Source organism: Halalkalicoccus jeotgali B3 (genome assembly GCF_000196895.1).
Taxonomy (GTDB): Archaea; Halobacteriota; Halobacteria; order Halobacteriales; family Halalkalicoccaceae; genus Halalkalicoccus; species Halalkalicoccus jeotgali.
On sequence record NC_014297.1, the window covers coordinates 57,672 to 112,646 of the forward strand.

The 54,975-nt window shown below is 67.1% G+C and carries 53 protein-coding genes and 1 pseudogene (1 of these 54 cut by a window edge); 29 read left to right on the plus strand and 25 right to left on the minus strand.

Annotated features, from left to right (window positions below; genetic code table 11):
• Both HACJB3_RS00270 and glmM read right to left on the minus strand, forming a co-directional pair.
• A protein-coding gene (locus tag HACJB3_RS00270; protein ID WP_008419141.1) for a group I truncated hemoglobin crosses the window boundary here: on the minus strand, positions 1–56 show its start. 307 nt of this gene lie to the left of the window's left edge; 56 of the gene's 363 nt are visible here — the first part of the coding sequence; it begins with the start codon at positions 54–56; its stop codon lies beyond the left edge, outside the window.
• A gap of 53 nt (positions 57–109) precedes the next feature.
• Positions 110–1,477 carry a phosphoglucosamine mutase gene (gene glmM, locus HACJB3_RS00275; protein WP_008419139.1) on the minus strand — a complete coding sequence of 456 codons (1,368 nt, stop codon included), beginning with the start codon at positions 1,475–1,477 and terminating at the stop codon, positions 110–112.
• A 75-nt stretch (positions 1,478–1,552) separates the two neighbouring features.
• Between glmM and HACJB3_RS00280 the strand changes: the two genes are divergently transcribed.
• Together HACJB3_RS00280 and prs are read left to right on the plus strand one after the other, a co-directional pair.
• Complete coding sequence (locus tag HACJB3_RS00280) at positions 1,553–2,317, plus strand: HVO_0234 family beta-propeller protein (protein WP_008419137.1); 765 nt, start codon at positions 1,553–1,555, stop codon at positions 2,315–2,317.
• A gap of 38 nt (positions 2,318–2,355) precedes the next feature.
• A complete protein-coding gene (gene prs, locus HACJB3_RS00285) occupies positions 2,356–3,204 on the plus strand; it encodes a ribose-phosphate diphosphokinase (RefSeq protein WP_008419135.1) in 849 nt (282 codons plus the stop codon).
• Here prs and ileS read toward each other — a convergent pair.
• Positions 3,196–6,405, minus strand: coding sequence for an isoleucine--tRNA ligase (ileS, locus tag HACJB3_RS00290; protein WP_008419133.1), 3,210 nt, complete (start codon positions 6,403–6,405; stop codon positions 3,196–3,198). The genes prs and ileS overlap by 9 nt on opposite strands.
• A 504-nt stretch (positions 6,406–6,909) precedes the next feature.
• Between ileS and HACJB3_RS00295 the strand changes: the two genes are divergently transcribed.
• From HACJB3_RS00295 to HACJB3_RS00315, 5 genes are all read left to right on the plus strand, one after another.
• Positions 6,910–7,587: a uracil-DNA glycosylase gene (locus HACJB3_RS00295; RefSeq protein WP_202946617.1), complete on the plus strand. Its 678-nt coding sequence runs from the start codon at positions 6,910–6,912 to the stop codon at positions 7,585–7,587.
• 32 nt (positions 7,588–7,619) lie between these two features.
• Positions 7,620–8,045, plus strand: a complete 426-nt coding sequence (locus tag HACJB3_RS00300; RefSeq protein WP_008419129.1) for an HIT family protein — start codon at positions 7,620–7,622, stop codon at positions 8,043–8,045.
• Positions 8,046–8,187: 142 nt separating this feature from the next.
• The gene (locus tag HACJB3_RS00305) at positions 8,188–9,072 is read left to right on the plus strand and encodes a transcription initiation factor IIB (protein ID WP_008419128.1); all 885 of its coding nucleotides are present in this window, start codon (positions 8,188–8,190) and stop codon (positions 9,070–9,072) included.
• Between the two features lie 38 nt (positions 9,073–9,110).
• Positions 9,111–9,698: an imidazoleglycerol-phosphate dehydratase HisB gene (hisB, locus tag HACJB3_RS00310; protein ID WP_008419126.1), complete on the plus strand. Its 588-nt coding sequence runs from the start codon at positions 9,111–9,113 to the stop codon at positions 9,696–9,698.
• Positions 9,698–10,201 (plus strand): amino acid-binding protein, encoded by a 504-nt coding sequence (locus HACJB3_RS00315; RefSeq protein ID WP_008419124.1) that lies wholly within the window; start codon positions 9,698–9,700, stop codon positions 10,199–10,201. The genes hisB and HACJB3_RS00315 overlap by 1 nt, the downstream gene beginning before the upstream one ends.
• Here the strand turns inward: HACJB3_RS00315 and gdhB are convergent, their stop codons facing one another.
• From gdhB to HACJB3_RS00325, 3 genes are all read right to left on the minus strand, one after another.
• A complete protein-coding gene (gdhB, locus tag HACJB3_RS00320; protein ID WP_008419122.1) occupies positions 10,202–11,473 on the minus strand; it encodes a glutamate dehydrogenase GdhB in 1,272 nt (423 codons plus the stop codon).
• A gap of 2 nt (positions 11,474–11,475) precedes the next feature.
• Complete coding sequence (locus HACJB3_RS19495) at positions 11,476–11,640, minus strand: rubrerythrin-like domain-containing protein (protein ID WP_008419121.1); 165 nt, start codon at positions 11,638–11,640, stop codon at positions 11,476–11,478.
• 66 nt (positions 11,641–11,706) lie between these two features.
• A complete protein-coding gene (locus tag HACJB3_RS00325) occupies positions 11,707–14,445 on the minus strand; it encodes a bacterio-opsin activator domain-containing protein (RefSeq protein ID WP_008419118.1) in 2,739 nt (912 codons plus the stop codon).
• A gap of 158 nt (positions 14,446–14,603) precedes the next feature.
• Here HACJB3_RS00325 and HACJB3_RS00330 point away from each other — a divergent pair, with 158 nt between their 5' ends.
• Genes HACJB3_RS00330 through HACJB3_RS00340 form a run of 3 tightly spaced genes read left to right on the plus strand, consistent with a single transcriptional unit; the run spans position 14,604 to position 17,508 of the window.
• A complete protein-coding gene (locus HACJB3_RS00330; protein ID WP_008419116.1) occupies positions 14,604–15,200 on the plus strand; it encodes an IMPACT family protein in 597 nt (198 codons plus the stop codon).
• 44 nt (positions 15,201–15,244) lie between these two features.
• Positions 15,245–17,245, plus strand: a complete 2,001-nt coding sequence (locus HACJB3_RS00335) for a S9 family peptidase (protein WP_008419113.1) — start codon at positions 15,245–15,247, stop codon at positions 17,243–17,245.
• 44 nt (positions 17,246–17,289) lie between these two features.
• The gene (locus tag HACJB3_RS00340) at positions 17,290–17,508 is read left to right on the plus strand and encodes a YgaP family membrane protein (protein WP_008419111.1); all 219 of its coding nucleotides are present in this window, start codon (positions 17,290–17,292) and stop codon (positions 17,506–17,508) included.
• Between the two features lie 91 nt (positions 17,509–17,599).
• Here the strand turns inward: HACJB3_RS00340 and HACJB3_RS00345 are convergent, their stop codons facing one another.
• From HACJB3_RS00345 to HACJB3_RS00355, 3 genes are all read right to left on the minus strand, one after another.
• Complete coding sequence (locus HACJB3_RS00345; protein WP_008419109.1) at positions 17,600–17,800, minus strand: DUF7569 family protein; 201 nt, start codon at positions 17,798–17,800, stop codon at positions 17,600–17,602.
• A 40-nt stretch (positions 17,801–17,840) separates the two neighbouring features.
• On the minus strand, positions 17,841–18,515 hold the full coding sequence (gene upp / locus HACJB3_RS00350) for a uracil phosphoribosyltransferase (RefSeq protein WP_008419108.1): 675 nt from the start codon (positions 18,513–18,515) through the stop codon (positions 17,841–17,843).
• Between the two features lie 64 nt (positions 18,516–18,579).
• Entirely contained in the window at positions 18,580–18,762 is a 183-nt protein-coding gene (locus HACJB3_RS00355; protein ID WP_008419106.1) for a hypothetical protein, read from the minus strand.
• 117 nt (positions 18,763–18,879) lie between these two features.
• Here HACJB3_RS00355 and HACJB3_RS00360 point away from each other — a divergent pair, with 117 nt between their 5' ends.
• Positions 18,880–19,287, plus strand: a complete 408-nt coding sequence (locus HACJB3_RS00360) for an SRPBCC family protein (RefSeq protein WP_008419104.1) — start codon at positions 18,880–18,882, stop codon at positions 19,285–19,287.
• On the opposite strand, the gene HACJB3_RS00365 is transcribed toward HACJB3_RS00360, so the two are convergent.
• Genes HACJB3_RS00365 through HACJB3_RS00375 form a run of 3 tightly spaced genes read right to left on the minus strand, consistent with a single transcriptional unit; the run spans position 19,282 to position 22,176 of the window.
• Positions 19,282–20,415: a CobW family GTP-binding protein gene (locus HACJB3_RS00365; RefSeq protein WP_008419101.1), complete on the minus strand. Its 1,134-nt coding sequence runs from the start codon at positions 20,413–20,415 to the stop codon at positions 19,282–19,284. The two genes, HACJB3_RS00360 and HACJB3_RS00365, sit on opposite strands and share 6 nt — an antisense overlap.
• 25 nt (positions 20,416–20,440) lie before the next feature.
• Entirely contained in the window at positions 20,441–21,343 is a 903-nt protein-coding gene (locus HACJB3_RS00370) for a VOC family protein (RefSeq protein ID WP_008419099.1), read from the minus strand.
• On the minus strand, positions 21,337–22,176 hold the full coding sequence (locus tag HACJB3_RS00375; RefSeq protein ID WP_008419097.1) for a VOC family protein: 840 nt from the start codon (positions 22,174–22,176) through the stop codon (positions 21,337–21,339). The genes HACJB3_RS00370 and HACJB3_RS00375 overlap by 7 nt, the downstream gene beginning before the upstream one ends.
• A 78-nt stretch (positions 22,177–22,254) precedes the next feature.
• Between HACJB3_RS00375 and HACJB3_RS00380 the strand changes: the two genes are divergently transcribed.
• From HACJB3_RS00380 to HACJB3_RS00390, 3 genes are all read left to right on the plus strand, one after another.
• A complete protein-coding gene (locus HACJB3_RS00380) occupies positions 22,255–22,551 on the plus strand; it encodes a hypothetical protein (RefSeq protein WP_008419095.1) in 297 nt (98 codons plus the stop codon).
• Entirely contained in the window at positions 22,552–23,496 is a 945-nt protein-coding gene (locus tag HACJB3_RS00385; RefSeq protein WP_008419093.1) for an ArsA family ATPase, read from the plus strand.
• Positions 23,497–23,632: 136 nt separating this feature from the next.
• Positions 23,633–25,462 (plus strand): carbon starvation CstA family protein, encoded by a 1,830-nt coding sequence (locus HACJB3_RS00390; protein WP_008419091.1) that lies wholly within the window; start codon positions 23,633–23,635, stop codon positions 25,460–25,462.
• Positions 25,463–25,532: 70 nt separating this feature from the next.
• Here the strand turns inward: HACJB3_RS00390 and HACJB3_RS20955 are convergent, their stop codons facing one another.
• The 3 genes from HACJB3_RS20955 to HACJB3_RS00400 all read right to left on the minus strand — a co-directional run bounded on the left by HACJB3_RS20955 (position 25,533) and on the right by HACJB3_RS00400 (position 26,689).
• Complete coding sequence (locus tag HACJB3_RS20955; protein ID WP_008419088.1) at positions 25,533–25,658, minus strand: hypothetical protein; 126 nt, start codon at positions 25,656–25,658, stop codon at positions 25,533–25,535.
• Between the two features lie 87 nt (positions 25,659–25,745).
• Positions 25,746–26,315: a hypothetical protein gene (locus HACJB3_RS00395; protein ID WP_008419086.1), complete on the minus strand. Its 570-nt coding sequence runs from the start codon at positions 26,313–26,315 to the stop codon at positions 25,746–25,748.
• Positions 26,312–26,689 (minus strand): cupin domain-containing protein, encoded by a 378-nt coding sequence (locus tag HACJB3_RS00400; RefSeq protein ID WP_008419085.1) that lies wholly within the window; start codon positions 26,687–26,689, stop codon positions 26,312–26,314. The genes HACJB3_RS00395 and HACJB3_RS00400 overlap by 4 nt, the downstream gene beginning before the upstream one ends.
• A gap of 89 nt (positions 26,690–26,778) precedes the next feature.
• On the opposite strand from HACJB3_RS00400, the gene HACJB3_RS00405 reads away from it, so the two are divergent.
• The 3 genes and pseudogenes from HACJB3_RS00405 to HACJB3_RS00415 all read left to right on the plus strand — a co-directional run bounded on the left by HACJB3_RS00405 (position 26,779) and on the right by HACJB3_RS00415 (position 29,066).
• On the plus strand, positions 26,779–26,985 hold the full coding sequence (locus HACJB3_RS00405; RefSeq protein ID WP_008419082.1) for a hypothetical protein: 207 nt from the start codon (positions 26,779–26,781) through the stop codon (positions 26,983–26,985).
• Positions 26,986–27,030: 45 nt separating this feature from the next.
• Positions 27,031–27,687: pseudogene (locus tag HACJB3_RS00410) on the plus strand (DUF5828 family protein); the annotation flags it as partial.
• A gap of 185 nt (positions 27,688–27,872) precedes the next feature.
• Entirely contained in the window at positions 27,873–29,066 is a 1,194-nt protein-coding gene (locus tag HACJB3_RS00415; protein ID WP_008419079.1) for an inorganic phosphate transporter, read from the plus strand.
• Here the strand turns inward: HACJB3_RS00415 and HACJB3_RS00420 are convergent, their stop codons facing one another.
• Positions 29,067–30,425, minus strand: a complete 1,359-nt coding sequence (locus tag HACJB3_RS00420; RefSeq protein ID WP_008419078.1) for a hemolysin family protein — start codon at positions 30,423–30,425, stop codon at positions 29,067–29,069.
• A gap of 122 nt (positions 30,426–30,547) precedes the next feature.
• Between HACJB3_RS00420 and HACJB3_RS00425 the strand changes: the two genes are divergently transcribed.
• Positions 30,548–31,126: an L-threonylcarbamoyladenylate synthase gene (locus HACJB3_RS00425; protein ID WP_008419077.1), complete on the plus strand. Its 579-nt coding sequence runs from the start codon at positions 30,548–30,550 to the stop codon at positions 31,124–31,126.
• Here HACJB3_RS00425 and HACJB3_RS00430 read toward each other — a convergent pair.
• Positions 31,112–31,762 (minus strand): CRISPR-associated protein Cas4, encoded by a 651-nt coding sequence (locus tag HACJB3_RS00430; protein WP_008419076.1) that lies wholly within the window; start codon positions 31,760–31,762, stop codon positions 31,112–31,114. The two genes, HACJB3_RS00425 and HACJB3_RS00430, sit on opposite strands and share 15 nt — an antisense overlap.
• Positions 31,763–31,800: 38 nt before the next feature.
• The gene (locus HACJB3_RS00435) at positions 31,801–32,394 is read right to left on the minus strand and encodes a hypothetical protein (protein WP_008419075.1); all 594 of its coding nucleotides are present in this window, start codon (positions 32,392–32,394) and stop codon (positions 31,801–31,803) included.
• A gap of 110 nt (positions 32,395–32,504) precedes the next feature.
• Here HACJB3_RS00435 and HACJB3_RS00440 point away from each other — a divergent pair, with 110 nt between their 5' ends.
• Genes HACJB3_RS00440 through HACJB3_RS00450 form a run of 3 tightly spaced genes read left to right on the plus strand, consistent with a single transcriptional unit; the run spans position 32,505 to position 34,467 of the window.
• The gene (locus HACJB3_RS00440; protein WP_049934503.1) at positions 32,505–33,083 is read left to right on the plus strand and encodes a biotin transporter BioY; all 579 of its coding nucleotides are present in this window, start codon (positions 32,505–32,507) and stop codon (positions 33,081–33,083) included.
• A complete protein-coding gene (locus tag HACJB3_RS00445; RefSeq protein WP_008419073.1) occupies positions 33,080–33,775 on the plus strand; it encodes an energy-coupling factor ABC transporter ATP-binding protein in 696 nt (231 codons plus the stop codon). Before HACJB3_RS00440 ends, HACJB3_RS00445 begins: the two co-directional genes overlap by 4 nt.
• Entirely contained in the window at positions 33,769–34,467 is a 699-nt protein-coding gene (locus HACJB3_RS00450) for an energy-coupling factor transporter transmembrane component T family protein (RefSeq protein ID WP_008419072.1), read from the plus strand. The genes HACJB3_RS00445 and HACJB3_RS00450 overlap by 7 nt, the downstream gene beginning before the upstream one ends.
• 3 nt (positions 34,468–34,470) lie before the next feature.
• Here the strand turns inward: HACJB3_RS00450 and HACJB3_RS00455 are convergent, their stop codons facing one another.
• The 3 genes from HACJB3_RS00455 to HACJB3_RS00465 are packed head-to-tail and all read right to left on the minus strand — an operon-like array spanning position 34,471 to position 39,567.
• A complete protein-coding gene (locus HACJB3_RS00455; protein ID WP_008419071.1) occupies positions 34,471–34,680 on the minus strand; it encodes a hypothetical protein in 210 nt (69 codons plus the stop codon).
• Between the two features lie 55 nt (positions 34,681–34,735).
• Positions 34,736–38,002, minus strand: a complete 3,267-nt coding sequence (gene fdhF, locus HACJB3_RS00460; protein WP_008419069.1) for a formate dehydrogenase subunit alpha — start codon at positions 38,000–38,002, stop codon at positions 34,736–34,738.
• The gene (locus HACJB3_RS00465; RefSeq protein WP_013199314.1) at positions 37,999–39,567 is read right to left on the minus strand and encodes an NADH-ubiquinone oxidoreductase-F iron-sulfur binding region domain-containing protein; all 1,569 of its coding nucleotides are present in this window, start codon (positions 39,565–39,567) and stop codon (positions 37,999–38,001) included. Before HACJB3_RS00465 ends, fdhF begins: the two co-directional genes overlap by 4 nt.
• A 271-nt stretch (positions 39,568–39,838) precedes the next feature.
• Here HACJB3_RS00465 and HACJB3_RS00470 point away from each other — a divergent pair, with 271 nt between their 5' ends.
• On the plus strand, positions 39,839–41,980 hold the full coding sequence (locus HACJB3_RS00470; RefSeq protein ID WP_008419065.1) for a heterodisulfide reductase-related iron-sulfur binding cluster: 2,142 nt from the start codon (positions 39,839–39,841) through the stop codon (positions 41,978–41,980).
• On the opposite strand, the gene HACJB3_RS00475 is transcribed toward HACJB3_RS00470, so the two are convergent.
• Positions 41,977–42,414, minus strand: coding sequence for a TIGR00725 family protein (locus HACJB3_RS00475; protein ID WP_008419064.1), 438 nt, complete (start codon positions 42,412–42,414; stop codon positions 41,977–41,979). The two genes, HACJB3_RS00470 and HACJB3_RS00475, sit on opposite strands and share 4 nt — an antisense overlap.
• Positions 42,415–42,484: 70 nt before the next feature.
• Here HACJB3_RS00475 and hemB point away from each other — a divergent pair, with 70 nt between their 5' ends.
• From hemB to hemL, 7 genes are all read left to right on the plus strand, one after another.
• Positions 42,485–43,483: a porphobilinogen synthase gene (gene hemB / locus HACJB3_RS00480; RefSeq protein WP_008419063.1), complete on the plus strand. Its 999-nt coding sequence runs from the start codon at positions 42,485–42,487 to the stop codon at positions 43,481–43,483.
• Positions 43,484–43,927: 444 nt separating this feature from the next.
• Entirely contained in the window at positions 43,928–45,580 is a 1,653-nt protein-coding gene (locus HACJB3_RS00485; RefSeq protein ID WP_008419062.1) for an ammonium transporter, read from the plus strand.
• Positions 45,581–45,702: 122 nt separating this feature from the next.
• Positions 45,703–46,677 carry a substrate-binding domain-containing protein gene (locus HACJB3_RS00490; RefSeq protein WP_008419061.1) on the plus strand — a complete coding sequence of 325 codons (975 nt, stop codon included), beginning with the start codon at positions 45,703–45,705 and terminating at the stop codon, positions 46,675–46,677.
• Positions 46,677–47,378, plus strand: a complete 702-nt coding sequence (locus HACJB3_RS00495) for an ABC transporter permease (RefSeq protein ID WP_008419060.1) — start codon at positions 46,677–46,679, stop codon at positions 47,376–47,378. Before HACJB3_RS00490 ends, HACJB3_RS00495 begins: the two co-directional genes overlap by 1 nt.
• Positions 47,375–48,148: an amino acid ABC transporter ATP-binding protein gene (locus HACJB3_RS00500; RefSeq protein WP_008419059.1), complete on the plus strand. Its 774-nt coding sequence runs from the start codon at positions 47,375–47,377 to the stop codon at positions 48,146–48,148. Before HACJB3_RS00495 ends, HACJB3_RS00500 begins: the two co-directional genes overlap by 4 nt.
• A 157-nt stretch (positions 48,149–48,305) precedes the next feature.
• Positions 48,306–49,010 carry a TOBE domain-containing protein gene (locus HACJB3_RS00505; protein WP_008419058.1) on the plus strand — a complete coding sequence of 235 codons (705 nt, stop codon included), beginning with the start codon at positions 48,306–48,308 and terminating at the stop codon, positions 49,008–49,010.
• 24 nt (positions 49,011–49,034) lie between these two features.
• Entirely contained in the window at positions 49,035–50,375 is a 1,341-nt protein-coding gene (gene hemL / locus HACJB3_RS00510) for a glutamate-1-semialdehyde 2,1-aminomutase (RefSeq protein WP_008419055.1), read from the plus strand.
• A gap of 2 nt (positions 50,376–50,377) precedes the next feature.
• On the opposite strand, the gene HACJB3_RS00515 is transcribed toward hemL, so the two are convergent.
• The 3 genes from HACJB3_RS00515 to HACJB3_RS00525 all read right to left on the minus strand — a co-directional run bounded on the left by HACJB3_RS00515 (position 50,378) and on the right by HACJB3_RS00525 (position 54,857).
• Positions 50,378–53,134 (minus strand): TRAP transporter permease, encoded by a 2,757-nt coding sequence (locus tag HACJB3_RS00515; protein WP_008419053.1) that lies wholly within the window; start codon positions 53,132–53,134, stop codon positions 50,378–50,380.
• 10 nt (positions 53,135–53,144) lie between these two features.
• A complete protein-coding gene (locus tag HACJB3_RS00520) occupies positions 53,145–53,666 on the minus strand; it encodes a DUF1850 domain-containing protein (RefSeq protein WP_008419051.1) in 522 nt (173 codons plus the stop codon).
• A gap of 105 nt (positions 53,667–53,771) precedes the next feature.
• A complete protein-coding gene (locus tag HACJB3_RS00525; protein WP_049934182.1) occupies positions 53,772–54,857 on the minus strand; it encodes a TAXI family TRAP transporter solute-binding subunit in 1,086 nt (361 codons plus the stop codon).
• Positions 54,858–54,975: the final 118 nt, after the last annotated feature.

The window sequence follows — 54,975 nt, forward strand, 5'->3', positions numbered from 1 at the left end:
ACGGCTTCGATCGAGTCCTCGCCACCGAGCCGATCGTAGAGCGTTTCCTCTGGCATACGGTTTCGTGCTCACGGCCCGGCAGTATAACGTATGGGCCGAACAGGTTCGGTCACTTGGCGTCGTCCCGGGCCGCCTCGGCGGCGTCGTAGAGTCGCGCGGCCAGTTCCTCGGCGCGCTCTCGCCCGCGGGCCTCCGCGTAGATCCGGATGACGGGCTCGGTCCCGCTGGGCCGGGCGAGCACCCAGCCGTCGCCGTAGTCGAGGCGGACGCCGTCGGTGGTGTTTCGATCGGCGGCCTCGCTTTCGGCGACCCGGTCGACGGCCTCGAGCATCGCCTCGCGTTGCTCGCGGGTCTCGTAGGTGAGTTTCAACCGGACGTTGCAGTAGTCCCCGAAGGGCGCGACCAGTTCGCTCGCGGGTCGATCGGCCAGCAGTTCGAGAAACCGGGCGGCGATGTAGGCTCCGTCGCGTACGAGGCTATACTCGGGGAAGTAGATCCCGCCGTTGCCCTCGCCGGCGACCGGTACCGAGACCCCCTCAGCCTGCAGTTGCTGGATCCGGCTGGTGATATACGTGCTTCCGATGGGGGTCAGTTCGAGGTCCGCGCCCGTACGCTCGCAGACGTCGACCAGCCGCTGGGAGACGTTGACCGCGGCGACGGTGGCGTCCCGGGGTCCGAGTTCCGCGTCCGCAAGCGCCGCCAGCGCCGCGTCGCCCTCGATGTAGCGACCCGTTTCGTCGAAGAAGATCGCCCGGTCGCCGTCGCCGTCGTGGGCGATTCCGACGTCGGCGTCGGTCGTGGCGACGAGCCGACCCAGATCCTCGAGGTTCGTCTCGACGGGCTCGGGGTCCCGGCCGGGAAACCGGCCGTCGGGTTGGGCGTTGACGGTCAGGACCCGACAACCGAGTTCTCGAAACAGTCGCGGGCTGGTCAGCGAGGCCGCGCCGTGGCCGGGGTCGATCGCGACTGTGAGGTCGGCGTCGGCGATCTTCTCGCGGTCGGCCGCCTCGCGGACGCCCTCGACGTACTGGCGGGTGGCGTCCTCGACGGCGAACTCGTCGCCCGTCCTCGACCACGAGCGCGCGCCGTCGATCTCCGAGAGAAAGGCCTCCTCGACGACCTCGAGTTCCGAGACCGAGAGTTCGGTCCCGCTGGCACCGATGAGCTTGATGCCGTTGTACTCGGGCGGGTTGTGCGAGGCGGTGATCATCACCGTCGGCATCCCCTCGCGGGCGGCATACGCCTGTGCGCCCGGCGTGGGGATCACGCCCAGCCGGTGAACGTCACAGCCGACGCTCTGGAGACCGCTTACGGCGGCGTTTTCGAGCATGCGTCCGGTCGAGCGCGTATCGCGGGCGACGGCCATACAGGGGGCCTCTAGGACCGTTCCGGCGGCCGCGACGACCTGCAGGACGAACGCGGGCGTGATCTCCTCGTTGGCAACCCCGCGCGTCCCACTCGATCCGAACACGTCCATCGCCTGACTCTGGGGAGCGACGGGGCAAATGGATTCCGGAACAGCCATTTCACGCCCGCGGACGAACTAGCGAGTATGAGCACGATCGAGGAAAAGCGCGTCTACGCCGACAAAAGCGCCGAGAGCCGCGTGTATCTCGCGAGCGACCTCGGGGTCGTGCGCGTCTCGGTGTCCGGGAACCTGATCGGGAACTTCGGCATCAAGCAGCGCTGTGTGGCCCGCGACCTCGCGTGGATCGACGGACTGGTGGTCGCCACCGACGAGGACGTGTTGCTCGGCGGTGAACCGACCGGGTTCGGCACCGCCCTCGCCGTCGGCGGGACCGAGAGCCCGATCGCCGCCTCTCCCGAGGGACGGATCGCCCGGTACGAGGGCGGCGAGTGGAGCGATCTGGGCACCCTTGCGGGGATCCGGGCGGCCGACGGCGACCTGCTCGCGACCGCCGACGGGGTGTATCGCGCCGACGGCGAGCTCACGCACGTCGGTCTAGAGGGCGCGAACGACGTCTCGACGTCCGGTACCCCGCTCGCGGCAACTGATACGGGACTCTACCGGCTCGGTAACGGCTGGATGCGTGATCTGGACGGAGTGTTCGACCGGGTCTCGGGGGTCGGCGCGCCGGGCGAACTCGCCCTAGGAGCCGCGCTCGCAGACGACACACTCTCCCTCTACGACGGCGAGTGGCGCGAACGCGAGACGCCCGAACCGCTCGCAGCGGCGGCGGTCGGGGAGGCGGTCTACGGCGCAACGGACGAGGGAACGCTGTACGTCGACGCGGGCGACGGCTGGCGCTCGCAGGCGCTAGGCGTTTCGGGTGTGCGGGCGCTGCTCGTCGCCTAACCGAAAACGGGTTTAGCGCGCCCGGTGCATCCACGGATATGATCGTACCCGGTTCGTCCTCACAGTCGCTCGCGGCCGCACTGGCGAGCGAACTCGACCGGCCGCTTGCGCCCGTCGAGTTCGAGCGCTTTCCCGACGGCGAACTACTCGCCGCCACACCCGAGGTCGAGACCGGTTCCGCGGTGATCGTCGCCTCGACGACCACCAGCGACGCCCACCTCGAACTGCTCCAGCTACAGGACGCGCTGCGCGAGAGCGGCGTTTCGGAGATCACGACCGTGCTACCGTACATGGGGTATGCCCGCCAGGACAGCGCCTTCGAGCCGGGCCAGCCCGTCTCCGTACGCGCAGTCGCCCGCGCGGTGAGCACCGGCACCGATCGCGTGCTGACGGTCTCGCCCCACGAGGAATCGGTCCTCGAACACTTCTCCGTGCCCGCGGAGGCGGTCGACGGCGCGGGCGTGCTCGCCGACCCGCTGCCCGAACTCACCGATCCCGTCTTCCTCTCGCCCGACGCGGGAGCGATCGGGATCGCCGAAACGGTGCGGGAGAGCTACGGCGAGGGCGAGGTCGACTACTTCGAGAAGGTCCGCCACTCGGGCAGCGAGGTCGAGATCACGCCCAGCGACGTCGCGGTCGACGGGCGGGACGTGGTGATCGCCGACGACATCGTCGCGACGGGCTCGACGATGAGCGGGGCGATCGCCGCGCTCGAGGCGCCAAGACGGGTGTTCGTGACCTGCGTCCATCCGATGCTCGCGGCCAACGCCAGAACGAAGCTCGCGCGGGCGGGCGTCGAACGGGTGTATGGAACCGACACGATCGAGCGCGCCGAGAGCGAGGTCAGCGTCGCGCCCGCGCTGGCGGAAGCGATCCGCTCACGCTAATTCGATCGCGATCCCCATCGCCACACCCTCGACGTCCCACTCGCGGCGATAGCCGTCCTCGACCGCCCCGAGTTCCTCGGCGCGGACCTCCTCCGTGATCAACCCTTCGTGCTCGCTCACGAGCCCCGAGACCCGGTCGTCTGCGATATCGAGGTCGAGGCGGATCGGGGCGTCGAGGGGCAGGTCGAGTTCCTTTCGCATCTCCTGGACCCTCCTGATGACCTCGCGGGCGTAGCCCTCGCTTTCGATGTCCTCGGTGAGTTCGGTGTCGACGTAGACGACTCCTAACCCGTTGCCCTCGATCGTGACCTGCGAGCCCGAGAGTTCCTCGGGGGTCTCCTCGACGAACTCGACCATCTCGTCGGTCAGCTCGACGTCCTCGCCGAGCGCCGTCGAGACGGTAGCCGAGAGCGCCTCCAGGGAGGGTTCCTCGATGCGAGCCTCGTTGAGCGCTCCCATGACGTCCCCTGCCCGATCGCCGAACGCCGGTCCGAGCACGCTCATGTCGGCGTGGGCGCTGTAAGCCAGTTCCTCAAAGCGCTCGTCGGAGGCGACGACGCGAACCTCGCGGGCGTTGAGGCGCTCCTCCAAGAGCGCCCCCTGGCGGCCGACGGCTTCGGCGAGGCGGTCGTCGCCCGCCGCGACCACCACGCGGGTGACGGGCCAGCGGAGCTTGCGTTCTGCCTGCTGGCGGGCGTTCGAGCCGGCCTCCTCGACGGCTCGGACCAGCTCGATGTCGGTTTCGAGCTGCTCGTCGGTCCAGTACTCCTCGACCTCGGGCCATGCGAGCATATGGACGGTGTCGTGGCCCCGATCACCAGTGAGCGCGCCGTAGATCTCCTCGGTGATGAAGGGGGCATAGGGCGCCAGCAGCGCACAGACCTGCCGGAGGACGTGATACAGCGTGGCGTACGCGGCGTTCTTCGAGGGGCTGTCCTCCTCGTCCCACATGCGCTCGCGGACGACCTGGATGTAGAACCTCGAAACGTCCTCGACGACGAACTCCATCAGCGCCGAGAGCGCTTGGTCCTGGCGGAACTCGTCCCACGCGGCGGTCATCTCGCGGGTCACGGTCTGGAGACGTGCAAGGATCCATTCGTCGACGAGTTCGAGGTCCGAATCGACGGCGTCGAGGTCGGTCTCTTCGGGATCGAACCCGTCCATGCGCATATACGGCAGCGGGAACCGGAAGACGTTCCAGAGGATGTTGAGATTACGTTCCATCGTCGCCATCTCGTCCCACGAAAAGCGCATGTCCTCGCCCTGAGGGTTGACCGAGAGCAAGAACAGCCGCATCGCATCGGAGCCGTGGCGCTGGATCGCCTCGTGGGGCTGGACGACGTTGCCGACCGATTTGGACATCTTTTTGCCCTCGCTGTCGTTGGCGAAACCGTGCATCAACACCTCGTCGTAGGGCACCTCCCCGAGCGCGGCGGTACCCATTCCCAACTGTGACCAGAACCACCCGCGGGTCTGGTCGTGAGCCTCCATGATCAGGTCGGCGGGCCACAGCTCGTCGAACTCCTCTTCTTTGCCGGGGTAGTCGAGGGTACCCCACGACGCGACCGAGGAGTCGAGCCAGACGTCGAAGACGTCGGGGACGCGCTCGTAGGTGGTGTCGCCCTCAGTGATCGTCAGCTCGTCGACGGTCGGGCGGTGGAGGTCGACCTCCTCGGGATCGACGTCTCGGTCCACGCGCTCAGCGAGTTCCTCCCGGGAGCCGATCACGATCACGTCGTCCATCTCGCCCGACCAGTCCTCGGGAACCCAGATCGGGATCGGGATCCCCCAGTAGCGCTGTCGTGAGACGTTCCAATCGGGGGCATTCTCGACGAAGTCCCTGAACCTGTTGTCCCGTGCCCACTGGGGGTGCCACTCGCTGTCCTCGATGTTGGCGAGCAGCTCGTCCTTGACGTCGGTGATCGTGATGAACCACTGGTCGGTCGCCATCTGCAAAATGGGGGTATCACACCGCCAACAGTGGCCGTACGAGTGCGTCAGCGTTCCGGAGGCGACGAGCAGGCCCTTCTCCTCTAAGTCGGCCGTGATCTCCTCGTCGGCCTCTTTGACGAACTGTCCCTCGTACTTGCCGCCCTCGGAGGTATAAACGCCGTCGCCGGCGATCGGGCAGAAGACGGGCAGACCGAGTTCGGTACCGCGCTCGAAGTCGACCTCACCGTGGCCGGGCGCGGAATGCACCAGCCCGGTGTCCTCGGCCTCGACGTAGTCGGCGTGGTACACTTCTCGGGTGCCCTCGCTGTCGGGGTTTGCGGGAACCTCCTCGGCGAGGGGGTGCTCGTACTCCCAGCCGACCATTGTCGCGCCCGAAAGTTCCTCCTCGACCTCGTAGTCCTCGTAGCGTCCCTTCGAGAGGACGTTCTCGGCACAGTCGGCCGCGACGTAGAGGACGTCCTCCTCGCCGTCTCGGCGGGCACGAACCCGCTGGTAGGCCAGCTCCTCGTTGACGGCGACGAACTCGTTTGCCGGGATGGTCCAGGGCGTCGTCGTGTAGATGACGAGGCTGCCCTCGCGCTCCGTGAGGGGGAACTCGACGTAGACCGTGGGGTCCTCGCGGTCCTCGTACTCGACCTCGTTGTTCGCGATGGCGGTCTCACACCGGGGACACTGGCTGATCGAGCGTTTCCCCTGATCGACTAATCCCCGGTCTGCGACCTGCGAGAAGCCCCACCAGGCGGCCTCCATATACTCCGGCGAGACCGTCCTGTAGGGGTTCTCCCAGTCCATCCAGACACCGAAAGACTTGAAGTCGTTCTGGAGACCCTCCAGTTGCTCGTCGGCGAAGGACTTGCACTCGGAAATGAAGTTCTCCATCCCGAACTCCTCGATGTCCTTCTTGTTCTCGAAGCCAAGGCGCTCTTCGACCTTCGTCTCGATGGGCAACCCGTGCATGTCATAGCCCGGCCGGTCGGTCACGTCGTGGCCACGCATTCGGATCTGGCGGATGTAGGCGTCCTTCAGGCTCTTGTTCCACGTCGTCCCCATGTGGGCCGCTCCCGACGTGTACGGCGGGCCGTCGACGAAGAAGAAGGGCTCCTCGTCGGCGAACGCTTCTTTCGTTTTCTCGTAGGCGTCGACCGCCTCCCAGTAGTCGAACACCCGCTTTTCGAGTGCCTCGGGGTCGTACTGGTCGGGGACCTCCCCGAACCGCGCGCCCTCCGAGGGGTGGTCCTCCTCGTCCATATCGGACCTGCTCATACCAGTAGGAATCCGGCGTGGCGGTAAAGAGCGTTCGGTCGAAAGCCCTCGGCACGGCTTGGCAGCCGTGCCTCGCCCTTTTCATGACCACCAGGCCTGCCTAGTCGCGGCGCGCGATCACGCGCCGCTTCCGGGAACGCCAGCCCTTCCCCGTGCCGCTCGCGTGGCTGCCACTTTCGGCAGCCACGCGTACGCCGGCCACCGGAGGACCGCAAGTACCGATCTATTTTTATTCTATAGTCTATATCAAGAAATATTCGAAGTGAAGCGAGGCAGAAGGACGTCCTGCTCATGCTCTTTGCGATACAGCTCTCGGCCCTCGTAGTCGTGATGCCGGGGCTATTTCCGCTGCTATTCGTTTCGGGATTCATCACGTTGCACGTGCTTGTGGAGGAACTCGTCAGACGGCTAGACGAATACTCCGAAAGAGAGTTCCGCGACGGACGCCTCTCAACACCGCTTTACGCTCTCACACCTTCCCTGTTAACCGTGCCGCAGTACCCCGATTCACGCAACGTCCTCGAACCGAACTGCACCCGGTGTCCTCACCTCGCGGAGACCCGCGAGTGCATCTCGTGGGGGACTGGCCCGCTCGATTCCCCCGTTCTGGTCGTCGGCGAGGCCCCGGGTTCGGGGGCGCCCGAAGCGGATCTGTGGAAGGGCGGCAACTGGACCGGGATGGCCTACACCGCCCGCCACTCCGGGCGAGTCATTCGGGACCTGATGGAGTCGGTCGGGTATCACGACGCCTACTACACGAACGCGGTGAAGTGCTTTCCTCCGGATGTTCCCGCGAGCGAAGCGAGTGGGAGCTCGTCGGAACCGGGCTCTGACGGTGGGAAGGTATCGAACCGCGAGCCCACCGACGAGGAGCTTGCGACCTGCCGAACTCACTTGGTGACCGAGGTCGAGGAGGTCGAACCGGACGCCATCGTCCCGACCGGAAAGCACGCCACCGAAACGCTGCTCACGCTCGACGAAAAGAGTCTGGATGGATTCACGGATCACGTCCTGACGCCCATCGACTGCGAGGCGCTCTCGACGCCCCTATTACCCGTGCTTCACCCTTCCTATCAGAACATCTGGATCGCGCGGCTTGGCTACGAGTCCGAGGAGTACCGCGAGCGACTGCGCGAGGAACTCGACGGGCTGTGTGCGGGCGGGTAACTTTCTTACTCCGAGCCGCCACACGTCCCCATATGGCAAGCATCTTCAGCCAGATCGTCGACGGTGAGATCCCCGCACGGGTCGTCTACGAGGACGAGACGACGATGGCGTTTCTCGACGCCAACCCGCTCGCGCCGGGCCACACGCTCGTGATCCCCAAAGCGGAGCACGAGCGCCTGAACGACCTCCCTGACGACCTCGCAAGCGATCTCTACGATACACTCCACCGGCTGATCCCCGTCATCGAGGGGGCCGTCGACGCCCCCGCCTCGAACGTCGCATTCAACAACGGCGAGGCCGCTGGCCAGGAGGTCCCCCACGTCCACGGCCATATCATCCCCCGGTTCGAGGACGACGGCGGCAACCCGATCCATGCGATCGCCGGCTCCCCACCGAACCTCGACGACGAGGAGTTGGACGATATCGCGGAGAGGATCTCTACGGACACCCGGATCTAATCCGATATCGTACCGAAAGGATCCGAAAGCGGGCCGATCGCAGCGATCGCCCGGACAGGACCCGCCATCGGCCGGGGTGTTTGTTGGATAGAACTATCAAAAAGAAATAGTTTTAAATATTAGTCTGATATATTACAACTTGATGGCAACTAAGATACCTTCAAATTGTCCTGAATGTAATGGAACGCTGACCACTCGCGGCGGGGAGACGACGTGTTCGGACTGTGGGCTGGTCGTCAGCGAAGAGCGGATCGATCCCGGGCCCGAGTGGCGGTCGTTCGAGGACGAGAGGACCGACCGTCGACGAACGGGTGCGCCCCTCTCGCGATCGCGCCACGATTACGGGCTCTCGACGGAGATCGGATACAGCGGATCGAACCGCGCCAGCGGGCGCAAACGACGGTTATACGCCCGACTTCGCAGACAGCACAAACGCTCGCACTGTCGCAGCAAGGCCGAGAGAAACCGGCGCGACGTGTTCATGCAGATTCGTCGTCTGACCGCCGCGCTGTCCCTTCCCGACTCGATTCGTGACCAGGCGTGTACGCTGTTTCGTTCCGCACAGGAGGCGAGGATCGTGACGGGGCGCTCGCTGGAGGGCTTTACCGCCGCAACAGTGTACGCGGCCTGTCGAGTCCACGGCGTCTCGCGGATCCGTGCCGAGGTGCTCGAGGCCTCGCGTGCCTCCCGATCGGAGCTCGATGCGGCCTACGGCGCGATGGATCGCGAGCTCGGGCTGCCGGTCGGGCCGCTCGACCCCGACGAGTATATCCCGCGATTCGGGACCCGTTTGGACCTCTCAGTCGAAGTGCGAAATCGCGGGAGCGAACTGCTCGAATCGGCAGTCGAGAGCGAACTGATCGGCGGGCACAACCCCGCGGGCGTTGCGGCGGCCTGTCTGTACACCGCCGCCAAGGAACGCGAGGCGGACGTCACCCAGAAGCAGGCCGCCGCCGTCGCCGACGTGAGCCCGCCGACGATCCGGGTCACCTATCAGGCGCTCCGTGAGGCCGAACTCGTCGGCTAAGCGCAATCGCCATGTGCCCCCGGCGTGTTCGGTCGGCCATGACCGACCGGACGGCGGAAATCAGTAGAGAAACCGCCGAAACCGAGATCGAGTGCGTACTCGAAATCGACGGCAGTGGCGATTCGGAAGTAGAGACGGGGATCGCCTTCTTCGATCACATGCTGACGGCCTTCGCGACCCACGGGCTGTTCGACCTCACCGTCCAGTGTGAGGGCGACCTCGCGGTCGACGACCACCACACCGTCGAGGACGTCGCGATCGTTCTGGGCGAGGCGTTCTCGGCGGCCGTGGGCGACAAATCGGGGATGGTCCGCTACGCCGACCGACGGGTCCCCCTCGACGAGGCGGTCGCTTCGGTCGTCGTCGACGTCAGCGGCCGACCCCGCTTTTACTTCGACGGCGAGTTCTCCCAGGACACGGTAGGGGAGATGACCAGCGACATGGCCCGCCATTTCGCCGAGTCGCTCGCGATGAACGCCGGGCTGACGCTCCACCTGGACGTCGAGGGCGAGAACGCCCACCACGAGATCGAGGCGTCGTTCAAATGCCTCGCCCGCGCGCTCGACGACGCGACGCGGCTCGACGAGCGCCGGGGTGGGACCCCGAGTACGAAGGGTAAGCTGTGATGTTCGACGAGATCATGGCCAAGTTCGAGGGCTCGCCCAGCCAGCAGGCGGTCATCCGCCTGTTGCTCGAACGTGGCTTTTCGGTCAGCGACGAGGGTCGAGTCGTCTCGGGTGGGATCGAGATCCCCAACACGCAGGTCGCCCGCGAGATCGGCGTCGACCGCCGTGTGGTGGACTCGACGACGGACGCCATCCTCGCCGACGAGGACCTCCGGCTCGTCTTCCAGAACATCTCACAGATCCCCAGCCTGATGGATCTGGCGCCCGTCATCGACCTCTCGACGCTGACGATCGCGGTTCGTGATGCGGGCCAGGAGGGGATCGTCGCCGCCGTCACCGGTTTGCTCGCTGACAACGGCATCTCGATCCGCCAAACAGTAAGTGAAGACCCGGAGTTCACCGACGAACCCCGGCTCTACATCGTCACCGACGAGCCGGTGCCGGGCGACGTGCTCAACGAGCTCCGGGAACTGCCGTTCGTCCGAAAACTCGAACTCCAGTGATCAAGGCCAGAGCCCGCGCGCGTCGTGGGCGGCTCCGAGCCGTTCGAGCGCGAGGACGTAGGCCGCATCCCGCCACGCCAGCCCCCGCTCGTCGACGCGATCCGCGACCGCGCTCCACGCGCGGAGCATCTCCGTCTCCAACTCTTCGTTGACGCGCTCGTGGCTCCACGATCGCCGGTTGATGTCTTGAAGCCACTCGAAGTAGCTCACGGTGACGCCCCCGGCGTTCGCGAGGATATCCGGGATAACGGGGATCCCGCGCTCGCGCAGAATGGAGTCGGCGGTAGCGGTGGTGGGGCCGTTCGCCCCCTCGACGACCAGATTCGCGGCGATCGCGTCGGCGTTCGCCGCCGTGATGACGTTGCCGACGGCCGCCGGGACCAGCACGTCGACGTCGAGTTCCAGCAGCTCCTCGTTCTCGATGGTCCGCTCTGCGACCCGCGTGACCGCCTCGGGTTCCTCCTCGTGAGAGGGGATCGACGCGGTGTCGAGCCCGTCGGGGTCGTAGGCTGCGCCGTTGACGTCGCTGACGGCGACGACCGTCGCGCCCCACGAGTCGAGCAGGCGCGCGGCGTTCGCGCCGACACTGCCGTAGCCCTGGACCGCGACCGTCGCCCCTTCTATCGGGATGTCGTGATAGTCGCAGGCCTCGCGGGCGACGATCGCCACGCTCCGGCCGGGGGCCTCCTCGCGACCGTGGCTCCCGCCGATCACCGGCGGCTTTCCCGTCACGACGCCGGGCGTGGTCTCGCCCTGGAGCACGCTGTAGGCGTCCATGAACCAGCCCATCGTTTCGGCGTCCGTGCCCATGTCCGGCGCCGGAATGTCGTGCATCGGACCGACCGTGTCGCGCAGTTCCTGGGCGAACCGGCGGGTCAGCCGCTCGGTTTCGGCCTCGCTCAACTCCTTGGGATCGACCACGACGCCGCCCTTCGCGCCGCCGAAGGGCAGGTCCATCACCGCGGTCTTCCAGGTCATCCACATCGAGAGGCCGATGCACTCCTCCTCGGTGACGCCGGGGTGATAGCGCATCCCGCCCTTGAACGGGCCTCGGACGCTGTCGTGCTGGGCGCGATAGCCCGTAAAGACCTCGAGGCTCCCGTCGTCGCGCTCGACCGGCAGCGAGACGCGCTGGACGCGTGCGGGGTGTTTCAGCCGCTCGACGACCGCGGGATCGATCTCGACGTGAGCGGCCGCCCGGTCGAGTTGGCGCCGCGCCGTCGCGAGCGCCGTCTCGGGTTCCGCTCGCTCCTCGGTAACGGGAACACTCATGGTCACTCGATCGAGGTCGCGCAGTTTCGAAGCGGCGCCTCACACTCGGGGCACGACCCGGGATGGGACGTGGCGCTCACGCGGGCGCCACAGGCCAGACACTCGTAGATCGATTCGGTCTCCGGGTCGGACGCCACGTCCCACGTCAGGGTACTGTTCGCTGCCATCGACGTGCAATATTTGCCGCTCAGCCATGGGCGTGTGGGTTCAATAGAGAAGATTGTGACGATACCTCATGCTTCAACTGTGAAGCTACCGTCGAACAGCGACCCGAAGAGCGCCCGCTGGGCGGCCCGGTTGAGCTGGTAGAACGCCGAGGGGGAGATCCCCAGCGCGTCGGCGACCGCCTCGCCCGAACAGTTCCGCGGCGACTCGAAGAAGCCGCTGTGGTAGGCCGTCCGGACGGCCTCGCGTTGGCGGTCGGTGAGCCGATCGAGGAGGTTCGAGCGGTCCTCGGGGCCCGAGCGGGCCTGTTCACGCTGGGACAGGAGCGTCGCCTCGGGGTAGAGTTCGGTGATTGCGCCGTCGACCGCCCGGACGTCCGTCGGGTTCGAGACGTCGACGATCAGCCGAGCGGTCGCGTCCTCCGCGCTCGCTCGGAACGCCCGCAGGGTCGCACCGCGGTCGGCCAACCGGGTCGCGACGAACGGCGAGGCGAGACGAAGCCGGAGGACGCCACCGTCCTCGCGCTCGGCAATGGGGCGCGCCGCCTCGATGGCGGCGACGTCATCCGCGGCCTCGCGAACCGCCTCAAGCGGCGCACCCTCGACGGCGACGAACGCCAGCACGCCGTCCTCGACGCGACGGACGCCACCCTCGAGGGTGATCTCGCAGTCAGCTGCCTGTGCGAGCGCCAACAGCGGGGCGTCCGTCGAGTCGACCTCGTAGACCAGTTCGGTGACCGTCTCGCGCAGCAGGGCGTTTCGCTGTTTGACCGCCGTGAGCGCCGCCGCGATGGTGTCTGCGAGTTCGAGGAACACCGCCCGGGTCATCTCGTCGAAGGCGTCGGGCCGGTCGGCGTAGACCGACAGCACGCCGTAGAAGAGCCCCTCGTGGGCGAGCGGGACGCTGAGGACCGACTGGTAGCCGTACTCCAGCGCCGCCGCCCGCCACGGTGCCTCGCGAAAGTCCGCCGCGACGTTGTCGACTGCGACAGCCTCGTCCGATCGGGCCGCCCGGACGGCGGGTTCGTCGCCGGCGGGGTCGACGCGGTCGAGGTACTCACGGCCCTCGCCGGCCCACGCGCCGGGCGCGAGGCCGTCGTCGTCGGGCGAGCCGATCCACGCGAAGCGGTAGCGGTCGTCGCTCGCGAGGCGTTCGGTCACCGCCCGCTCGATGCCCTCGCAGGTCTCGGCGCCGACCAGCGCCCCGTCGATCCCGCGGATCACGTCGTTGATCCGGTTGAGCCGCGAGAGGTCGTCGTTTCGCTCGCGCAGTTCCCGGTCGCGCTCGCGGAGGGCGGCCTCGCGCTCGATGCGATCCAGCGCCGCCTCCGCCGTCGCCGCCAGCAGGTCCGCGAGCTCCTCCGCGAGCGCGTCGAACCCGTCCTCGAAGGCGGCCGCCAGCACGCCGTGATCGCCAAGCGGGACCGCGAGGCGCTCGCCGTCCACGACGACCTCGCCATCGATGAACGCCCGCCAGACGGGCCCCTCGCCGGGTCGTATCGGCTCGACCGCCCGCCCCGCGGCGAAGGCGTCGGTCGTCGCCGCCGGCCGCAGCGCGTTGGCCTCGGCGTCGAACAGGTAACAGCCGATTTCAGGGGTGTCGAGAACGTCGGCGGCGTCGGTAGCGACGAACCCGGCGACCTCCCCGCGGCCCTCGGCGTACAGCAGTTCGCGGGCAGTTCCATGTAACGTCGAGAGGGCGCGTTCGCGCTGCTTGCGGGTGGTGACGTCCCGACAGCTGTACAGGGTGGTGCCGCCCTGAATCGAGACGCGCTTTGCGTTGACCAGCAGCGTGTGTTTCTCGCCAGCGCGGTCGGTCGCCGTACACTCGATGTTCGTCAGCACGCCCTTCTCGCGGAGTTCGGCGGGGTCGAACAGCTCCGGGCCGAGCAGTTCCTCGATGGTCCCCAACTCGCGGATCTCGGAGACGGTGTAGCCGAAGATGAAGTGGACGTTGGGGCAGACGTAGGTAAACCGGCCCTCGTCGTCGGTGACCAGTACCGTGTCGGTCATGTTGTTGAGCGTCACGCGGTGGAGTTGCTCCGAGCGCGTGAGTTCCTCGGCGAGTTCGACCCGCTCGCTGACGTCGAGGGCCGTCACCACCAGCGAGTCGCTCCCCTCGATAGGCTCGACGGACAGCTCGACGGTGTCGGGAGCGCGTTCGTCACCCGCACACGCAAGGGTCAGCGACCGGGAGTCGCCGCCGCCGGCGCGCTCGACGGCTTCCCGAAGCCGGGGTCGGCCCTCCAGTGCGATCCAGGGGCGCTCCCACAGCGGGTCGCCGATCGCGTCCGCGTCGGGGGCGAACGCTCGGGCGGCGTCGTTGACCCGCTCGACGCGGCCCGTCGAGTCGAGGACCCACGTCGCCGACAGTGACCCGGCGAACAGCGCCTCGAACTGTCGGGCCCGCCGGTCGCGCTCCTCGCGGGTCCGCCCGATCTCGGTTGCCCGGGCCGCCCGGTCGCGAAGTTCGGCCGGCGAAGTCGAATCGGCGGGGAGGTAGTCGGTCGCGCCCGCCCCGATCGCCGCGCTCGCGCACTCCTCGTCGCCCGACCGGGCGTAGATGACGACTGGGAGGTGCGGGCGGTCCTCCCGAATCGACCGGAGCAGGTCGATTGCGCTCCCGTCGGGAGGCGAGAGCGCACTGATCACGCAGTCGACCGGCACGTTGTCGAGGCGGGACCGGGCCTCCCCGATGTCGGAGGCGACCGACGTTCGGGGGGAGTCGAGCGCGGCACTGACCGTTGAGAGCCACCCGTCGTCGCCGACCAGCAGGAGTCGCGGCGGAGCGGTGTCGGACGCTGCCATCGCCGTCCGTAGCCGGCCGAGGCGTATAAACGCCGCTCCCGGTCCGGTGTCCGCTGTTGCGCGGTGGTGCTCCGTGTCACAGACCGCCTTCGATGCGGGTGTGACCCGTTCCCGCGGACCGGTACCGTATTCCCGACCGGGATCGTGCTCCCGACTGAGTGAGCGACACCTATCGAACCGTCGCGGGCCGGGCGAGCGCCGCCTTCGAAGTACGGGGCTCCGAGTTCCTCGGCCACGTCGCGCCCGTCGAAACCGTCGAGGCGGCCGAGTCGTTCGTCGCCGAGGTCGAGGTGGAACACGCCGACGCCACCCACAACGTGCCCGCCTACCGGGTCCGGGCCGACCCCTTCCGCGAGTACGCCACCGACGACGGCGAACCCTCGGGATCGGCGGGCAAGCCCGCGTTGAACGTTCTCCAGGGCGAGGAGATCGAGAACATCGCCTGCGTCGTCACGCGCTACTACGGCGGGACGCACCTCGGCTACGGCGGGTTGGTCCGGGCGTACTCGCGGGCGGTGAGCGAGGCCCTCGACGCCGCCGGGGCCCTCACCGAACGTCCCCACACCCGTCTGTCGATCACCGCCGAGTACGACGATTCCGGTTCCGTGCGGGGGATCATCGAGAGCACGGGGGTCGGGTTTGAGGCCGACTACGGCGAACGGGTCACGTTCGACGTGCGCGTCCCGAGCGAGGAGCGCGACGAACTGTGCGACAGGCTCCGGAGCGCGACGGGCGGGCGGGTCGGGATCGAGTAGTTTCGAACCGAAACCCTATTCGCGCCGGCTTGCGAGACCCGAGCATGCAGACGATCAGCGCCAACGATTATCACGATCTCGTCCGGGTGAGCGATCCCCAACTGTCGCCCGACGGCGAGCGCGTGGCGTTCGTCCGGACGACGCCGAGGGACGCCGAGGAGAGCGAGGCGACGATCCACATCGCCTCGCTGGGCGGCGAGGGATCGCGACGCTTCACCCTCACAGCGGGAATCGACAGCGAGCCACGCTGGAGCCCCTCGGGCGACCACCTCTCGTTCGTGAGTACGCGCGGCGATGACGACCGACCCCAACTCTGGGTCGCCCCCGCGGACGGCGGCGAGGCCCGGCGAATCACTGAGGGAGTCGGCGGCGTGTCGAACATCGCATGGCGTCCCGACGGCGAAGGGATCGCGTTCGTCCAGTCGAGCACCGGGGAGGACCGCGAGGAGGGGCGTGACATCGAGCAGAGGGATCCCGATTACGAGCCCGAAACACCCGATCCCCGCGTGATCGACCGGCTGATCTACCGAGCGGGCGCGCGCTACTTCGACGGCGGGCACAGCCACGTCTACGTAGCCGACGTAGACGGCGGGGTAACCCGACTCACCGACGGCGAGTACGATTACGTCACACCCGAGTGGGGCGACTCGGAGACGCTGTATTACGCCGCGAAACGCACCGACGACCCCGACGACAACGCCGTCCACGACGTGATCGCATACGACGTCGAAAGCGGGACCGAGGAGGTCCTCACGGAGACGACCGGCTGGGCGGTCGGACTCGCCGCGACCGCCGACGGGCGGGTCGCGTACCACTACACGCCCGACGGGGGCTCGACGCTCCGCCAGACCGATCTCCGGGTGTTCGACCGCGGAACGGAAACGGAGACCACCCTCACCGAGACGCTGGATCGGACCGTCGAGGGCACGCCGAAGTGGGACCCCCACGGCGAGTATCTCTACTTCCTCGCGCCCGACGAGGGCGACGTTTCCCTGCGGCGGGTTCGCGAGGACGGTGAGGTCGAAACCGTCGCTCGCGACGGCCACATCGACGGGTTCGACCCCGGACGGGACGCCGTGGCGATGACCAAAAGCGAGTGGGATCACCCCGGCGACGTCTTCGTCTCGACGCCCGCCGGCGCCGAGACCAACCGACTCACGCGGGTCAACAGCGAGTACCTGACCGACCGGGCGGTCCCCCAGCCCGAGGAAGTGTGGTTCGAAAGCGACGAGGGAACGGAAGTACAGGGCTGGGTGCTGACCCCGCCCGATATGGCCGAGGGCGAGCGCTACCCGCTGGTCGTCGAGATCCACGGCGGCCCCCACGCGATGTGGAGCACGTCGGGGACGATGTGGCACGAGTTTCAAACCCTCGCGGCGCGGGGCTACGTCGTCTTCTGGTGTAACCCGCGGGGCTCGACGGGCTACGGCGAGGAGCACATGGGTGCGATCGAGCGCGACTGGGGGGCGGTGACCGCGCGGGACGTGCTCGCGGGCACTGACGCGGTCTGCGAACGCGAGTACGTCGACGAGGGCCAGCAGTTCCTCACGGGCGGGAGCTTCGGCGGGTTCATGACCGGGTGGCTCGTCGGCCACACGGAGCGCTTTTCCGGAGCCGTTGCCCAGCGAGGCGTCTACGATCTACCGAGCTTTTACGGCTCGACGGACGCGTTCAAACTCGTCGAGTGGGACTTCGGGACCGAGCCGTGGGACGACCCCGAGTTCCTCTGGGCCCAGTCGCCGGTCGCCTCGGCGGGGGAGGTCGAGACCCCGACGCTCGTGATCCACGCCGACGAGGACTTTCGAGTGCCCGTCAACAACGGCGAGATGTTCTACCTCTTCTTGAAGAAGAACGGGGTCGAGACCCGCCTCGTGCGCTACCCTCGCGAGGGTCACGAACTCTCGCGGTCGGGCGAGCCCGGCCACGTCGTCGACCGAATCGAGCGCCTCGCCCGCTGGTTCGACGGCTACTCCGAGCACCACGACGCGCCAAAGGCACTAGAGCGGGGCGAGGACGGGCTGTCGGGAACCGGGAAGGGGAACTGAGCGGTCGGCTGAAGGTTCAAGCGTGGGCGCGACCTACGGGAGGTATGGAGAAGAACGTCTGCGGCATCGACAGACGGGTCCGGATACTCGGTGGGATCGGGCTGCTCGCGGCCGCGCTGCGGACACGGGGGATCCGGCGAGTGGGCGCGCTGCTTGCGGGGGCGGTCCTCCTCGGTACCGCGGCGACCCAGCGGTGTCCGCTGAACGCGCTGGTGGGAATCGACAGCTGTCGCGTTGGGGAGCGCTCGGAACCCGAACGGTGAGGTATATAGCGCTCCAAGGGTGCGTTTCGCCTCAAGCGTATCACAACAGACAATACTCCAGTCCCCCGGTTTCGACCCGAAGGGAAGGGGTTCACTCGACGAAGTCGATCCCCTCGACGGAGGGGGCGGGGTCGGGCTGCATCCGCCGTTCGTAGCGCTCGATCCAGTCGGCGAAGCAACCGGGACAGAGCGTCTGTGAGTCGACGTCAGAACCATCGACCGCAAGGGAAACGGTCCGCGAAAGGGCCGTCCGGACCTCCTCGCTACAGCCGTCACAGGAAACGTCGGTCATAGGATGGCTCACACGGGCGGACGAATAGCCCTTGTCCCTTCTACGTCGTGCGGAACGCCCGGTCGCCCGCATCGCCCAGCCCGGGAACGATAAAGCCGTCGTCGTTCAGGCGGTCGTCGATCGAGACGGTGAGGAGTTCGGCCTCGGGGAACGCCTCGCCGACGCGGATCAGACCGTCGGGAGCGCTCACCGCAGAGAGGACGAACAGGTGTTCGGGATCGGGGGCGTTCTCGAGGATCTGCTCTAAGACCGCACACATCGTCGAGCCGGTCGCGAGCATCGGGTCGGCGACGATCACGGTGTCGTCCTCGTGGATCTCGGGCAGTTTGACGTAATCGATGGTGATGGGGAACTCGCCTTCGGCCATCCCCGCTTCCTCGTCGCGGCCCGCCGAGATGACACCCTGTTTCGCCCGCGGGAACGCCTTCAGAAGCCCCTCGACGAAGGGTGTCGCGGCCCGCAGGACGTTGATGATTACGACGTCATCCAGTCCCTTGACGCGCTCGCCCATCGTCGTCTCCAGTGGGGTCTGGATCTCGACGTACTCGGTCTCCATGCTGCCGTCGATGATCTCGTAGCCACAGATCCGCCCGAGCTTGACGAGCCCCTTGCGAAAGCCGACCTGCTCGGTCTCGACGTCGCGCAGCCGCGAGAGGGTATCTCGCGCCAGCGCGTGCGTGATGACGTGTGCGGTGTCCCTGTCTTCGATGGTCATACCCGCCCGTTTCCATGCTCAACTCTTATCTCTACTGCATCGGCCCTCTCCGGGGGCTCGGCGATCAGAACCGATCGAGCGAGTACGCGAGGACGGCAAAGACGGCCGAGACGACGATCGCGGTCAGGACCGCCTCGATCAGGAACTCCCCGCCGAGGAGGAGCCGCTCGAGAGCGATCGCGAGACCGACGGCGAGGATGGCGAAGACGATCGCGACCCCGGTCGCCGGCGTCGTCGTTCCTTCCATGGCCGTAGTGTCAACGTCCGTGATGATAACTCCTCCCCGGGGCCCTAAACGAGTGCACCTCGGGAGGACCGGACGACGAAGCGAACGACTTTCGGTCCCCGCGAGCCGAGCCGCCCCATGCGCGAGGTCAGCGTCTCGCGGTTCGTCCGCGCGACACCGAGACAGGTCGGGCGGGTCCTCTCGCCGGCGGCGCTCGTCGAATACGAGGGGAGTTTCGAGCCCCGCGAGACGGTCGAACTGGCGGACGGAACCCGCGTGGTCGCCGGCGCGAGCGGGCTGGAGATGGGACTGTTCTTCGAGGAGTTCGAAAACGGCTATCGCTACGAGCAAGAGGGCGACGCCGGCCCCTTCGAGCGCATGGAGACGACGATCACCTACGCGCCCGAAAACGAGGGGACGCGAATCGGGATGGACTCGGCCGTGACGCTCGGTCTGTTTCCCCGCGCGCTCACCGACCGCGTGGCGGTCTGGAAGCGCGAGGCCGAACTCGAACGCGCCCTCGGCGCGATCGAAAGGGCGCTATGAGACGAACTCGACCGCCTCGTTCCCGGTCGGGAAGGGCTCACCGTCGCCCCCGTCGTCGTCGGTCAGACAGGCGTCCAGTCGCTCGATCAGCGCCTCGTGATCTAGCCCGCGCCCGATGAACACGAGCGCCTGCTCGCGGTCGCCCCACCGCTCGTGCCACTCCAAGTCGGGGCGGTTCTCCCGGTAGAGGTCGCGTTCGATCTCGGGGCGGGCGGCGATCCAGGGCTCGCCCGCCGTCACTCGGGCGATCCGCCCCGCATAGCCAAGGCGCAGTTTCGCGTCCCGCCCGGCAACCCAGAACGTTCCCTTCGCGCGAACGAGTTCGTCAGGAAGCGATTCGAGGAGCTCCGAAAGCGCCCCGGGGGAAAAGGGTCGCCGCCGCCGGTAGGTAACGGAGGTGACGCCGTACTCCTCGTCGGGGTGGCGGTGGTCGTGGTCGACGTGGTCGTGATCGTCCGACAGCCCCGCATCGGGGTCGAACAGGCCAGTATGAAGGATCTCGGCGGGGTCGAGTTCGCCGAACTCCGTGCGGAGGAGTCGGGCATCGGGTGCGAGACGGTCGAGGATTGCCGCGACCGCATCGAGCTCGTCGTCACCGAGCAGATCGCATTTGTTCAGAACGAGCACGTCACAGTATTCGATCTGCTCGATCAGGAGGTCCGAGAGGGGGCGACTCTCGCCGTCGTCGAGTTCGGCGCGTTCGGGTTCGGTCTCACCCGAAAACAGGTCGTGGAAGGCGACGGCGTCGACGACGGTGACCAGCGTGTCCACATCATAGACGGCGGCGGCCTTCGAACGCGCCGTGAACAGTCGGGCGACGGGTGCGGGTTCGGAGATACCCGAGGACTCGACGACGAGGTGGTCGAACTTCCGGGAGCGAGCCAGGCGCATCACGGCCGTCTCCAGATCGTCCTGCAGTTCACAGCAGATACACCCATTGGAGAGTTCGGCGATCCCTTCGGCCGAACCCCCTTCGGCGATCAGCTCGGCGTCGACGTTCAGCTCGCCCATGTCGTTGACGAGGACGGCGACCCGTTCTTCGGCGGTCGTGAGGAGGTGATTCAATAGGGTGGTCTTGCCCGCACCCAGCGCCCCCGAGAGGATCGTGACGGGAATCGCGTCGGCCATGCCCCCGCTGGGGGCGGACGGGGCTTCAACGCACCGCCAGCGACGGGAGCTGCGATTCGATCAGCTCGCGGTCCTCCTCGAACCACGGCGGGAGCGAGAGGCGTTCGCCGCCGTCCTCGGCTACGAGACCGACGGGTTCGGTCGCGAGTTCGAAGAGGATCCCGCCGGCATCCCTGACGTACAGCGACCGGAAGTAGTGGCGGTCGCGCACCCGCGAGACGTGGTAGTCGCACTCGCGAAACAGGTCGTGCCACTCGAACAGCTCCGCTTCGCTTTCGACCCCCAGTGCGACGTGGTGGATCGTCCCCGGTCCCTCGCGGCCGAACTCGCCACCGCGATCGAGGATGTCGACGGGATGAGAACCCTCGCCCGGCGCCCGGTAGCGCACCCGGTCGCCCTCCTGACCCGCGGGCTCGAACCCGAGCGTTTCGAGGGTCGCGGCGGTCGCATACGCGTTCGTGGGCCACAGGGTGACGCCGTCGATTCCGCGGATCGCCGCGTTCTCCGGGACGTGCTCGGTCCAGGGCTCGCCCGCCGCCCTGCCCGCGATCAGTTCGAGACTGGTTCCGTCGGGATCGCTCAGTCGAAGCCCGTGTTCGTCGAAGCGCTCGACCCGCTCGGGGTCGTGGGCCGCAAGGCGGTCGGTCCAGTAGTCGAGCGATCCCCCCGGGACCGAGAGCGCCACCGCGCTGGGTTGTGGGCGGCCGATCCGGCCGGGATCCCCGTGTGGATAGGGAAAGAAGGTCAGGACGCTGCCCGGCGAGCCCGAGGCGTCGCCGTAGTAGCAGTGATATGCGAACCGGTCCTCGTGGTTCACCGTTCGACGGAGGAATCGCAGGCCGAGCAGGCCGACGTAGAAGCCGACGTTCGCCCGTGGATCGCCCGCGAGGGCGGTGACGTGATGCAGTCCGGTCGCGTCGCTCAGCATGTTCCCTCTACTCGCACTCGCAGTTCGATCCCGTCCGGGTCCGAAAGCGAGAGCGTGTCGGTTCCCTCGGACTGTTCGGCTCTTCCGATCCGATCGCGAACCGCACCGAGCGCCTCGCGATCGGGGACGAGCAGTTCGACCCACGCGAGCCCGCGCCCACTCGCGGGAGCCGTCCGCCCGTTCCACGTGTTCAGCCCGACGTGGTGGTGATAATCGCCGGCGGCGAGAAACAGCGCCGCGTCGCTCCACTCCTGTCTGACGGTCAGTCCGAGCCCCTCGACGTAGAACTCGCGGACACGCGGGAGGTCGGTGACTTCGAGGTGGACGTGTCCGACGGTCGTTTCGTCGGGCACCCCGGCCTCGCCGCGGCGCCGGTCCCCGAGAGCGTCCAGATCCAGCGGAAGGGTGGCCATCTCGATGCGTCCCTCGTTGGTCGGCCACTCCTCGCGGGGGCGGTCGCGGTAGATCTCGATCCCGTTTCCCTCCGGGTCCGAGAGGTACAGCGCCTCGCTCACGCGGTGATCCGAGGCCCCGTCGAGGTGCCAGCGTTCGTGGATCCGTGAGAGGGCATCGCCAAGCGCGGCCCGCGAGGGGACCAGAAATGCCACGTGAAACAGCCCCGCCTCCTCAGTCCCTCGTTCGGGCGCCTCGGGGGCCGCGAGCAGTTCGAGCAGCGAGTCGTCGCCCGCACCGAGCGTCGCGCGGTCGGCTTCGCGCTCCAGCACGGTCAGCCCGAGCACGTCCCGATAGAACACGACGAGCCGGTCGAGGTTGTTCGCGCGGAGCGCGACGCGGCCGACGTGGGTTCGGTCAGGGAGCACCGAGTCGATCATGCGGATGGAAGGTGGCGTACGGACATAACCCATCGCCCGAGCGACACCGTTTTGCACGGGCAACTGGGATCGAGTAGCATGGATCTCGCCGCGCGGATCGCCCGCTTCCGGGCCGTCGCCGAGGAGTGGCTCCGGGGGCTCTATCACGGGATGTTTACCCATCCGGCCTACGAGACGATCGAAAAGGAGGCCGAGGACTTAGAAGACGAGTTCATGCTCGCGTGTTTCCCCGACGCCTTCGGCATCCCCTCGCCGATTTCCTATTACACCGCCGAGTTGCTCCCCCACCTCACCGACGAGTACGAGGCGTGGCAACGGCGAATGTGGGATCGTGACTCGCTGGTCGAGCGAAAGGGCCAACAGTATCACTTCTAGATGGTCGAGTTCGTCTTCTTCGGCGGCAAAGGCGGCGTCGGAAAAACGACGGTCGCGAGTGCCTACGCACTGAAATGTGCGCGTGCGGGTCTCGATACGCTCGTCGTCTCGACGGATCCGGCCCACAGCACCGCCGACGTCTTCGACCAGGAGTTCGGGGACGACCCCCGCCCTGTCGAGGGCGTCGAGAACCTCCGGGCGATGGAGATCGATCCCGAGACCGAGGTGCAGGAGCACCTCCAGGAGACCAAGCGCGCGCTGGGCGAGCAGCTCAGCTCCTCGATGGTCGGGGAGATCGACCTCCAGATCGAGATGGCCCATCGCACCCCGGGCGCCTACGAGGCGGCGCTACTCGACCGCTTTATCGACGTGATGCGCACTGCGGAGTGCGATCGCGTGGTCTTCGACACCTCGCCGACGGGCTCGACGCTGCGGCTGCTGTCGCTGCCCGACTTGCTCGAGAAGTGGATCGACCGCCTGGCGTACAAGCGAGAGAAAAGCATCGATTACTTCGAGATGGCCGCCGTCGGAAAGCAGGAGCCACGACGAGTCCGTGAGGGCGACCCGATCCTCGCGCGCCTCCGGGGACGAAAGGAGCGCTTTGCCTTCGCGGGCGAGGCGCTGGAGGAGGCTACCTTCTACCTGGTCTGTACGCCCGACGACCTCTCCGTGCGCGAAACCGAGCGCTCGCTCGCTACTCACCGCGAGTACGACCTCTCGGTCGGCGGGGTCGTGATCAACAAGCGCACCCCAGAACCCGATCCCGACGAGGAGGGGCGCGGGGCCCGGTTCCTGCGCGGGAAGGTCGAAACCGAGCGCGAGCGGATCGCGGAGATGCACGAGCGCTTCGACGCGCCGATCGTCGGGGAGATCGAAACCCGTATCCGGGAGATCAAGGGCGACCTCCTCGAGGAGGTCGCGGCCGAACTCGCCGTCGACGGCTGATAAGTCAACTAAGTATTATAACAGCGAGAGTAGGTCCTATATTTCGTGGGTAGAGAACGAGGAACCGAACGACGTATCGCTGCAAGTATGAGTTATATTTATATCAATCCTGAACGATTCGGCGCTAGAGCTACGCATGGCAGGAGTTATCTGGATCGTCGCGATCGTACTCGTGACGTTCACGGTCGCGTACATCGGCTACGGGCGCTATCTCTCGCGGTTCGTCGGCCTCGACGACGCTCGGGAGACGCCCGCACACAAATACGAGGACGGACAGGAGTACGTCCCGGCGACGAAACCCGTCCTGCTGGGACATCACTATTCGAGCATCGCGGGCGGGGCACCGATCGTCGGCCCGATCACGGCGGCGTTGACGTGGGGTTGGCTGCCCGCCGTGTTGTGGGTCGCCATCGGCAACCCGCTGATGGGGGCGGTCCACGACTTCACCTCGCTGTCGGCGAGTCTCCGTCACGAGGGCAAATCGATCGGCTACATCATCGGCGAGTACGTCGGCGAGCGCGGCAAGGACATGCTGTTGTGGTTCGCGTTCCTGCTCATCATCCTCGTGGTGGCGGTGTTCGCGCTGGTCATCGGCGTCGTCTTCAACGCCTATCCGCAGGCCGCGACCGCGAGCGTGCTGTACGTCGGGCTGGCAGTCCTCTTCGGTATCTGGCTCTACCAGCTGGGACTTCCCTTCTCGGTCGGAACGGTGATCTTCGTCGCGGGCGTGTTCGCCTCGGTCTGGGTCGGCATCCAGTATCCCGTTGCGCTCGTCCCGGGCGATTACCCCGCGGGGACGCTCGTCCTCTTTGGCGGGTTCCCGATCGCCTTGCTCGACAGCCCGAACATCGCCGCGTGGGTCGTCACGATGCTGATCTACGGTGCGGCCGCGAGTATCCTCCCGGTGTGGACGCTGCTCCAGCCCCGCGATTACCTCTCGTCGTTCCTGTTGTACGCGGGCGTGGGCGGCTCGCTGCTGGCGGTGATCGCCGGGACCTTCCTCACGTCGACCGCCCAGCCCCTCGAGATCCAGATCGGTGCATGGTACGGCTTCTTCGGACAGGGCAGCCCGCTCGCGGAGTTCCTCCCGGCGATGATGCCGCTGTTTCCGCTGTTGTTCATCACCATCGCCTGCGGGACGATCAGTGGCTTTCACTCGCTGGTCTCCTCGGGCACGACCGCAAAACAGCTCAACAAGGAAAGCGACGCCCGGTTGATCGGCTACGGGGGAATGCTCGCGGAGGGCCTGCTCGCGGCGGTCGCGCTGTGTGCGGTCGCGCTGATCGCCATTCCGGCCGGGTCGGGCGGGATCGGGCTGGCGCTGCCGAACTTCGCCGAGGGCGGCGGGATCATCCTGACCGCCCTCGGCGTGCCGCTTCTGACCGGCGAGGTCTTCATGGCGCTCGTCCTCGCGAGTTTCCTGCTGACGAGCATGGACACCGCCGTGCGTCTGGGTCGCTATATGATGGAAGAGATCGTCGGCACCCCCGAGACCGCTGTCGAAAGCTACGCCGCCAACAAGTACGTCAACACGGGCGTCATCGGCGTTGTGGCCTTCTTCCTGCTCGGGAGCGGGCGCTGGGAGGACCTCTGGACGCTCTTTGGCGGGGCGAACCAGCTGCTCGCGGCGCTGGCGCTTTTGACCGGGACCGTCTGGTTGGCCAACTGGGACCAGTCCAAACAGCTGCTCAGTACCGGCGCGCCGATGGCGATCATGACGTTCATCACGATCGCTGGGTTGGCGTGGGTCGGGGGCTACCAGATCGTCGGCGGCAGACTGTTGGGGATCACTGCCGAGGCCGAGACGACCTTGTTGGGGCAGGTCTCGGCGGTCGCACAGGTGCTCATCATCATCACGCTGATCGGGCTCGCCCTGTCGCTGCTCAAACTCGGCTACGAGAACCTCCAGACGGTGCGCGGACCGGGCGAGGCGGTGGCGGCCGACGGGGGGACGGAAGACGACTGAACGGGCTCGGATCGACAGCCAGCCTGAAAGGCGAGCGTGATCGGCGGTTTTCGAGCCGGTTCGGGACCCCCTACTCGCGATCGGGTCGGAATCCACCCACGAACTGCTGAACCGTATACGCGAGAGCGAACAGCACGAACGCGAACAGTGCGATTACCCCGAGTTCCTGTCCACCGGGGAGTTGTAGCAGCCACATAGAGTGTAATTTATCCGGTAGGATGTAGTCGCTCCGGCCGAACGAGTCGGTCCCCGAGCGGCCACCAGAGATCGAACGCGATGAGCGCTATCGCAATCGATTTGCGAGCCGACTCAGCAACCCCGATTTCTCGCGCTCGATCGGGTCCCACGTGGCGAAGGCCGCCGCGACGTCGGCGTTTTCGCTCGCGACGAGTTGCTCCTCGCTCGGGACGACGACAAGCAGATTGATCTCGTAGTGACCGTGATAGCCGAACTTCAACAGGGTGCGATCCGAAAAACCGGAAACGTACTCGCGGACGCCCTCCCCGAGCGCGTCGGCCACCAGCGCGAAGGTGAAGTCGGTGCTGAAGTGCTCGTCGGCGGGGACGATCCACTCGTCGGCCAGTTCGTGGCCCAACTCGACCAGCCCATCGAGATCGGCCTCCCGGACGGTCCCGACCCGACGCGCGAGGAGGTGTTCGGTCGAGTCGTGGCGCGCAAAGGAGATCGACGGGTGGAGGAACTGCTTCTGGTTGCGAATCGAGAGTTCGCCATGGAGGTCGAAGCGCTCGCCCCGAACCCGGACGTCCCGGTCGAGGTCGTAGTTGGTCGCGAGGCGACGGGCGACCCGGTCGAGGAAGGGATCGTCGTACTCGGGGACGGCCTCGGGGCTCATCGCTCGGGCTCGTAGGGGTGGGCGTCGTCCGCGGCCGGCGGCGCGCCGATCGCGAGGACGCGAACCGGCTCCCCGGATTCCGCGGCGTTGTAGGCCCGATGCGGGCTGTCGGGGTCGGCCACGAAGACCTCGTCGGGCCCGACCGCGTACTCGCCCTCAGGGGTCTCGACCGAGAGCGTCCCCGAAAGGACGTAGAAGACCTCTTCCTGTCGGTCGTGGTAGTGATAGACGAGCGGGAGCTGCTGGCCGGGGTCGGCCTCGTAGACGTTCATCGCGAGTTCCGAGAGATCGGCGGCGTCGCCGACCGACCGGTGCGTACACGGCCTGTCCGGGGTCGGGTCGATATCCGCGGGGTCGATGACGTGATAGCCCATACCGTCGGATGGGGGGCGGCGATCAAATACGTTGGGCAAACGGACCGATCCGGCAAGCTATAACCCGCTGGACCGCGTACTCACGGACAATGAACGAGAAGGACACCGAGGCCTGCGGTCGGTGTGCCATCACGACCGTGGTCGACGCGACCGAAAGCGGTCGGGACGTTCTCGGCGAGGAGCGCATCGAGATCGCGGAACGCGAGATGCGTCGGACGTCGCCCCACCACGTCGCCGCGAGTCGATTGAAGTCGTGGTTCGACTCGCTGGGCACTCGACTGATCTACGGCCGATAGTACGCAAGGTCAAACTATGTATTCACCGACGGAGAACGGACACTGATGGAAGAGAGCATCGCCGGGTTCAAACAGCGCGGGCAGTGGGCCGATATCGTCGAACACGGCGAGCGGATCACGCGCGCGCTACGGGAGGCGGGCGTTTCGGGGCCTGCCTTCGAGGAGTGGGACGAGTGGCGACCCAAATCCCACGAGCGCATCGAGACGGACGTCAGCGAGAAGACCGCCGCACAGGCAAGCGTCGGCGAGGGCGAGGGCGAACGCGAGGGAAAGGAGCCCGACGAGGACCTCCAGTCGGCGGGGAAGAGCCTCACGGAGTCCTACGAGAGCCTCGAGGAGGACGACACCGAGGGTGCGATCGACAAGTGGGAAGAATCGGTCGGCTACGTCGCCCGCGCGGCGGATTCGGCGAGCCGGAAGGCGATCCGGGCCGTCGAGGACACCGTCTATCGGAAGGTGATGACCCAGCTCGCGCCCTACTACTTCGACAACGAACTCGTGAGCGCGAACCTCCAGCGCACCACGAGGGGCGAGGTCCCCGAGTTCGTCTTCGAGGTCAACATCAACGACGACCGCCGGAAGGAGGAGGTCTCCGAACGCCTCGTAGAGTACGAGGAGGAGATCGACCGCTGGCACGTCGAGAGCGAAAAGGAGGTCGCGACCGTCGAGGCCGCCGAGGGCGTCGAGCCGACCGACGCCGAAATCGAGGCGACGACCGCGATCCCCGAGGGTGAGAAAAACCCTGCCGAGGAGCTGATCGAACACATCGAGTCGGCCGAACTCGCCGAAGGGGTCGAGACCACCGAGAGTGAACGCGAGACGGCAACGGCCGTCACCGAAGAGGACGACCGGTAGGCCTTAATGGCGGAACCGCCGACTGACCGTTGATGGTCGACGCCGCAACCCTTCTCACCGTTCTCGTCGCCGCGCTCGCGAGTCTCTTCATGGCATGGGCGATCGGCGCGGGCTCCAGCGGCTCGACACCGTTTGCCCCCGCCGTCGGTGCGAACGCCATCTCGGTGATGCGCGCCGGCTTTCTGGTCGGCCTGCTGGGCTTCGCGGGGGCGGTGTTGCAGGGCGCGAACGTCTCTGAGGCCGTCGGACGCGAACTCATCTCGGGGGTCACCCTCTCGGGGGAGGCCGCGACAGTCGGCCTACTGACCGCCGCGACGCTGGTCGCGATCGGCGTCTTCACGGGCTACCCGATCGCCACCGCCTTCACCGTCACGGGCGCGATCGTCGGGGTCGGCCTCGCGCTCGGTGGCGCCCCCGCGTGGGCGAAGTACGCCGAGATCGCCACTCTCTGGGTTCTGACGCCCTTTATCGGCGGCGGGATCGCCTACGGCACGGCCCGCCTGCTGCGTGCGGAGGGGGTTCCCGAACGCTACACCGTCCCCGTCCTTGCCGGGTTGATCGGCGCGCTGCTTGCGAACATCGAGTTCGTTCTCCTGGGGCCGCCCGGCGGGAGTCGCTCGGTCGCCAGAAGCGTCTCGGTCGCGCTCGGGTCGCCGGCGATCGGCGAGGTTGCCGTCGGCGCGATCGGAGCCACCGTGGCGTTCGCGCTCCTCGTCATGCTGGCTGTCGGTCGGGACATGGAACGGGACGCAGACGGCGCTCAGCGCCGATTCTTGCTCGTGTTGGGCGGGCTGGTCGCGTTCTCGGCCGGCGGCAGCCAAGTCGGGCTCGCGATCGGGCCGTTGCTGCCGCTTCTCGACCCGTTCGACCTCTCGGTGACCGCGGTGTTGGTCGGCGGCGGGATCGGGTTGCTCGCCGGGTCGTGGACCGGCGCGCCACGCATGATCAAGGCGATCGCACAGGACTACTCCTCGCTGGGGCCACGCCGGTCGATCGCCGCGCTCATCCCTTCGTTCGCGATCGCGCAGGCCGCTGTGCTGTTTGGCATCCCGGTCTCGTTTAACGAGATCATCGTCAGCGCGGTCGTCGGCGCAGGGTACGCCGCGGGCGGGGGCGGGGTGAGCAAGGCCAAGATGGGATATACCGTCCTCGCGTGGATCGGTTCGCTCGTGCTCTCGATCGTGCTCGGCTACGGGATCTTCACGCTCGTCTTCTCGGTGCTGTGATCAGGCCTCCTGATCGATCTCGGTGGCGTCCTCGTCCTCGTCCTCGTCGTTGGTCGGGTGTTTCTGAATCCGGGCTTTCATGATTCGGGTGTTCTCGACGCTCTCGACCGTAATCTCGACCGAATCGTAGGTGATGGACTCGCCTTCCTCGACGAGGCGACCCGCCCGGTTGAAGATAAAGCCCGCGATGGTCTCGAACTCCTCACCCTCGGGGAGTTCGATCTCCAGCGCCTCGTTGACCTCGTCGATGTTGACCTCGCCGCGAACGACGACCGTGGTCTCGTCGACGTGTTCGACGGGTTCGTCCTCGCCGCCTTCGAGGATCTCGCCGACGACCTCCTCGACGAGGTCCTCCATCGTGACCAGTCCCTCGGTGGTGCCGAACTCGTCGATGACGATCACCATCTTCAGGCGGTCCTCGCGCATCTCGGTGAGCAGTTCGTCGACGTTCTTCGATTCGGGGACGTGCAGCGTCGGGGTGGTGAGATCCGACAGCGGGAGTTTGCCCTCGCCGTACTGCGAGTGGCGTACCAGGTCCCGGATGGTGACGATCCCGATGACGTTGTCGAGGTTGCCCTCGTAAACGGGCAGGCGCTCGTGACCGCTCTGGACGCAGGTCTCGATCGCCTCGTTGACCGACGTCTCGGTGTCGACGGCGGTCATATCGAGACGGGGAGTCATCACCTCCTTTGCGATGGTGTCGGTAAACCGGAAGATGCGCTGGAGCATCTCGTGTTCGTCCTCCTCGATTACCCCTTCACGCTCGCCGGTTTCGAGCATGTCCTGGATCTCGTCGCGGGTGACGTAGGGCGTCTCGATCGCCCCGCCGGTACTGCCGGTGAGGCGGTTGATCTGGCGGGTGAGGTAGTCGAAGAGGACGACCAACGGATACATCAGGTACTCCGCGATCTTCAGCGGGCGGGCGACCCGCCGGGCCCACGACTCGGTGTGTTCGACCGCGTAGGATTTGGGGCCGCTCTCGCCGAACAACAGGACTAGCGCGGTGATGCCGAACGTCGAGAGGACCGCGGCGGTCGCCCCGCCGAGATACAGGCTCAGCAGACTCGTCGAGATTGCCGTCATGGCAATGTTGACGAGGTTGTTGCCTACGAGGATCGTCACCAGCAGGCGGTGAGGGTCCTCCTTGAGCGCCTGGACCATCTCCGCACCCGAGAGGTCCTCCTCGACCATCGCCTCGACGCGGTGTTGGGCCAGCGAGAACATCGCGATCTCCGAGGAGGAGAAGAAGGCGGACAGAGCGACCAGCAACAGGATCGTCGCGACTCCGAGGGCCGTCACCGTTCCGGTGGTGAGTTCGACACCGAGGACGTCGGTCTGGACGAGAAGCGAGAACTCCATTCGGTACCTCCCCTTCAAAGGCGGCGGGATTAAACGTTTCCGCCCCCACGGCCGGGGATCCCGCAGACGCAAGTGCAAGCGGGACCGAACCGTTATAACTGCCCGCCGGCCCAGAACCGGGCATGGAACTGGACCGGGCGGTACGTGCAATCCGGGCGGGCGAACTCGTCGTCTACCCCACGGAAACGGTCTACGGACTGGGCGCGGACGCGCTCGATCCCGCCGCCGTCGAACGCGTCTACGAGGCGAAGGGCAGAGCGCGCTCGAAACCGCTGTCGATGGCCGTCCCCGACGTCGAGGCCGCCGCCCGCCACACGAGCCTCACCGATCACGAGCGGGCGTTCATGCGCGAATTCCTCCCTGGGCCGGTGACGGTGGTCGTCGCCGCCGGCCCCGAGGTGCCAGAGGCACTCACCGCCGGACGGGACCGGGTGGGGATCAGGATCCCGGATCAGGACCTCGCGCTTTCGTTGCTAGAGGAGGTCGCGCCGATCACCGCTACGAGCGCGAACGCCAGCGGACAGTCGAGCGCCCGGCGGGTCGCGGATCTCGATGCGGGAGTCCGGCGGGCCGCCGCCTGCGTGCTCGACGGGGGCGAGACGGGCGGCACCGAGAGCACCGTCGTCGACGTCGAGCGCGGCCGGCTCCACCGCCGGGGCGCGCTCGCAGAGGAGATCGAGGCGTGGTTAGAGGCCCAGTAGCGAGCGCAGCGACCGGGTGCGGGTTCCACAGCGATCGCGGTACTCGCAGGACCCGCATTTGGCGCTGTTCTTCAGCCGGGCGGGCGGCCCGTTCATCGACTCGACGGCGCGGATCGCCTCGCGGTAGGCGGCCTTGCGGCGGGTGGTGAGCGAGATTTTCCGGATCACGCCGTACGCAGGGTACTCGACGAAGGCCGTCTCGACTGGCTCCTCGCGTTCCCACGCCAACCCCTTCGCGAGCGCGACCGCCCGCACGGAGTGGGGTTCCCAGACGCCCTGCTCGGGCGGCGAGCCGGGCGAGACGAACGATGGTGCGAGCGGGTCTTCGAGGACTTTGCTCGCGATCCCGCGACACTCCCGACCCGAGAGCAGGACCTCCCTGTGCGGGGGATCGGCGAGGTCGTCCCAACAGTCGAGGCGCTCGCGGGCCCGCCCGAGCGCCTCGCGGTACTCGGTGGGCGGGCGCTCGATCGGTCGCTCCTCAAGAATGGCGTCGCCGGCGAGCAGCGCGTCGTACTCGAAGGCCAGTTCGCGCCGGGCGGCGACCGACGGCGGGATCTCCCGGTCGTCGTCGCGCCGATAGTAGAGCTGGCGGGGACAGTAGGCAGCAGTCGAGAGGTCGCTTACGGCGTACACGGGGCTGTTGGCCGCCTCACCCGATAAAAACCCTCACCTCACATCGAGAGGTCGTTTTCCATCCCCTCGGTCGCCTCCTCGAGACCGTCCTCGCGGGCGTCGCGGGCGAGTTGCGTGGAGAGGTCCCCGTCGGTGACGATCTCCTCGAACTCGTCGCGAAACCGGTCGTTTGCGGTCCGGGCCTCGTCCTGGGTCTCGATCACGCAGATCGCCCGGTCGAGGGTCGCCTCGTCGGCGTCGAGTTCCTCGGCCGGCTCGGCGTCGGTCTCCTTGGTTCGCAGTCGGCGCAGCTCGCGCAGCTCGAAGGGAAAGTCCGTATCGCTCTCGCGAAGCAGATGCAGATCCATCCGCGCACGGACGACCGACGCCTCGTCGACGTCGAGTTCCTCGGCGAGCTCCGCGTCGGAGTCCTCCTCGAAGAACCCCCGCACGAGCCGTCGGTACGAGCCGTGATCCCAGTCGGTTTCGAACGCGTAACGCTCCTCCATCCGTCCGATGACGTCGTCGAGACGTTCGTCTTCGGGCTGCTCGTCGGTCAGGGAGCCGGGGGTCTCCTCTTGGGTTTCGGTGACGGTGCCGTCCTCGGAGACGTCGAGGAAGAGATCCCGCAGTTCCTCCGTTTTCTCGTCCATCGTGAACCCCCTCTCATACGTGTATCGTATAAAGCTTGTCGGCGGCGTTCGCAGGTTCGTCAACCGAAGATTCAATGCAGTTGACGGAGAGACCCGGATGTGATTCGATCGTGAGCACGGAAACGGAGTCGGTCGATCTCGTCGACGATACGACGGTGAAGAACATCGCCCGAGCGGCACTCTTTGCCGCGCTGGCCGGGGCCTTCGCCTACGTCTCGTTCCCCTACCCGCTGTCGCCCGCGCCGGTGACCCTGCAGGTACTGGGGGTCTTTCTCGCCGGGGTCTTTCTGGGTCCGGTCTGGGGCGGGGCGGCGATGGTCCTGTATCTCGTCGCGGGCGCGGTCGGCGCGCCCGTCTTCGCGGGTGGGGAGGCCGGACTCGGGTCGCTGGTCGGGCCGAACGCGGGCTACCTCTGGTCGTACCCGCCCGCGGCGGCCGCGGTCGGCGCGCTCGCGCACGGGCGGGCCGTAGAATCCCCGGCGTCGGTCGGCACCCCGCGGCTGGTCGGGGCGATGGCCCTCGGGGTGTGCGTGATCTACGCGATGGGGGTCGCGGGGTTGATGGCGGTACTTGGCCTCTCGTTGCCGAACGCGCTCCTGACGGGTGCGGTCGTCTTCCTGCCCGCCGAGGCGCTGAAGATGGCCGCGGCCGTCGGGATCGTCCGTAGCGACCGGTTGCGCGCCGCATGATCGAGACGCGCGATCTGACACACGAGTACGACGGCACGCGGGCGCTCGATCGCGTCTCGCTTTCGGTCGCCGACGGCGAGTTCCTCGTACTCGCGGGGCCCAACGGGTCGGGAAAGAGTACGTTAGTACGTCACTGGAACGGACTCATCGAGCCCGACAGGGGCGAGGTGCTGGTCGATGGGCGGCGGGTGGACGAGGACCTCGTGGCCGCCCGGACGAAGGTAGGGATGGTGTTCCAGAACCCCCGAGACGGGTTCGTCGCCGCGACCGTCGGTGCGGACGTCGCCTTCGGCCCGGAGAACCTCGGGCTCGCTCGAAGCGAGATCGAACGCCGGGTCGACGAGGCCCTGGAGGCGGTCGGCCTCGGCGGACGGGGCGACGACCGGATCGAGACGCTCTCGGGGGGCGAACAGGAGCGACTCGCCATCGCGGGCGCGCTGGCGATGGCACCCGCCCATCTAGTGCTCGACGAGCCGTTTACGGGACTCGACGAACCCGCGAGACGAGCGGTCCTCGGTCGACTCGAAGCGCTCTCCGTGGCGGGGACGAGCGTGATCGTCGTCACTCACGACCTGCGGGACGTTCGCGACCTCGCCGACAGGTTGGTCGTCCTCTCGGCGGGTCGGGTGGTTCGGGACGGACCCCCGGAGTCGGTGGACCTCGCGGGGCTTGGCGTCCGGTCCCCATGCTGAGTTACTCTCCAGGGAACTCGCTCGCCCACCGGCTGGATCCGCGGACGAAACTCGCCGTCCAGATCGCCTTTGTCGCCGCGGCGTTCGCCCACACCACGCCCGCCGGGCTGACGGTCCTGAGCCTCCTCGCGCTCTGCGTTCTCGCGAGCGCACGCCTCTCGCCGTTCTCGGCGATCTACGCCTATCGCTTCGCCCTCCCCGTGTTGCTCGTCGGTCCGTTGATCGAGGGCGTGGGGCTCTCAGGGTTCGCTTTCGAGAGAGCGTTCGAGACGAGCCTCGCGAGCTATCGCGTGTTGCTGGTCCTGCTAGTTTCGGCGGCGTACGTCCGCTCGACTCCGGTGAGGGAATCGCGGGCGGCGATCCAGTGGGCCGTTCCCGGCCGGGCGGGCGCCTTCCTGGGGATGGGGACGGCGTTCGTCTTCCGCCTGTTGCCTCTGCTTGTCGTGGACCTGAAACGGACCCGCGAGGCGATGGCCGCCCGACTTTCGAGCGAGCGACCCGTCCACGAACGCATGGCGCTGCTCGCGGTCACAGGTGTAAACCGGGCGCTCGCGCGGGCGGATGGCTTCTCGCTGGCGCTTCGAGCGCGGTGTTTCGCGTGGAACCCGACTCTCCCGCGACTCGCGTTCTCACGCGCGGATTTGCCCGCGCTCGCGCTTGCGTGCGGACTCGCGTTCGCGGCGCTCTACTAACTGCTAACTGCTCCCGACGAGGAGAATCGCTCCGTCGGTGACCTCGGCGATGTCGTCGGCGTGAATCTGCTGTTGGCGCTCCTTTTTCATCTCCGTCCCGGTGAAGTTCACGTAAAACTGCTCACCCTCGATGGCGGTCACGGTGCCGACCTGCCGACCGTCGTTGGCCTCGACCTCCTTTCCGATCAGATCGTCGGTGAGTTCGGTAGTCATGACCGTTTGGAGGTCGGGTGCCCGGCCCGTTAGTACCGCTGCGTGCGATGGCCGGTCACTTGCCGACGGGTTCGCCGGTCGAATCCGGCGTGCCGAGGGGCTCGCGATCCGGGTCCGAGCCCATCGACCGCACCCGAACGCTGGCCATCTTGTAGTCGGGAATCCGACTGACGGAATCGAGTTCCTCTTGGGTCAGGTTGTTGACCGCCCCCGTGGCGAAGTGCATCGGGATGAACACCTTGCCCGGAGCGGTGCGATCGGTGACCGTCGCCTTCACGACGATCGAGCCGCGTTCGGACTCGACTTCGACGTACTCGCCGTCGGCGACGCCGATCTGACCAGCGGTCTCGGGGTGGATCTCGGCGAAGCTCTCGCCGACGTGACCCATCAGGCCCTCGTCGCGCCGGGTGAGCTGGCCGGTATGCCAGTGATAGAGCACCCGCCCGGAGGTCAGCGCGATGGGGAACTCCTCGCCGGGCATCTCGGTCGGATCGCCGAGATCAGCGGGGACGAACCGGGCCTTGCCGTCCTCGAAGTTGAACTCCTCGGTGTAGAGGTTCGCCGTCCCGGGGTGATCCTCGTCGGGGCAGGGCCACTGGAGGCCCTCCCCGCGCTCTTCGAGGCGTTCGTGGGTGATCCCGCCGTAGATCGGCACCAGCTCGTTGATCTCGTCCATGATCTGAGTCGGGTTCTCGTATCCCCACTCGAAACCGAGGCGCTCTGCGAGTTTCTGGACGATCTCCCAGTCGGCGTGGGCCTTCCCCGGCGGGTCGGCCACCGGCCGGACCATCTGGACCCGGCGCTCGGTGTTGGTGACGGTGCCGTACTTCTCGGTGATCGCCGCCGCCGGCAACACGACGTCTGCGTACTCGGCGGTCTCGGTCATGAAGATGTCCTGGACCGCGAGGAAGTCGAGCTTTTCGAGGCTCTCGTGGGCGTTCGTGAGGTCGGGCTCGGAAATCGCGGGGTTCTCCCCGACGACGTACATCCCCCGCAGGTTACCTTCGTCGACCTCGTCGAACATCTCGGTGATGCGCAGGCCGGGCTCGTCGGGCGGCCGGACGTCCCACGCGTCTTCGAACTTCTCGAGGACGTCCTCGTCCGAGAGCTCCTGGTAGCCCGGCAGGGTGTCCGGGATCGGCCCCATGTCGCCGCCTCCGCCTTGGACGTTGTTCTGGCCGCGAAACGGCGAGAGGCCGGCGTTTTCCTTGCCCAGGTGCCCCGTCACCAGCGCGAGATCGGCGAGCGCCAGCACCGTCTGCGTTCCGTACGTGTGCTGGGAGATGCCCATCGCCCAACCGAACACGCAGGTGTCTGCCTCGGCGATCGTCTCGGCGGCGTTCTTCAACTCCTCCGGCGAGACGTTGGTCAGCTCCTCGACCTTCTCAGGGGTGAACTCCCCGACCTTCTCCTTTACCTCCTCGAAGTTCCGGGTGCGCTCCTCGATGAACTCGTCGTCCTGGAGGTCGTTCTCGACGATGTGGCGGATCATCCCGTTGATCCACGCGATGTCGTGGCCGCCCTCGGTGCGGGTGTACTGGTCTGCGTGTTCGGCCAGGTCGATCTTCCGGGGGTCGAAGACGAACAGGTCCGCGCCGTCCCGGACGTTCTGTTTGATGCGGGTCGCGAGCACGGGGTGGCTCTCGGTGGTGTTCGCGCCCGTGATCAGGTAGCAGTCGGTGTTGCCGATGTCCTCGATCCGGTTGGTCATCGCGCCGTAGCCCACGGTCTGTTTCAGCGCCGCGACCGTCGAGGAGTGACACAGCCGCGTGCAGTTGTCGATGTTCTTCGTTCCCAGCACTTGGCGGGCGAACTTCTGGACCGCGAAGTTCTCCTCGTTGGTCGTCTTCGAGGAGGAAAGCACCGAGACCGTGTCGGGGCCGTGCTCGTCTTGGATCTCCGAGAGTCCCTCCGCGACCCGGTCGAGCGCCTCGCCCCAGGTGGCCTCGCGGAATTCGCCGTTTTCCTTGACGAGGGGCTGATCGAGGCGCTCGTCGCTGTTGACGTAGTCGTAGCCGAACTTCCCCTTCACGCAGGTCGAAAAGTCGTTGGCGGGCGTCGCCTCGGGGTCGGCGGGCCGGGCCGCGAGCACCTCGTCGTCCTTGCCGTAGAGATCGAACCGACAGCCCACCGCACAGTACCCGCAGGTCGTTTCGGCTTTATCCATCTGCGAGAGGCGCGCATCGCCGACGGCCTTCCCGATGTCGAACAGTGCGCCCTCGGGCATGCTGTTCGCGGCGGTGAACTCCGCGGCGTGCTCGGCGTCGGCCATCGCCTCGTCGACGACGGTGCGGGCGCGCTTTCCAGCGGCCTCGCGGGCGGCCGTCGCCTCGTGTTTCGCGTGGGCCATAAAGCGCGCGACGCCGGATTTGCCCGCGAGATCGTCGTTCAGGTCCCGTCCCCGAAGGTCGCGGTTGGGCGATTCGGCCGTCTCGATGGTGTCGGCGGGCGTGCGTTCGATGACCGTACCGATGGAGTTCTTCTGGTCGAATCCCGGGAACGGCAGGGTCGTCGCGTCGACCAACCCCTTCTCGGTGAGCGAGCCGGTCGGACAGACCGTCGCACAGTGGCCACACGAGACGCACGTCGAGTCGTCCATCGTCTCGGCCCCGCTCTGGAAGCCGATCCGGGTGTCCGGGCCCGACCCCTCGACCCGGAGGACGCCCTCGACCTGCACGTCGTTGCAGGCCTCGACACACCGGTTACAGAGGATGCACTTGTTCCGGTCGATCTGGATAAAGGAGGAAGTATCGTCGATTGGCTCGTAGGCGTCGCGGTCGTCGAAGACGCCGTAGCGGGGGTGTTCGACGCCGTTCTCGATCGAGGCGTCCTGCAGTTCACACCGGCCGTTCTGCGAGCAGGTCGTACACCGGAGGTTGTGGTTCGAAAGCAGGAGGTCGAGGTTCACGTCGCGGGCCTCGCTCGCGTCACCGGTGTCGGTGTCGACGGTCATGCCGTCCTCGACGGGGTGGCTACAGGCGGGAACGAGCCCCTCCTCGTCCGTTTCGACCACACAGGTGCGACACTCGCTTCGCGGGCCGACCTCGAAACGGCCGTGGTCGCCCGCGTCGCCCTCGTCGCCCCGGTCGTAGTAACAGACCGCCGGAACCGTACCGTCCGTGTCGACGGCCTCGACGGCGTCGAGTAGGGTCGCGCCCTCCTGGACGGCGACGGACTGGCCGTCGACCGTGAGGTGGGCCATCCCCTCCCCGTAGTCGAGGTTCGGGTCGTTTGCCGTCCCGGTCCGGAAGTCCTCGGTCAGGGGCGTATTCGACTGTGGATCCTCGATGTCAGGAACGCGCGGTGTGGGATGGGTACTCATGATTCGACGGTGGATTCGGGGCGTCTGGTCCGCTGGTCGTCCGTACACTCGCCGGCGAGACATTGCCCGCTGGCGTGGGCGGTGAACTCGGTCTCGAAGGCGTCCATCGCGGTCGTCACGGGCCGGGAGGCCGCCCGGCCGAAGTAGCAGGTGCTCGTCCGGCGCATCACCCGTGTGAGCTCGCGAATCGAACCGCTGTCGTACTCGCCGTCGTAGACCTCCCGGAGGAGGGCAACGAGCTGTTTCGAGCCCTCGCGACACGGGACACAGCGCCCGCAGTTCGCCTCGCGGGCGAACCGGGCGCGCTTGCCCGCGAGCGCGACGGTACACCGCGTCCCGTCGAACAGTTCGACGGCCCCGTTGGTCCCGAGGTTCGCAGAATCGAGCGACTGGGCGTTCGCGGGAGTATCGAGCGTCCGGGTGAAGCCGCCAAAGCACCCGCCGACGCAGGCGAGCTTGAAGTCCTCGGCCGGGACGGCTCCCAGTGCCGTTTGGAGCGAGCTCCCGGTCGAAAGCTCGACGGTCGCGCGGTCGGCGTCGTCGACGACAGTCACGATCCGGGTGCCGGGATCGGCGTCGTCGGCGTCGAAGCTCTCGGGCGAGAGCAGCGCCGTCCGGAGCTGTGCGAGCGTCCGGGGGGTGTGGATCGCCGTCGGCCGGCCGAACAGCCCGTGTTCCTCCGGGCCGGGCGGGGTCCGGCGGGCCTCGATCCGGTCTGCGCCTTCGAGCGATTCGAGCGCCATCGTCGGCTCGCCGGCCCGATACTCGTCGGGGCCGCTCGCGATCTGGACGGTCGCCCCGAGCGCGTCGTCGATAGCGTCGGCGGCCGTCTCGCAGCGTTCGAGCGCGAGGTCGTCGGCCTCGTTGGCGTAGACGACCACGTCCGTGGCGCCGACGGCCGCGGCGACCGTGAGCGCCCCGTCGAGGACCGCCACCGGCGCGCTCTTGAGCAACAGCTGATCGGCGTCGGCGGCCGGGTCGGGCTCGTTGCCGTTGACGACGACCACCGGCTCGCCCTCCGCCTCGCGGGTCGCCTCCCAGGCGGACGCGAGGGGCGCGTCGTGGCGGGCGTCGCCCCGACCGCGCCCGAGCAGGCCCAGCGCGTCGACGTCCTCGCACAATCCGCCGGGGTCCTCGCGGGCGTCTTCTGCGACCAGCCGCCCGTAGTCCTCGGGGACGGTCGGCGCGACCCAGCCACAAGGCGCGAGCGCGCCCCGCCGGCCGACCGACAGCGATCCCGTTTCGGGGACCGGCAGCGCCCGGGTGTCGGACTCGTGCTCGACGACGTACCGGGCGTCCCGGGTCGGTAGTTCACCCTCGTCGATCCGCTCGACCAGCGTTCGCGTCTGGGTCGGCGAGCACTCGACGTGATACGCGGTCCAGCCCTCGGCGGTCACCAGAACGACGGGTTCGATCCCGACGGTGCCGATCGGCCCCACTTCGACGACGGGGACGCTCGACGCGGTCGCGCGCGCCGCGTCGAGGACCGCCGCGTGGCGGTCGTCCTCGGCGCTGCAGACGCGCACGACCGGTGATTCGCCGACCGCTCCCCTGTCCACTGTCATACGAAACCCCAGTCGTGACGAGGGCGAAAAAGGTCACGGGCTGCAGGCGCAAACGGGATCGCGGGCCGGATCGACACCCGCGGACGGATTCTTCGAATCGGGCCTGCCAGCGGTCGCGTCGACCGGCGTTTCGCTGACGGTGGTTTCCGAATCACGGTTGTAGTTCACTATTGGTAAAGAAATGACTGTTTACAGTAGTACCAGGTAACTGGCTCCAGAGGGGAGACATTTGGTGGTAAGACTTATGGAGGCGCTACTCCGGTGAACGATTATGCACGTCGCCCAAACGGGTGGGGAGATCACCCGCGAGACGTTCTGGGAGATCGGCCCCCTCGGCAAGGGGATGTTCTACTTCCTCTCGGTCGTCGCCCTCCTCGTGTTCGTCTACGGCGTCTACGAGCGCTTTGCCCGCTACACCGACGGCGAGAGCGATCCCCGCGACCGCCTGAACGATCTCGGTTCCCGGATCGTAAGCGCCGCGCGGATCGTCGGCTCGAACGAGAAGCAGTTCAACCGCGACCTCTACGGCGGGCTGATGCACGCCTTCGTCATGTGGGGGTTTCTCGTGCTCCTGATCGGGACGACGATTCTCTTCGTCGACATGGACTTCTACCGGCCGCTTACAGGCGAGTCGTTCTGGGTCGGGGAGTTCTACCTGGCCTACGCGATCGTGCTCGACGCCTTCGGCCTGCTGTTCGTCGTCGGCCTCGGGATGGCAATGTACCGGCGGTACGTCGTGCGCAACGAACGGTTGTGGGGGAGACACACCGGGTTGGAGGACGACGCGTTCGTCTGGACGCTCTTTCTCCTCGGTGTGGGCGGCTTTCTGGTCCAAGGGGTCGGAATGGTCGGCCAGGAGATCCGCGCCGGCGAAACCGTGAGCTTCGTCGGCGTCTTCACCGCCACGCTACTCGAAGCGGGCGGGCTCACCCCCGAGGGGGCGGCGGCGATCTACCCCGTCGTCTGGTGGCACCACTCGATCCTCGCCTTGGTGTTCGTCGCGTGGGTCCCCTACGCGAAACCGTTTCACATGCTCTCGTCCTTCGCGAACGTCGTCACCCGCGACGAACAGGCCGGCAGAGTACTGCCCAACATCCCGGCGGATCTCGACGCGACCAACGCCGAGTCCATCGACGATTTCACCTGGAAGGAACTGCTCGATCAGGACGCCTGTACCAAGTGTGGCCGGTGTTCGTCGGTCTGTCCCGCGAAAGCCTCCGGGAGGCCGCTCGACCCACGGGACGTGATCCTCGACCTCAAGAGCTACCGCGAGGAGGTCGACGCCGGAGCTGAGGACACGCCCATCATCGCTGATGGGGGCAGTAGCGTCATCGACGCCGAGACGATGGAGTCGTGTATGGCCTGCATGGCCTGCATGGACGCCTGTCCCGTCGAGATCGAGCATCTGAACTCCTTTACCAGGATGAACCGCCAGCTCACCGATCAGGGCGACGTCGATTCGAACATTCAGGGGGTCTTCCAGGACGTGATGCAGAAGGGCAACACGTTCGGCGAGCCCCAGCGCAAACGGGCAACGTGGGCCGAGGAGTTGGAGTTCGACCTGATCGACGCCCGCGAGGAGGAGGTAGAGTACCTCTGGTACGTCGGGGACTACCCGAGCTTCGACGACCGCAACAAAAAGGTGGCGCGCTCCCTTGCGAAACTGTTCGAGCACGCCGACGTCTCCTTTGGCATCCTCTTCGACGACGAGAAATACGACGGCAACGACGTGCGCCGGGTCGGCGAGGAGTTCCTGTATCTCGAACTCGCCGGCCACCACGTCGAGACCTTCGAAGAGTGTGCGTTCGAGAAGATCGTCTGTACGGACCCTCACTCGTACAACACGATGAAAAACGAGTATCCCGAAGTCGACTTCGCGGAGTTCGCCGACGACCCGATGATGCCCTTCGAGTACGACGAGCAGTGGAACGTCGAGGGGGAGATCGAGGTGCTTCACTGGACCCAAGCAATCGAAGACCTCGTTCGCGAGGGACGACTCGGCCTCTCGGGGAGCGAACTCGAGTACACGGTCACGTACCACGACCCCTGTCACCTCGGGCGGTACAACGACGAGTACGAGGCGCCACGGGATCTGGTGCGCGCGACGGGCTGTGACCTCTACGAGATGCCGCGCAACCGGTCGGATTCCTTTTGTTGTGGCGGCGGCGGGGGCGGTCTCTGGATGGAGTTCGACGAGGACCCCAAGCCAAGCGAGGAACGCCTGCGAGAGGCGCTAGAGGACACCGACGCCGGCTCGGGGATCGAGAAGTTCGTCGTCGCCTGCCCGATGTGCATGACGATGTACGAGGACGGCCGGAAGACCGGCGGCTACGAGGAGGACATCGAGATTGTCGACGTGGCCGAACTGCTGATCGAAGCCGTCGAGGCAAAGCGGACGGTCGCAGCGGACTAAGCCGTCTCGACGTATTCGACGGCCGCGTCCGGGGTCTCGACGGTCTCGACACCCGCCACGTCGTGACTCGCGATGCCGGCGACGGGCCGGCCGAAGTCGAGGGCATGAGCGATCTCCGAGAGGGTCCCATAGGAACCGCCGATGGCGATGGCGCCCTCGCCGTTGAGCGCGACGAGGACGTTGCGAGCGTTCCCGATGCCGGTGGCGATCGGGACGTCGACGTAGTCGTTGGCCTCGTTCGGGTCCGTACTCGGCAGGATACCGATCGTGTCCCCTCCGGCCTCCGTCGCGCCGCGACAGGCCGCCTCCATCACGCCCGTCCGGCCGCCACAGACCAGCGTGTGGCCGCGCTCGCCGAGCAGTTCGCCCACCCTCCGAGCGACCGCCGTCTCCTCGTCGCCGACCGTCCCGCCGCCGATGACGCTGACGCGCATACCGGGCGGTCGGCGGGCACAGCCAAAGACCTCCCGACACGCCTTTGGCCGCGACGTGCCCAGATCGAGTATGGACATCACGAAGCGCCCGCGCCGCCTTCGGAGCGACGGGGTCCGGCCACTGATCAGCGAGACCGCGCTCTCCCCGGCGGACCTGATCGCGCCGGTTTTCGTCGACGCCACCGCCGACGAGCGCGTCCCCATCGAGTCGATGCCCGGCCACGAGCGCGTGCCCGTCGATGGGATCGTCGAGCGGGTACAGGAGGTACGAGAGACAGGCGTCGAGGCCGTCATGCTCTTTGGCATCCCCGCGGAGAAAGACGAGCAGGGCACTCAAGCGTGGGTCGACGACGGCGTCGTCCAGCGCGCACTCCGGCGGATCTCCGAGGAGACCGACGCCTACGCGATCGCCGACCTCTGTTTCTGTGAATACACCACGCATGGGCACTGCGGAGTGGTGGAAGAGGATGCGAAGGAGGACCCGCGCCAGACGGTTGACAACGACGCGACTCTCGAGCTGATCGAGCGCACGGCACTCTCACAGGCGCGGGCGGGCGCAGACATGATCGCTCCGAGTGGCATGATGGACGGCATGGTCGGCACCATCCGGGACGCGCTAGATCGCGAGGGCTTTACCGAGGTCCCGATCATGAGCTACGCCGTCAAATACGAGTCGGCGTTCTACGGCCCCTTCCGGGACGCCGCCGACGGCGCACCCGCCTTCGGCGACCGGCGACACTACCAGATGGACCCCGCGAACAGGCAAGAGGCGGTTCGCGAAGCCCGCCTCGACATCGAGCAGGGTGCGGACGTCCTCATGGTCAAGCCCGCGTTGCCCTACCTCGACATCGTCCGGGACGTCCGCGAGACGACCGACCTGCCGGTCGCCGCCTACAACGTCTCCGGGGAGTACGCGATGTTGCACGCCGCAAGCGAGAAGGGCTGGCTCGATCTGGAGGAGGTCGCACGGGAGTCGTTGCTCTCGATCAAACGGGCGGGTGCGGACCTGATCCTGACGTATTTCGCCGAAAGCATCGCGAGCGAGTGTTCCGCGGGCCGCCGGACGTAGGCCGACGACCGTACCGAGCGGATCGCTCGCGACCCGGTGGGCTGACAGCCGGACGGGCCCGCCGATTCCGGTAGCGGTGCCTCGGGGTGTTTCAACACGGCGCTGAAATCCCGCCGGCCACCGGAGAGCCCCCCGGAACCCCGCGGTGATCGCCCCCGTGGTCGCCGAGCGCGCGCGAGGCCGAGGGGCCCGAGCGGCCGGATCGCCGGCGGACGTTCGTCAGGTTCCATGGCGATGAATGCCCGGAAATCCCGACGAAGAACGACCTTATATTGCTATTATCCCATTGTGTATCGTACGTTCGTCTACCGCAGACGTTGTAAAATTCGTATCACGAACCCAATATATATGTAGTTCCGATTCCATCGAATCAGCCGTGAACTGGAACACATCCATAATCGAAATCGGATCGAACACTGACGAACGTCCACCCGAGGTGGTTGGATGCAAGTAGACCCCTCGGTGCTCGCGGAGGGGGTCAACATGATGTGGGTGCTGGTGGTGACGTTCCTCATCTTCTTCATGCACGCCGGTTTCGCGATGCTCGAAGCGGGCCAGGTGCGCTCGAAGAACGTCGCGAACCAGCTCACGAAGAACCTGCTGACGTGGGCGGTCGGCGTCGTGATGTTCTTCTTCGTCGGCGCGGCGATCAGCACGATCGTCGGCGCGATCACCGGCGGGGGAAGCTACACGCTGGCCGACGCCTTCTCCTCGACGATCGGCGGCGATTCGGCCGCCTGGGTCGATTGGCTGTTCGGCGCGGTCTTCGCGATGACCGCAGCGACCATCGTCTCCGGGGCCGTCGCCGGCCGCGCGAAGCTCCGTGCGTACGTCGGCTTTACCGTCCTCCTCGCGGCCGTGATCTATCCCGTCGTGACCGGCCTGACGTGGGCCGGGGGCTTCCTCGATGCGCTGGGCTTTCACGACTTCGCGGGCGGCATGATCGTCCACGCGGTCGGTGGGATCGCCGGGCTGACTGCGGCCTGGATCCTCGGCCCGCGGATGGACCGCTACAACGCCGACGGTACCGTCAACGTCATCCCCGGCCACTCGATGACCTTCGCGGTACTCGGCACGCTCGTGTTGGCCTTCGGCTGGTACGGCTTCAACGTCGGCACCGCCGCGACCGTCTTCACCGCCGAGGGCGGCGAACTCGCGCTGGGTGCCTTCGAGTACGTCGGGCGGGTCGCCCTCGCGACGACGCTCGGGATGGCGCTGGGCGCGCTCGGCGCGAGCGTCGTCTCGCTGGCGCTCACCAAGAAGGTCGACACGCTCTACGTCGCCAACGGCCTGCTCGCAGGCCTGGTCGGCGTGACCGGCATCGCCGACATCGTCACCTGGTGGGGTGCGGTGCTGGTCGCGTTCATCGCCGGCGCACAGCTCCCCCTGGTGTTCCGTTTCGTCGAGCGCAACCTGAAGATCGACGACGTCTGTGCGGTCTTTCCTGTCCACGGGTCGGCCGGGGTCATCGGCGCGCTTGCGATCCCCTTCGTCGCGATCCCCGGTGAGGGCCCGACGGTGGTCGCACAGGTCGTGGGCGTCGCCGTGATCGCCGCCTGGACGATCGGCGCGACCGCGCTCGTCTGGGGCGCGTTCAAGGCCCTCGGCCAGGCCCGGGTCACCCCCGACCACGAGCGCGACGGCCTGGACGTCTCCGAACACGGCGTCGACACCTACCCCGAGTTCGGCGGTCCCGACATCGCCACCGACGGCGGTCCCGACGTCGTTCGCACGGACGGTGGCGTCGCGGACTCGGGGATCAAGATGATCACCGCGATCGTTCGTCCCGACCGGCTGGGTGCGGTCAAACGCGAACTCGCGAACGTCGGCGCGCCCTCCCTGACGGTCACGAACGTCTCGGGCCGCGGCTCACAGCCCGCCAAAAAGGGCCAGTGGCGCGGCGAGGAGTACACCGTCGACCTGCATCAGAAGGTGAAAGTCGAATGCGTCATCGCGGACATCCCCGTCGACGAGGTCGTCGAGGCGATCCGCGAGGGTGCCAACACCGGCGAGCCCGGCGACGGCAAGATCTTCGTCATGCCCGTCGAGGACGCCCTGCAGGTCCGCACTGGCAACCGCGGCCCCGAAGCAGTCTGAACTGCAGGTAATCGACCGCGGTTTCGGTACAGACGATACTCCCTATTCTCGTCCGATTCGTAACCACTCGTAATTACTCCAGATGAGCAAACCATAAGTGCCTGTGCGCCGGCGTTGTTTCTATGGCGATACAACGGCGGGGTTTTCTGGCGCTGGCGGGTGGCACGGCTGCGGCCGGCCTTGCCGGCTGTACCGGGACGTTCTCGGGTGGCGAGGAAAGCGAGGGAGGAAACGAGAGCACGAGCGGCGGCGGCTCGATCGCCGACCAGGAACTGGTGCTCGCGACGACGACGAGCACCTACGACACCGGCCTGCTCGACGAGGTCAACGCGGCCTTCGAGGAGAACTTCGGCACGCCGGTCCAGGCGATCTCGCAGGGAACCGGTGCGGCACTCGAAACCGCACGGGCCGGCGATTGTGACATCGTGATGGTCCACGCCCGGAGCCAGGAGGACGAGTTCATGCGAAACGGCTACGGGATCAACCGCCGGGACCTGATGTACAACGACTTCGTGATCGTCGGGCCGAGCGACGATCCCGCCGGGATCGGGGGCAGCGGGGACGCGGTCGGGGCCTTTCAGGCGATCGCCGAGAGTCAGTCGCTGTTCGCCTCCCGTGGGGACAACTCGGGGACCAACACGGCCGAGCTCCAGATCTGGGAGGCCGCGGGCGTCGAACCCGGCGGCGAGTGGTACCTCGAGACCGGTCAGGGGATGGGCGATACGCTCAATCAGGCCAGCCAGCAAGGTGGCTACACCCTCTCGGATCGCGGAACGTTCATCTCCCAACAGGATGAGATCGAACTGGAGATCCTCGTCCAGGGACCCGTCGAGGGCGGTCCCGAGATTCTCGCGAACCCCTACGGGGTACTGGCGATCAACCCCGCGGTCCACGATAACGTCAACTACCAGCTCGCGATGTCCTACATCGGCTTCCTGACGAGCCAGGAGGGCCAGGACGTCATCGAGAACTACGAACTCGACGGCGAGCAACTGTTCTTCCCGCAGGCGCTCTCGGAGGACCCGAACTTCCAGCAGTACGTCCCGGAGGGCTGGCAGCCCGAGGGTACCGACGGGGGCAACGCCACAGGGGAGTGATGGCCCTCGAGGCGCTCCAGCCGATCGTCGAGTTACCCTTCGAGAGCCACTACATCCGGAGCATCGTTCGCGTCTCGTTGACGGTGAGTCTCACCGCCGTTGCGCTCTCGACGCTCGTCAGCATTCCCGTCGCCCTTACGGTCGGCTTCAAGGAGTTCCCCGGGAAGGGGCTCGTGACCGCCGTGATCAACACCGGGATGGGGTTTCCGAGCGTCGTCGTCGGCCTCGTGGTGCTCTTTGCGGTGTCGAACGAGGGGCCACTCGGCGCGCTGGACCTCGTTTTCACCCCCCAGGCGATGGTTATCTCCCAGTTCGTACTCGCCACGCCGGTGATCACGGGGGTGAGTCTCGCGGCGATCACGGGCGTCGATGACGCCGTCCGGAACGCCGCCTACGCGATGGGCGGGACCCGACTCGACGTCGCGCTCGTCGTCATCAAGGAGGCGCGCTTCGGGATCGCGACCGCGGTGCTCGCGGGCTTTGGCCGGGCGATCAGCGAGGTCGGGTCGGTGCTGATCGTCGGCGGGAACATCGCCTACGCCGACGGCACCGCCTACACCCGCAACCTCACGACGGCGATCACGCTGGAGGCCCGCCAGGGACGCTACGAGACGGCGATGTTCCTCGGGGCGATCCTCGTCGCGCTCGTCTTGCTGGTCAACGCCATCGTCGGGCGTCTCGGCGGGGGTGGGCGACGATGAGTGGTCTCCTGTCGGTCGAAGGCCTCGGCCACGCCTACGACGAACCGGTCTTTACCGACGTCTCACTGTCGGTCGACCGGGGCGAGGTACTGGCGATCATCGGCCCCTCAGGGGTGGGCAAATCCACGTTACTCAGGCTGCTCGCGCTGTTCGAACGTCCGGACGATGGGACCATCAGCTACGAGGGAACCGACGTCTGGGCGATCCCCGAAAACCGGCGCCTCGCGTTGCGCCGGAACGTCGGCATGGTGTTCCAGGAACCCAGCCTGTTCGACGCCTCCGCCCGGGAGAACGCCGAGTACGGCCTCCGGGTACGCCAGTCGTGGGCCGATCGCCTGAAGCGAAACGCGGCCCAACTCGTCGGGCGGAAAAACGGAACGAACGAGGCCGCACAGGAGGCGCTCTCGGTGGTCGGGCTCGACGGGAAAGGAGACCAGAACGCCCGCTCGCTGTCGGGCGGGGAGGCCCAGCGGGTCGCGTTCGCTCGCGCGCTCGCGTACGACCCTGCGGTACTGTTGCTCGATGAACCCACGTCGGATCTGGATCCCCGAAACACGGCCGTCCTAGAGACGGCGATCGGACAGGCCCGCGAGCGCGGGATCGGCGTCGTCGTCGCGACCCACGACATGCACCAGGCCGAACGGATCGCCGACAGGGTGGCGGTGGTACTTGGCGACGGGATCGTCGAGGTCGGGCCCACCGAGCGGGTCTTCGAGGACCCCCACGATGAGCGCGTTCGGAAGTTCGTCGAAGGGGAACTGATCTACTGAACGCCCCGACGAACCCACGGCGCCGAGGGCAGTCCCGCTGGCCGTCCCGAGGGAGGAGGATAGTCGACGCTGCCCGAGGTATCGCTCTCGGGGTCCGCCGAGATCCCGGCACCACCGCTGGATTGATTTCCTCGCCCGTCCTCGACGGTCGTATCGAATGGACGAGCAGGACGTTCGCGGTTCGGTCGAGGCTGGACTGATCGTCGGCGAGGAGACCATCACCGACCGGGACGTCGAGTTGCTGCGTGCGATCGCCGAACACGGCTCGATCCACGCGGCCACGAACGCGCTGGAACGGTCCTACGCACACGCCCAACGCCGGGTCGTCGAACTGGAGGAGGCGCTCGGTCCGCTGGTCGAGCGCCAGCGGGGCGGCTCGGACGGCGGCGGGAGTTCGCTCACCGACGGGGCCCACGCGCTGCTCGAACGCTTCGAACGCCTCGATACCGCAGCCGAGGGGTTGGTCGCCGTCGAGCAGACGGTGCTTTCGGGGCGGGTGATCGAGCGCGACGGGGAACTGGGCGTCGTCGAGTGCGCGCCGGGGCGGGTTCGTGCGCTCGTCCCGCCCGAGGAGGGGCCGGTCGCGGTGGCGATCCGCTCGGACGCCGTGACGCTCACGCCACCGGCGAAGACGCCCGATCCCACCGAGACGAGCGCTCGCAATCGGTTTGCGGGCGTCGTCAGGGCCGTCGAGCGCGGCGAGACGGTCGCGCGCGTCCGTCTGGATATCGGGGGCGAGACGCGGCTCGTGGCGCTCGTGACGCATGCAAGCGTCGAGCGCCTCGGCCTCGAACCCGGCCGGGAGGTCGTCGCCTCGTTCAAGGCCACGGCGACCCGAGCGACTCCGACACACCCCGATTAAGTACTCCGACCCGCAAGCACCGGTATGAACCTCGAGAACTCCCGCGAGTTGTACGACCGGGCGCTGTCGGTCCTGCCCGGCGGGGTGAACTCGCCGGTGCGCGCGTCGATCCAGCCCTATCCCTTCTTCGTCGAACGGGGCGACGGCGGGCACGTCATCGACGCCGACGGCAACCGGTATATCGACTGGGTGATGGGGCTGGGTCCCCTGTTGCTGGGTCACGATCTGCCCCAGTCGGTCGAGTCGGCGGTCCAAAAGCAGGCAAGCGCCGGCCCGATGTACGGCGCGCCCACGGAGATCGAGGTCGAACTCGCGGAGTTCGTCGCCCGTCACGTCCCCAGCGTCGAGACGGTCCGCTTCGTCAACAGCGGGACCGAGGCGACCGTCTCGGCCGTGCGCCTCGCACGGGGCTACACCGGCCGCGAGAAGATCGTCGTCATGCAGGGGGGCTATCACGGCGCCCAGGAGTCGACGCTCGTCGAGGGCGATCCCGACGATCCGTCCCCGAGTTCGAAGGGCGTGCCCGACTCTTTCGCCGAGCACACCATCCCAGTGCCGTTCAACGATACGGAGGCCGCAGAGCGCGTCTTCGAGGAGCACGGCGAGGAGATCGCGGGCGTGCTCGTCGAGCCGATCCTCGCGAACAAGGGGATCGTTACTCCTGTTGATGGCTATCACGAAACGCTGCGAAAGCTCACCCGCGAGCACGGCTCCCTGCTGATCTTCGACGAGGTCATCACCGGCTTCCGGGTCGGCGGGCTAGCGTGTGCACAGGGGAAGTTCGACGTCACCCCGGACGTGACGACCTTCGGCAAGATCGTCGGCGGCGGCTTTCCCGTCGGCGCGATCGGTGGGCGCTCGGAGGTCGTCGAGTCCTTTACCCCCTCGGGCGACGTCTTCCAAGCGGGGACCTTCTCGGGCCATCCGGTGACGATGGCCGCCGGACTGGAGACGCTGAAGTACGCCGCCGAAAACGACGTCTACGATCACGTAAACGCGCTCGGCGAGCGCCTCCGGTCGGGACTGACCGACATCTGTGCGGATCAGGCCCCCGAGTACACCGTCGCGGGAACCGACAGCATCTTCAAGGTGCTCTTGACGCGCGATGCACCCGTCGAAAGCGAAAGCCATTGTGAGAGCGGCTGTGAGCAACGCACCGAGTGTGCGCGATATACGCACTGTCCGAAGACGGGCGCGGACGTCGCCGGCACGGAGATCGAACGCTGGAACCGGCTTCTGTGGCCCGCCATGTTCGATCAGGGGGTCTTCCTGAGCCAGAACGGGTTCGAATCACAGTTCGTGAGCGACGCCCACACCACGGAAGACGTCGAGGAGACGCTCGAAGCCTACAAGGACGTCCTGTAAGGTCAGTCGGTGGTCGGCTCGGCGGTCGTGGCCGTCCCGGGTCGGTTCTCACCGGCACGCCGATTTTTCAGCGCGAGCGCAACGAACAGGACCGCGCCGGCCGCACGCAGCACGGGCCCGACGGCCAGCGGCGCGGTCAGGGTGTAGGGACTGACCAGCGCCATCAGGTCGGCGACCGTGGTAAACAGCGTCAGCGGCGTCATCAGCAACACTGCCGAGACCGCAAACAGCGCCCGTTCGACCCGCGGGACGCTCGCATAGAGGTAGCCGATGATCGTCGGTCCCAGCGCCACCACCCCGAGGAACGTCCCGACGATCGGGACGATCACTTCGGGGACGAAAAAGCCGATATCCAGCACGTCGGCGAGGCCGATGACGCGGGCGTCACCGTTGCCGGTCGAGCGAAGCAGGACGATCCCGGGGGTAAAGGCGAAGGCGAAGGGCACGATCGCCTTGTTCAGCGACAGCGTAAAGGCCTCGACGCCGGTCGGGAACGGGTCGGATTTGGCGACGCCGGCCGCGGCGTAGGCGGCGACGGCAACCGGCGGCGTGATGTCCGCGATCACGCCGAAATAGAGGATGAACAGGTGGGCGGCCAGCACCGGGATCTCCCCGCTCTGGACGATCGCCGGCGCGAGCACCGACGCCAACAGGATGTACGTCGCCGTCGTCGGCACACCCATCCCGAGGATGATCGCCGCGATCGCCGTGATGAGCAACAGTAGGGCCGTCGACCCGCCCGCAAGCGACGTGATGAACGTCGTGAGGTTCGGGGCGAGCCCGGTCGCGCTCAGGACGCCCGGGATGATGCCGACCGCAGCGACCGCGACGACGATCGGGGTCGCGGTCCGCGCGCCGGCCTCCAGCGAGCGCAACACGAACGTGCCGAACCCGAAGGGTGCGTTGCGAGCCAGCGACGGGCGACCGAGGGCGTTGGCGGTCGTCTCTGCGGTTTCGTCGACCGACGGATCGTAGTCCAGAAACGGCGCGTCGAGGTCGGGACGGGCCACCAGGACGAGGACACTCACCAGGAGGGCGATCCAGACGAGGTTCCCGGCCGCCGCCGAGAGCGCGGCCTCGACCCCCAGACCCCCGGTCGCGCCGCCGGTCAGAACGCCCAGCAGACCGGTGCCCGCGAACAGATACGCGAACGTTTCAAGCGCGAAGAGACCCACGATCGCGCCGAGCAACGGCCCGCGCGTGCGTTCGCTGTAGGCGGCGACGATCGCGATCGTTGCGATGATCGCGAGAATCGAGAACCACGCCGACCGGGCGACCGACAGCCGGGCGATGACCAGATAGTACAACAACAGAGCGATCGGCACGAGGTAGAACCACCCCTTCCGGAGGTGGGGGCGGATCGGGATGGTGTCTGCCTTGTCGATGCGCTCGATGTTCGTCCGCGAGGCCTCGAGGTGGACCATCACCCAGACGCCGAAGAAAAAGGCCACCGCGGGCACCGCGGCGGCGATGATGACGTCGGAGTAGGGCGTTGCGGTGTACTCGACGATCAGGAACGCTGCGGCGCCCATCACCGGCGGGAGGATCTGCCCGCCCGAGGACGCCGAGGCCTCGACCGCGCCCGCGAACTCCGAGCGGTAGCCCGAACGCTTCATCAGCGGGATCGTAAACGCGCCCGTCGTGACGGTGTTGGCGATCGACGAGCCCGAGATCGTCCCCATGAAGCCCGAGGCGAGGACGCTCGCCTTCGCCGGACCGCCCTTTCGGTGCCCGGTAACGGCGTAGGCCAGATCAATGAACCACTGGCCGGCACCCGACATCTCGAGGATCGCCCCGAAGAGGATGAAGATGTAGATGAACTGGACCGAGACGGTGACGGGGATACCGAAGACCCCGTTTTCGGTGTTGTACCAGAAGTTCTGAATGATCGTCGCCCAGTCGCCCGGCGGGATCGAGAAGATCTCGATGTAGGGCAGGCCGATCCCGAACCCGAAGGGCGTCGAGACGACGCCGTCACCCGGGATGAGATAACCATAGCGCGCATAGAGGACGAAGGCGAGGACGATCAGCGTGAGATAGATCCCCAGCGAGCGCCGTGTCGCCTCGAGGACGAGGATCACGCCCGCGGCCCCGAGCAGGAACGCGACCGAGGTCGAATCCAGCGGGATCCCGAGCGCCGAGATCGCCGCGACGAGGGGTTCGAGAGGGGGGACGATCTCGCCGATCGTCCGGCCCGTGCCGAGCCCGAAGACCCGCATACGCTGGACTTCCGAGAAGGACGTCAGCATGTAAAGCGCCGCGAGCACCGCGATCACGATACAGACGACGTCGGCGGGCGTCACCCGCTCGCGGCGCGCGTCGACGAACGCCCAGCGAACCCCGCTGCGAAGACCGCGGGCCCCACGGGTGACGGGGCTGTCGGCGCCGAAGCGATCGGAAAGCGCCGGGACGATCCGGGCGAGGCGACCCGCGAGGGGACCGTCGCCGGTCGTCGGCGGGTACAGGAGGAAGGCCAACACCAGCGCGAAGACGACGTGGACGGCGTTGACCTGTAGCAACTGGAGGGCGGCGAGTTCGACCTCGCCGACGATCGGCAGCGTGAGTCCGAACTCGAAGCCATGGGCGGCGATCCAGACCTGATAGAGCGAGAACGCGATACCGACGACCGCGACGAGCACCGCGGCGATCCCGCGGGGATCCCGCCGGCGTTCGAGCTCGTCGATCAGCTCCTGTTGTTCCTCCTCGGAGAGTTCGGGTTCGTCAGCCTCCCCAGTCGCATCCCCGGATGACGTACTCATGGCAAGTAGGTCACGCCCCAGCCCCTATATAGGGTGCGCTCCGGTCGAGGGTAGCATCCAGAACCGACCGGCGCTCGATCGAGAGCCGGACCGCACGGGCGTCCGAGCGCTCGACGAGGTCGTACGTTTGGGAGTCGACGTGAAGCCGGTGGCCGGCGGTTCGGCCGGGCTTGACCACCAACTCCTCGCTCGCATATGAGGGGTCGAACGAGAACGTGCCGTTCTCCCGGGTGACCTCCGCGCCCGCGGGCAGCCCCCAGCCGTAGGACTCAAACTCCATGCGCGTCATGACGAGCTCGTCGCCACGAACGGTGAAGGCGTCGAGCACCCGCGTCTTCTCGACGCTGTGGGTGTACTCGAGCGCGACGACGGTGCCGTTCTCGACGGGCGTCTCGATGAGGCGCTCGCCCGTGGCGGCGTCCTCGACCACGAGGACCCTATCTGCGGGCGTCGCCGCGGCACCGGCGACGGCGAGGGTCCCCAGAAGACAGACGACCGCGACGAACGCTAGTACGCGACGACGGCCCCTCACGACGTCCCCCCGCCCGAGGAGGGTCGCCGGGGCGACCGGAAGGCGGACGGACCGAGCGACGCGTTCGCACGTCGGCGGTCCGGATCAGGGACGCCGGCCATCGGCTCAGGCCGAGCTGTTGGTGTCGTTGCCGCCGGTGGCGTTCTCGGCGCTGTCGTTGCCGCTCGTGTTGCCCCCGCTCTCGTTTGTGCTCCCGCCGCCCGACCCGAAGTACGATTCGGCACCGGGGTGCAGCGGGATGGACATCCCCTCCTGGGCGGTATCGCGGCTGATGAAGTCCTGTTTGATGCTGAGCTGGTCGACGTTGTCGAAGATCGTGGTCAGGATCTCCTCGACGATGGCCTCGTCCTGCTCCTCGGTGGTGGCGATCATCGCCTGGACGGCCACGGTCGGGACGGCTTCCTCGACCCCCGAATAGGTGCCCGCGGGGATCTCGTCCTCGGCGAAGTAGTCGCCCGAATCGAGGATCTGCTGGCGGGCCTGTCCTTCGATCGAGACGATCGTGATGTCCGTGCTCGTCGCGAGGTTCTCGATCGCGCCGACCGGCCAGCCGCCGACGATGAACGCAGCGTCGATGTCGCCGTTCTGGAGCTGCTCGGCCGCCTGCGAGAAGCCCGTGTTCTGTTCGGAGTAGTCGGTGATCCCGACGGCCTCGAGGATCTGGACGGCGTCGACCTGCGTCCCGCTACCCAGATCGCCGGTATTGATCGTCGCCCCCGAGAGGTCCTCGACCGAGGAGATGCCGCTCTCGGCGCTGGCGACGATGTGGATCGTCTCGGGGTACAGCGTCGCGACCCCGCGAAGCGAGGGCACGGCGTTGCCCTCGAAGTCCTCGATGCCGGTGCCCTCGTAGGCGAAAAACGCCGTGTCGTTCTGGACCAACGCGAAGTCCGCATTGCCGCCCGCGAGGTTGCCGATGTTCTCGACGCTCGCCCCGGTCGAGCGCACCTGCAGCGAGTAGTCCGTGTTCCCGTCGACGATCTGCTTGAACTGGTTCGAGAGCGGGTAGTACGTCCCGCCCTGCCCGCCGGCGTCCCAGGTGAGTTCGGTGCCGCCACCGCCGCCGCCACCGTTCCCGCCGCCACCGTTGCCCCCGTTGCCGCCGTCGTCGCTCGTGATACAGCCGGCGAGCCCGGCGATACCTGCGAGACCGATTCCCTCCAACACCCTCCGTCTATCTATCGAACGCATACCTCCCCATAGACCTCACTCGGTGATAAATATGTATGTTTACCGATAATCGGGTCGTGAACGGCCCGTCGGTGATAAGTAACCTGCACCAGCAGGGTCGGTTGGCAAGTTTCCACCC

What these genes read in the sequence shown, in the direction of transcription:
- glmM (WP_008419139.1), bottom strand. Translation starts at nt 1,477, where the DNA reads ATGGACGTGTTCGGATCGAGTGGGACGCGCGGGGTTGCCAACGAGGAG.
- HACJB3_RS00280 (WP_008419137.1), top strand. Translation starts at nt 1,553, where the DNA reads ATGAGCACGATCGAGGAAAAGCGCGTCTACGCCGACAAAAGCGCCGAG.
- prs (WP_008419135.1), top strand. Translation starts at nt 2,356, where the DNA reads ATGATCGTACCCGGTTCGTCCTCACAGTCGCTCGCGGCCGCACTGGCG.
- ileS (WP_008419133.1), bottom strand. Translation starts at nt 6,405, where the DNA reads ATGGACGAGGAGGACCACCCCTCGGAGGGCGCGCGGTTCGGGGAGGTC.
- HACJB3_RS00300 (WP_008419129.1), top strand. Translation starts at nt 7,620, where the DNA reads ATGGCAAGCATCTTCAGCCAGATCGTCGACGGTGAGATCCCCGCACGG.
- HACJB3_RS00305 (WP_008419128.1), top strand. Translation starts at nt 8,188, where the DNA reads ATGGCAACTAAGATACCTTCAAATTGTCCTGAATGTAATGGAACGCTG.
- hisB (WP_008419126.1), top strand. Translation starts at nt 9,111, where the DNA reads ATGACCGACCGGACGGCGGAAATCAGTAGAGAAACCGCCGAAACCGAG.
- HACJB3_RS00315 (WP_008419124.1), top strand. Translation starts at nt 9,698, where the DNA reads ATGTTCGACGAGATCATGGCCAAGTTCGAGGGCTCGCCCAGCCAGCAG.
- gdhB (WP_008419122.1), bottom strand. Translation starts at nt 11,473, where the DNA reads ATGAGTGTTCCCGTTACCGAGGAGCGAGCGGAACCCGAGACGGCGCTC.
- HACJB3_RS19495 (WP_008419121.1), bottom strand. Translation starts at nt 11,640, where the DNA reads ATGGCAGCGAACAGTACCCTGACGTGGGACGTGGCGTCCGACCCGGAG.
- HACJB3_RS00325 (WP_008419118.1), bottom strand. Translation starts at nt 14,445, where the DNA reads ATGGCAGCGTCCGACACCGCTCCGCCGCGACTCCTGCTGGTCGGCGAC.
- HACJB3_RS00335 (WP_008419113.1), top strand. Translation starts at nt 15,245, where the DNA reads ATGCAGACGATCAGCGCCAACGATTATCACGATCTCGTCCGGGTGAGC.
- HACJB3_RS00340 (WP_008419111.1), top strand. Translation starts at nt 17,290, where the DNA reads ATGGAGAAGAACGTCTGCGGCATCGACAGACGGGTCCGGATACTCGGT.
- HACJB3_RS00345 (WP_008419109.1), bottom strand. Translation starts at nt 17,800, where the DNA reads ATGACCGACGTTTCCTGTGACGGCTGTAGCGAGGAGGTCCGGACGGCC.
- upp (WP_008419108.1), bottom strand. Translation starts at nt 18,515, where the DNA reads ATGACCATCGAAGACAGGGACACCGCACACGTCATCACGCACGCGCTG.
- HACJB3_RS00355 (WP_008419106.1), bottom strand. Translation starts at nt 18,762, where the DNA reads ATGGAAGGAACGACGACGCCGGCGACCGGGGTCGCGATCGTCTTCGCC.
- HACJB3_RS00360 (WP_008419104.1), top strand. Translation starts at nt 18,880, where the DNA reads ATGCGCGAGGTCAGCGTCTCGCGGTTCGTCCGCGCGACACCGAGACAG.
- HACJB3_RS00365 (WP_008419101.1), bottom strand. Translation starts at nt 20,415, where the DNA reads ATGGCCGACGCGATTCCCGTCACGATCCTCTCGGGGGCGCTGGGTGCG.
- HACJB3_RS00370 (WP_008419099.1), bottom strand. Translation starts at nt 21,343, where the DNA reads ATGCTGAGCGACGCGACCGGACTGCATCACGTCACCGCCCTCGCGGGC.
- HACJB3_RS00375 (WP_008419097.1), bottom strand. Translation starts at nt 22,176, where the DNA reads ATGATCGACTCGGTGCTCCCTGACCGAACCCACGTCGGCCGCGTCGCG.
- HACJB3_RS00380 (WP_008419095.1), top strand. Translation starts at nt 22,255, where the DNA reads ATGGATCTCGCCGCGCGGATCGCCCGCTTCCGGGCCGTCGCCGAGGAG.
- HACJB3_RS00385 (WP_008419093.1), top strand. Translation starts at nt 22,552, where the DNA reads ATGGTCGAGTTCGTCTTCTTCGGCGGCAAAGGCGGCGTCGGAAAAACG.
- HACJB3_RS00390 (WP_008419091.1), top strand. Translation starts at nt 23,633, where the DNA reads ATGGCAGGAGTTATCTGGATCGTCGCGATCGTACTCGTGACGTTCACG.
- HACJB3_RS20955 (WP_008419088.1), bottom strand. Translation starts at nt 25,658, where the DNA reads ATGTGGCTGCTACAACTCCCCGGTGGACAGGAACTCGGGGTAATCGCA.
- HACJB3_RS00395 (WP_008419086.1), bottom strand. Translation starts at nt 26,315, where the DNA reads ATGAGCCCCGAGGCCGTCCCCGAGTACGACGATCCCTTCCTCGACCGG.
- HACJB3_RS00400 (WP_008419085.1), bottom strand. Translation starts at nt 26,689, where the DNA reads ATGGGCTATCACGTCATCGACCCCGCGGATATCGACCCGACCCCGGAC.
- HACJB3_RS00405 (WP_008419082.1), top strand. Translation starts at nt 26,779, where the DNA reads ATGAACGAGAAGGACACCGAGGCCTGCGGTCGGTGTGCCATCACGACC.
- HACJB3_RS00415 (WP_008419079.1), top strand. Translation starts at nt 27,873, where the DNA reads ATGGTCGACGCCGCAACCCTTCTCACCGTTCTCGTCGCCGCGCTCGCG.
- HACJB3_RS00420 (WP_008419078.1), bottom strand. Translation starts at nt 30,425, where the DNA reads ATGGAGTTCTCGCTTCTCGTCCAGACCGACGTCCTCGGTGTCGAACTC.
- HACJB3_RS00425 (WP_008419077.1), top strand. Translation starts at nt 30,548, where the DNA reads ATGGAACTGGACCGGGCGGTACGTGCAATCCGGGCGGGCGAACTCGTC.
- HACJB3_RS00435 (WP_008419075.1), bottom strand. Translation starts at nt 32,394, where the DNA reads ATGGACGAGAAAACGGAGGAACTGCGGGATCTCTTCCTCGACGTCTCC.
- HACJB3_RS00445 (WP_008419073.1), top strand. Translation starts at nt 33,080, where the DNA reads ATGATCGAGACGCGCGATCTGACACACGAGTACGACGGCACGCGGGCG.
- HACJB3_RS00450 (WP_008419072.1), top strand. Translation starts at nt 33,769, where the DNA reads ATGCTGAGTTACTCTCCAGGGAACTCGCTCGCCCACCGGCTGGATCCG.
- HACJB3_RS00455 (WP_008419071.1), bottom strand. Translation starts at nt 34,680, where the DNA reads ATGACTACCGAACTCACCGACGATCTGATCGGAAAGGAGGTCGAGGCC.
- fdhF (WP_008419069.1), bottom strand. Translation starts at nt 38,002, where the DNA reads ATGAGTACCCATCCCACACCGCGCGTTCCTGACATCGAGGATCCACAG.
- HACJB3_RS00465 (WP_013199314.1), bottom strand. Translation starts at nt 39,567, where the DNA reads ATGACAGTGGACAGGGGAGCGGTCGGCGAATCACCGGTCGTGCGCGTC.
- HACJB3_RS00470 (WP_008419065.1), top strand. Translation starts at nt 39,839, where the DNA reads ATGCACGTCGCCCAAACGGGTGGGGAGATCACCCGCGAGACGTTCTGG.
- HACJB3_RS00475 (WP_008419064.1), bottom strand. Translation starts at nt 42,414, where the DNA reads ATGCGCGTCAGCGTCATCGGCGGCGGGACGGTCGGCGACGAGGAGACG.
- hemB (WP_008419063.1), top strand. Translation starts at nt 42,485, where the DNA reads ATGGACATCACGAAGCGCCCGCGCCGCCTTCGGAGCGACGGGGTCCGG.
- HACJB3_RS00485 (WP_008419062.1), top strand. Translation starts at nt 43,928, where the DNA reads ATGCAAGTAGACCCCTCGGTGCTCGCGGAGGGGGTCAACATGATGTGG.
- HACJB3_RS00490 (WP_008419061.1), top strand. Translation starts at nt 45,703, where the DNA reads ATGGCGATACAACGGCGGGGTTTTCTGGCGCTGGCGGGTGGCACGGCT.
- HACJB3_RS00495 (WP_008419060.1), top strand. Translation starts at nt 46,677, where the DNA reads ATGGCCCTCGAGGCGCTCCAGCCGATCGTCGAGTTACCCTTCGAGAGC.
- HACJB3_RS00500 (WP_008419059.1), top strand. Translation starts at nt 47,375, where the DNA reads ATGAGTGGTCTCCTGTCGGTCGAAGGCCTCGGCCACGCCTACGACGAA.
- HACJB3_RS00505 (WP_008419058.1), top strand. Translation starts at nt 48,306, where the DNA reads ATGGACGAGCAGGACGTTCGCGGTTCGGTCGAGGCTGGACTGATCGTC.
- hemL (WP_008419055.1), top strand. Translation starts at nt 49,035, where the DNA reads ATGAACCTCGAGAACTCCCGCGAGTTGTACGACCGGGCGCTGTCGGTC.
- HACJB3_RS00515 (WP_008419053.1), bottom strand. Translation starts at nt 53,134, where the DNA reads ATGAGTACGTCATCCGGGGATGCGACTGGGGAGGCTGACGAACCCGAA.
- HACJB3_RS00525 (WP_049934182.1), bottom strand. Translation starts at nt 54,857, where the DNA reads ATGCGTTCGATAGATAGACGGAGGGTGTTGGAGGGAATCGGTCTCGCA.